This is a genomic window from Kitasatospora sp. NPDC096128 (assembly GCF_040303105.1).
In the GTDB taxonomy this organism is placed as follows: Bacteria; Actinomycetota; Actinomycetes; order Streptomycetales; family Streptomycetaceae; genus Kitasatospora.
This window is the reverse complement of record NZ_JBEOSP010000012.1, coordinates 112,704-167,852: the sequence shown is the minus strand read 5'-3', so window position 1 is coordinate 167,852 and position 55,149 is coordinate 112,704. Positions and strand designations below refer to the sequence as shown.

Genomic DNA, 55,149 nt, shown 5'->3' with positions numbered 1-55,149 from the left:
GTGAGGTCGTGGTGGATCGGCAGCAGTACGTCCAGGTAGCCGACGGCGGCGACGGCGAGCGCGGCGTTGCTGACCACGGCGGTGATCCAGTACGACCAGGCCGACAGGAAGCCGGCGAAGTCGCCGAAGGCCTCGCGGGCGTAGAGGTACGGACCGCCGGTGCGCGGGTTGCGGCGGGCCAGCTGCCCGAAGACCAGCGCCAGTGCGATCGAGCCCACGGTGATGACGACGAAGGCGAGCAGGCTGACCGTCCCGAAGGGTGCCACGGCGGCCGGGATCATGAAGATGCCGCCGCCGATGATGTTGCCCATCACCAGGGCGGTGGCGACGGGCAGCCCGAAGCGGCCGTTCTTCGCGGGCTCGGGGGTGACCTGGGCCGGGTCGACCGGGTCGGGGCCGGTCGGGCCGCTCGGTCGGGTCGCCTGCCGGGGTACGGCCGGGCTGCTCTGCATGAGGGTGGTGCGCCTTTCGTGGTCCTGCTCGCGCTCGGTGGAGCGACCGTTCATGCTCGGACCGGGCGGCGCCTCGCACCAAATCGGTGGGATTTGTTCATCCAGCCCGGCCGATCACCGCAAGACTTGCGGTCGCTGGCCGTCCGGACGGGCGCTCGTCCGGCGTGTCCCGAGCGGCCGTTCGACCGGCTATGCACGCGTACGACCGTGTTCGTCCGGTCGGGGGAGATGCGTCACCCGGATGCCGCAGCGTGGTTGCGGCGCGCATGGCGGCCGCGGATTCGTGTGCAAACGTTGCCCCGGCGCCTCCCGGAGGGGCGTCGCCCGGCCTGCCCGGCGGCCGTACCGGCCGTTCCCGGAGGCGGGTCGAGGGACCAGAATCGGACCAGAGGACATCTGATGTCGCTTCGTGGAAACATCCGCAAGCTCGCCGTGATCGCCGCCGTGGCCGGTGCCGCCGCGCTCGCCGCGCCGGCCCCGGCGATGGCCTTCAGCGCGTCGCACTCGTCGACCGCGCAGAGCCTGGAGTCGGGTTCGGCCGGTGTCGGCCTGTTCGGCCCGCACGCCAGCTGGCTCAACGTCCACTCGGACACCGAGGACGACTCCATCAGCGGCTGAAACGCCTGACCAGTCGGTCGTCGTTTGAGGGGTGAGCCCGGGGACCGCCACAGCGGTTCCCGGGCTCACGTCCGTCCCGGACACGTCCCCCGGGCGCTCACGTTCCTCCGGCCCCGGGCCCCTCCGGCCCCTTCCGCTCCGCCGTCACCGCGTCGGACGAACGGCGCGACAACCGCCCCGGCCACCACATGTGCCGGTCCAGGTCCATGGTCAGCGCGGTGACCAGCACCGAGCGCACCACCAGGGTGTCCAGCAGCACCCCGAGCGCCACCGCGAAGCCGATCTCGGCCAGTCCCACCACCGGCAGCGTCCCCAGGACGGCGAAGGTGCTGGCCAGGATCAGCCCGGCCGAGGTGATCACCCCGCCGGTCGCGGACAGCCCGATCAGCGCACCCTGCCGGGTGCCGTGCCGGGCGGACTCCTCCCGCACCCGGGTCATCAGGAAGATGTTGTAGTCGATCCCCAACGCGACCAGGAAGACGAAGACGAACAGCGGGAAGGCGTTGTCCTCGCCCTGGAAGTGGAAGACGTGCGTGAAGAACAGCGAGCTGATCCCGAGCGCCGCCGCGTACGACAGCACCACGGTCGAGATCAGTACGAGCGGCGCCGTGACGGCCCGCAGCAGTACGGCCAGGATCAGCAGCACCACGCCGAGGACCAGCGGGATGATCGCCCGGTTGTCGTTCCCGGCGGCCCGCCCGGCGTCCAGGATGACGGCGGTGTTCCCGCCGACCCGGGCGTCGGCACCCGGTACGGCGTGCACGGCGGCGCGCACCCGGTCGACGGTGGCCTTGGCGGCCTGGCTGTCCGGCGGGTCGGTGAGGGTGGCCTGGAACAGCGCCCGCCCGTCGCGCACCACCGGCGGCGAGGTGGCCGCCACCCCGGCGGTGGACTGCGCGGCGGCTCGTACGGCCGGGGCGCCGGCCGCGGCGGAGAGCACGGTGAGCGGCGCGCCCGTCCCGCCGGGGAAGTGCTGCTCCAGCACCTGCTGGCCGACCACCGAGTCCGGCTTGCCGGTGAAGGAGGCGGCCGTGCTCAGCCCGTTGGCGTTCAGTGAGACCAGCCCGACGCAGCAGGCCGCGAGCGCCAGCGCCGTCCCGACCCACACCTTGCGCGGCCGCCGCCCGATCCAGGCGCCGACGTGCGCCCAGCGGCCGGTCCGGGTCGGCTCCGGCGTGCCGTAGGCCGGCCGGACCGGCCAGAACACCCAGCGGCCGACGATCACCAGCAGCGCGGGCAGCAGGGTCAGCATCGCCGCCAGGGCGACCACGACGCCGATCGCCAGGACCGGGCCGAGGCCGCGGGTGGAGTTCATCTCGGCGATCAGCAGGCAGAGCATCGAGGCGACCACGGTGGCCGAGGAGGCCAGTACGGCGGGCCCGGCCCGGTGCAGGGCGTACGCCATCGCCTCGTGCCGGTCCTCGTGCCGGCGCAGCTCCTCCCGGTAGCGGGCGGTGAGCAGCAGGGCGTAGTCGGTGCCCGCGCCCAGCACCAGGACGATCAGGATGCCCGCGCTCTGCGCGTTGACGGTCAGCCCGGCGTGTTCGGCGAGCAGGTAGATGAAGGCCTGGGAGACGGTCAGCGCGCCGCCGGCGGAGAGCAGCGGCAGCAGCCACAGCACCGGGCTGCGGTAGGTGAGCAGCAGCAGGACGATCACCACGCTGATGGTGGCGGCGAGCAGCGAGCTGTCGATGCCCGCGAAGGCCTTGGCCTGGTCGGCGGCGATCCCGCCGGGGCCGGTGACGTGGGTGGTCATGCCGTGGCCGTTGGCGGCCGCGGTCTGCCGCAGGCTGTCCACGGCCGGTTTGAGGTCGTTCCAGCCGTTGCTGCCGACGTCGATCGGCACGATGGTCTGCATGGCCCGGCCGTCGGCGGACAGCACCGGGCCGATCACCGGCCCGACCACGTGCGGCACGGTGGCGAACCGGACGGCCTCGCGGGCGGCCTCGGCCCGGTCGTCGGGGGTGATGCCGTCGGTCCGCTGGTAGACGACGACGGCCTGGGCGGTGTCCACCGGCTGGAAGGCCCGCTGCTCGGTCAGCACCCGGGTGGATTCGGCGCTGCCCGGCAGCCAGCTGGACGCCTGGTTGTCCTCGGCGCCCATCAGTTTCCCGGCCAGCGGGCCCAGCGCGATCAGCAGCACCAGCCACAGGGCCAGCACCACCCACTTGCTGCGGTGCCCGCACGGCAGCGCGGCCAGTTTCCGAGTCGTGGACATGCATCCACCCCCAGGTGGCAGTGACTCGTTCCAGCCTGCCACCGCCCCGCCCGACCGGCAGCTCCGGAGGACGACCGCCGAACGGGGACCGTCAGACGGGCACGGCCGCCCGCTCGCGCAGCTCCCGCAGCACCGCGATGTCCATCGCGTGCCCGGTGCCGTCCCCGCCGTGCTTGCGGTCCGGGGTCTCCACCAGCAGCGGCACCCCGGCCGTCTCCGGATGCTCGAACAGCTCGCGGAAGGGCTCCGCGCCGATCATCCCGTCCCCGATGTTGGCGTGCCGGTCCTTGCGGGCGCCGACCACGTCCTCCGAGTCGTTGGCGTGGATCAGCCGCAGCCGGCCCGGTCCGGCTGCCGAGGCCAGGGCGTCCAGCGCGGCCGTCACCCCGCCGGGGGCGGCCAGGTCGTGCCCGGCGGCGAAGGCGTGGCAGGTGTCCAGACAGACGCCGACCTTGGGGTGCCCGTCCAGCGCCTCCACGTACTCGGCCAGCTGCTCCAGCCGCGAGCAGAGCGAGCTGCCCTGGCCGGCGGTCGGTTCCAGCAGCAGCCACGGCGCGTCGTCGCCGAGCGCGTCCAGCTCGTCCAGCAGCGGCCGGACGTCGGCGCGCACCTGCGCCATCGCCTCGGCCCGGCGCGAACCGCCGCCGGGCGCGGTGCCGACCGCCGAGCCGGTGTGCAGCACCACGCCGAGCGCGCCGATCGCGTGGCCGCGGTGCAGCGAGTGCCGCAGCGAGTCGGCCGAGCGCTCCCGGGTGGCCGGGTTGTCCGAGCCGAAGTTGATCAGGTACGGCGCGTGCACCCAGGCCGGGATGCCCTGCTCGGCGCAGGCCGTACGGAACTCCTCGTCCTGCGCCGGGTTGCCGGCGGGCGTGGCCCAGCCGCGCGGATTGGCCACGAACACCTGCACCGTCTCGGCGCCCACCCGGCTCGCGTACGCCAGGCCCGTACCGGCCAGGCCGCGGCCGGCCACCGGGACGTGGGCGCCGATCGGGTTGCGGCGGGCGGCGGGGGACGGTCCGGGCGTGGTGCTCATGACTCCGAGCATGTCACGGGCCCGGACGGCGACGGCGCGCGGGCCCGTCCGCACGCCGGTGACAGCCGCCGGGTACGCACGCCACGCCGGAGCGTCCCACCAGTGGCCGACGCCCCGTCAGTCCGGCAGCCCAGCCCTGGTGGCGGCGCTCGGGGGGCGACCGTACCGTCGACTCGGCCGCACTCACCGAACGTCACCACCCGCACACACCGGGTCGGACCGTCCCACCGCCCCTCCCACAGCCGAGCACCGCGCCCACCGCCACACCGCGCGCGCCGAAAGACAGGTCACCACTCATGCCCACGCGTCGGGTCCACCACCTCGCCGCGGCCACCGCCGCCGCCACCGCCCTGACCACCACCCTGACCACCGTCCTCACCACCCTGGCCGCCGCGCCCGCGGCCCACGCCGCCGACGGCACCCTCCACCTCGTCCACCCCGGCGAATCGATCCAGCGGGCCGTCGACGCCGCCGCCCCCGGCGACACGGTCCAGGTCCTCGCCGGCACCTACCGCGGCAGCGTCCGCATCACCACCCCCCGCCTCACCCTGCGCGGCGCCGGGCCGTCCACCGTGATCACCCCCGGCGACGGCACCGAGAACGCCTGCGCCACCGCCGGGCACGGCGTCTGCGTGGTCGGCACCGAGCAGGCCCCGCTGCCCGGGGTCACCGTCGACGCGCTCGCCGTCACCGGCTTCCGCAAGAACGGCATCGACGCCAGCGGCACCACCGGTCTGACCGTCCGCGCCACCTACGTCCACGACAACGCCCAGCAGGGCATCAGCCAGGAGATGTCCACCAAGGCCGCCATCGTGGCGAACCGCTCCGTCGACAACGGCCAGTCCGGCGTCTTCCTCGCCAACTACGCCTACCGCGAGGGCGGCGCGCCCGACACCGGGGGCACCGTCGTCGCGGGCAACGTGCTCACCGGGAACCGGGTCGGCGTCACCGTGCGCCGGCTGCGGGTGCTCACCGTGCAGGGCAACGAGATCAGCGGCAACTGCAGCGGCGTCTTCGTGGTCGGCGACGAGGGCGTGCCCCGCGCCGGGGACCTCGACGTCCGCAGGAACAAGGTGGTCGCCAACAACAAGTTCTGCCCGGCCAACCCGCGCCTCGGCGCCATCCAGGGCGCCGGCATCGTGCTCACCGGCACCGAGGACACCCGGGTGACCGACAACGAGGTCCGCGACAACGTCGGCGCCTCGGACTTCTCGGGCGGCATCGTCCTCTTCAAGAGCGTCGTCGGCATCCCCAACACCCGGGCGACCATCGCCGACAACCGGCTGAGCGGCAACGGCCCGGCCGACCTCGCCGACCGCGACACCGGCACCGACAACTCCTACGCCCGCAACACCTGCGCGGTCTCCCAGCCGTCCGGCCGTTGCTGACGCCCCCGTTGACGTCCCCGACCGACAAGGACCAGACCATGACCACCGCACCCGCCAACCCCACCCCCCAGGCCGCGATGCGCCTGCGCGAACTCGTCTTCGGCGCCGCCTGCGCCGCCGCCGTCCGCGCCGCCGCCCGGCTCGGGGTCGCCGACGTGCTCGGCGACACCCCGGCCACCGTCACCGACCTCGCCGCGCGGCTCGACACCGAACCCCGCCAGCTGCGCCGCCTGCTGCGCGCCCTCACCTGCTACGGGATCTTCGCCGAGACCGGCGACGACCGCTTCGAACACACCGAGATGTCCCGCCTGCTGCGCGAGGACGCCCCCAACTCCCTGCGCTACATCTCCCTCTGGTGCACCGAGCCGTGGACCTGGGAGGCCTGGCCGAAGCTGGACGAGGCGGTGCGCTCCGGGCGCAACGTCTTCCCCGAGCTGTTCGGCAAGGAGTTCTTCGACTACCTGCACAGCGAGGGCGGCGACTCGGCGAAGGTGTTCGACAAGGCGATGACCACCTCCAGCCGGCAGTCCGCCCAGGACTTCGCCGACTACCTGGACCTCACCGGCATCGACTCGGTGGCCGACATCGGCGGCGGCCAGGGCCACGTCCTCGCCAGCCTGCTGGACAAGCACCCGGCCCTCCACGGCACCCTGCTCGACCTGCCCAAGGTCGTCGCCGGCGCCGACCCCCGCCTGCGCGACGGCGGCGCCTTCTCGGCCCGCGCCCGCCTCGTCCCCGGCGACTGCCGGGTGGAGATCCCGGTGCGCGCCGACCTCTACATCATCAAGAACATCCTGGAGTGGGACGACGAGAGCACCCGCCGCACCCTCGCCAACGTGGTCGCGGTGGCCCGCCCCGGCGCCCGGGTCGTGGTGGTCGAGAACCTGGTCGACAACAGCCCCTCGATGCGCTTCACCACCGCGATGGACCTGATGCTGATGCTCAACGTGGGCGGCGCCAAGCACTCCGAGGAGAGCATGGTCCACCTCATGGAGGAGGCCGGCCTCGACGTCGCCGCCGTCCGCCCCGTCAACCCCTACCTCCACGCCTTCGAGGCCACCGTCCGGGCCTGACCCGCCCGCACACCGACGGCCGCTGCTCCCCGACTCCTCGGGGAGCAGCGGCCGTCGTGGTGCTCAGGCCTTGTGGGAGGACTCGAGGTGGGCGAAGACGACCACGTTGTCGAGGTAGTCCCGGCGCTTCTTGTCGTAGGTGCCGCCGCAGGTGATCAGCCGGAGCTGGGCGTCCGGGGTCTTGCCGTAGACCTTCTTGTCGGGGAAGGCGTTCTTGGCGAAGGTCTCCACCGCGTCGACGGTGAAGACGGCGACGGTGCCGTCGGCGCGGCTCACCTCGACCTTGTTGCCCGGCAGCAGCAGGCTCAGGAGGAGGAAGACCGCGGGGCCCTTGGTGGTGTCCACGTGCCCGGCGACCACCGAACTGCCGCGTTCGCCCGGGGTGACGCCGTCGCGGTACCAGCCGACCAGGTTCTTGTCGTCCGGCGGGGGCGCGTTGAGCTGTCCGGTCGGGTTGAGGGTGAGCTCGGTGAAGGGGGCGTCGACGGCGATCTGCGGGATCCGCAGCCGGGTGGGCTTGGACCGCTTGAGCGCCGGCGAGCCCGGTGCGGCGGGCGAGGCCGGGGCGTTGCCGGTGGCCGCCGCGGGGCCCGGGACGGCGGGGGCGGCGGCCGCCGGGGGAGCGGCCTGGCCGGCCGCCTGGTCCTCGGCGGGCCCGGTGTCCACCGAGTTGTAGATCAGCAGCAGGCCGACCGCTGCCGCGCCCATCCCGCCGCGCAGCAGCCTGGGCATTCCGGAGCCGGGACCGCCCGTCATTCCTGTCCTCCGCTCGAAGTCCTTCGTCAGGAGCCTGCGTCAGGAGCCTGTTCCGCAGCAGCCTGTGCAGCAGCAGCCCGCCGCCCCCGTGCGCCCCACCCCGGCCGGGGGAGGCGCCCAGAGGCGGCGGCGCGCGTCAGACGGCGGCGGCGCCGGTCGTGCGGCGGCCGCGGCGCAGCGCGTACGCGCCGGCCCCGAGGCCGCCGAGCAGCAGCACCGCGCCGGAGGCGAGGCCGCCGCCGGACAGCGCCAGGCCGCCGCCGCCGGTGTGCACGCCGCCGTGCGGGGTGTGCTCCTCCTCCTTGCCCCCGTAGCCCTTGTCGTCCGAGCCCTTGCTCTCGGAGCCCTTGTGCTCGCCGGAGCCCTTGCTCTCGGAGCCCTTGTGCTCGCCGGAGCCCTTGCTCTCGGAGCCCTTGTGCTCCTCGGAGGCGGAGCCGCCGGACTTCTTGTCGTCGTAGCCCTTCGAGCTGTCGGAGCCGCCCTTGTCGGGCTGCTTCTCCTGCCAGGTGAGGTTCTTGCCCTGGTCCGAGGAGGAGCCGTCGGCGAAGGCCATGGGGGTGCCGACGGTGAGGACGGCGGCGACGGCCGCTCCGGCGAGCAGCGTGCGTGCAGAACGCATGAGGATGATCCTTCCGGCGCGAGGGCCGCGACCGCCGGCACGGTGCCGGTCAGGGGACTCGCGAACAGTGGCGCCTGATCCACCGTCAACCACGGTGGGGCCGCCTGCCACCTGAGCGTGGCAGCGCCGGTGCGGAGAGTGCGCCCTTCGGGTGGTGTCCGGGGCGTGTTCACCCGGGTGCCCCGGCGATCCGGGTGATTCGGATCCGGTGCGGGGTGCTAGGGGTGCGGGTACGAAGGTGCGCATGGGCCCGCCCCCGGCGCAGGTGCCGGGGGCGGGCCCAGTTCGAACGGGGTCGGGCGGGACGGCGCTCAGCGGTCCCAGCGGTAGAACTCGCGGGCCATGGCGTCCTTCGGCTCGCGCCACGTGGCCGGGTCGTAGGCCTGGACGAAGGCGGTCAGGCGGTCGCTGACGGTCCGGAACTCCGGGTGGCCGAGGACCTTGGCGACGGCCGGGCCCGGCGGGCGGTCGGCCTCGATCAGGTGCAGGTAGACGTCGCCGAACTGGAAGAGGCTGCGTCCGGTGACGCCGATCAGGTGCGGCAGCTCGCCCCGGTCGGAGTCGGCGAAGACCTCGGCGATGTCCGGGGCCGCCTCCGGTTTCATCCGGGCGACGATCAGTGCGCGGTGGGTCCCGGTCACCGTTCGGCCGCCCGCTTCTCGACCTTCTCGCGGATCAGCTGCATCTGGATCCGGGAGTTCTTGTTGATGTGGTTGACCATGCCGTCGTCGTCCACCGGCGCGGTCGGCTTCATCGCGAAGTCCTGGATCCAGCGCATCCGGGTGCCGGCCGGGACCTCGGCGTACTCCCAGCGGATCTCCATGAACTCGAACGGCCCGGGTTCGACCCGGCGGGCCTCGACCGCGAGCGAGGAGCGGTCGGTGGTGCGCTCGGAGACCCAGCTCCACACCGTGCCGTTCTCGTCCGGGTGCATGGTGAGCCGGAACTGCACCCGGTCGCCGTCGCGTTCCAGCACCTCGACCGAGGCGTACTCGCTGAACAGCTCCGGCCAGTTCTCCAGGTCGTTGGTGATCTCCCAGACCAGGTCGACCGGGGCGTTGATGACGATCTCGTTGTCGGTGTGGCCGGGCATCTCAGGCACCCGCCTTCGCGGACAGGGAGGTGTTGACCAGCTCCAGGAACTCGGCCGGGGTCTTGGCGGACTCGGCTCCGGAGGTGACCTTGAGGCTGTGCCGGTTCTCCAACTCGCCGACGACGCCGAGCAGTCCGAGCGAGTCGACGCCGAAGTCGTCGAACTGCGCGCCCGGCTGCTCCAGGTCGCCCGGGGCGACGGTGACGCCGGCCCGGGCCTGGAGCAGGGCGGCGAGTTCGGGATAGCTGAGGGTGTTGCTCACGGGGGTTCCCTTCGAGGGCGGTCGATCAGGGGGCGATGGGTCAGGGGGGCGATGGGTCAGGGGGACAGGGGATCAGGGCCGCTCCCCGCGCCGGAGCACCAGCGCGGAGTTGGAGCCCATCAGCCCGCGGCTGAGCACCAGTGCGGTGCGCAGCTCGGCCGGGCGGGCACGGTCGGTCACCAGGGCGAGGTCGTGGCAGATCTCGGTGACGTTGGGGGTGGGCGGCAGCACGCCGTCCTCCATGGCCAGCACGGCGGCCGTCACGTCCAGCATCGGGGCGCCGCAGTAGGCCCGCCCGGTGCCGGACTTGGGCGCGGTGACCGGTACCCGCTCGGCGGCCGGGCCGAGCGCGTCGGCCAGCGCCAGGGCCTCGGCCCGGTCGGCGGCGGGGATGCCGAGCGCGTCGGCGAAGACCACGTCGACTTCCTCGGGGGCGATCCGGGCCTCGTCCAGCGCGATCCGGATCGCCGCGGCCAGCCCCTCCCGGGACTCCGCCCAGCGGGAGGCGCCGGTGAAGGTGGCGCCGTGCCCGGCCAGGTGGGCCCGGACGGCGGCGCCGCGCCGGCGGGCCGCCTGCTCGTCCTCCAGCAGCAGCATCGCGCCGCCCTCGGCGGGGGAGAAGCCGCAGGCCTGTGCGGTGAACGGCAGGTAGGCGGCGTCCGGCCGGTCGGCCAGGCTCAGTTCGGGGTAGCCGAGTTGGCAGACCATGGAGTACGGCGCCAGCGGGGCCTCGGCGGCGCCGACCACCACGGCGTCGGTGCCGCGCTCGACCGAGCGGGCCGCGTGTGCGACCGCGTCCAGGCCGCCGGCCTCGTCGCTGGCGACCACCCCGCACGGGCCCTTGTAGCCGCCGCGGATCGAGATCTGGCCGGTGCTGGCCGCGTAGAACCAGGCGATGGACTGGTACGGGCCGACGAACCGCGGCCCCTGGCCCCAGAGTTGCTGGAGTTCGCGCTGGCCGAACTCGCCGCCGCCGGAGCCGGCCGCGGTCACCACGCCGACCGCGAAGGGCCGTTCGGGGTCGGGCCGGAACCCCGCGTCGGCCACCGCCAGGTCGGCGGCGGCCATCGCGTAGTGGGTGAAGCGGTCGGTCTGTACGAGGTAGCGGCTGTCGATCACCGATTGCGGATCGAACTCCCGCACCTCGCCCGCGATTTTGAGCGGCAGCTCGGTGCAGCCCTCGCGGGATATCCGGTCGAGGACGCTCACGCCCTGCCTGGTGGCCTTCCAGAAGGCGTCGGCCCCGACACCGTTCGGCGCCACCACGCCGAGGCCGGTGACGACCGCCCGGCGGCCCTGCTGACGTGACGTCATGGAACTCACCCCGTTCTTTTGAGCACGACGGCGGACTGGAATCCGCCGAATCCGCTGCCGACCGAGAGGATGTGGCTCAGTGGCAGCTCGCGCGCGGTGCGCGGCACGTAGTCGAGGTCGCACTCCGGGTCCGGAGTCTCGTAGTTGGCGGTCGGCGGCACCACGCCGTGGGCCAGCGCCAGGGTGCAGGCGACCACCTCGATCGCGCCGATCGCGCCGAGCGAGTGCCCGACCATCGACTTGATCGAGCTCATCGGCGTCCCGTAGGCGTGGCCGCCCAGCGAGCGCTTGACCGCGGCGGTCTCGTGCCGGTCGTTCTGCTTGGTGCCCGAGCCGTGCGCGTTGACGTAGTCGACGTCGGTGCGGTCGACCTTGGCGTGGTCGAGCGCGTGGTCGATCGCCCGGGACATCTCCAGCCCCTCCTTGGTGAGGCCGGTCATGTGGTAGGCGTTGCCGAAGGTGGCGAAGCCTCCTACCTCGCCGTAGATCCGGGCGCCGCGGCGGCGGGCGTGCTCCAGCTCCTCCAGCACCAGGACGGCGCCGCCCTCGCCGAGGACGAAGCCGTCCCGGTGGGCGTCGAAGGGGCGGGAGGCGTGCTCCGGGTCGTCGTTGCGCTCGCTGGTGGCCTTGATGGCGTCGAAGCAGGCGACGGTGATCGGTGAGATCGGGGAGTCGGAGGCGCCGGCGACGCAGATGTCGGCGCGTCCCTCCTCGACCGCCTGGAAGCCGTAGCCGATCGCGTCCAGGCCGGAGGTGCAACCGGTGGAGACGGTCTGCACCGGGCCGTGCGCGCCGACCCGCTCGGCGACCGCGGAGGCCAGCGTGCTGGGCGCGAAGGCCCGGTGCAGCTGGGGCTCGGCGTGTCGGTGGTCCACGTCCCAGCGCGCGCCGGAGGCGCTGACCAGGGCGTAGTCGTGCTCCAGCCGGGTGGTGCCGCCGACGGCGGTGCCGAGCGAGACGGCGATCCGCCACGGGTCCTCGGCGGCCAGGTCCAGCCCGGCGTCGGCGACCGCCTCGGCGGCCGCGACCATCGCGAACTGCACGTAGCGGTCGGCCCGTTGGACCTCCTCGGGGCTGAGCCCGTGGGCCGCCGGGTCGAAGTCGCACTCGGCCGCGATCCGGGAGCGGAACCCGGTCGGGTCGAAGAGCGTGATGCCCCGGGTGGCGGTGCGGCCGGCCGTCAGGAGGTCCCAGAACGCCGGGATCCCGATCCCTCCGGGGGCGACCACACCGATCCCCGTGACGGCGACGCGCCGCGTCACGAGCCCACCTTGGCGTGTTCCGGCGGGCCGGAGGTGACGCCCTCCCCGGTGCCGGCGGTCTCCTCGGTGCTCACGTGGCCCAGGTCGGGGCGCGGGGCGAGCGGGCCGCAGTGGAAGACCATCCGGGCCTCGGTGTCGCCGACGTTGCGGAAGCGGTGGCGCATGTTGATCGGGATCATCAGGCCCTGGTCGGGCTTGAGCGGCCGGGTCTCCCCGTCCAGGTCCACCTCCAGGTCGCCGGAGACGACGAACACGAACTCCTCGGAGTACGGGTGGTAGTGCTCGTTGATCCGCTCGCCGGGCTTGAGGATGGCCAGCCCCATGAAGCCGCTGGTCGCCCCGCAGCTGGGAGGGGTGAGCATGGTGCGCAGTTCGGCGCCGTGGCGGCGGTTCTCCGGGGCCTCGTCGACGCTGATGATCCGGGGGTACTGCGTGGTCATGATGGCTTTCCTTCGGAAGGGTTGGCCGGACGTCAGTCGTTCCGGGAGCTGCGGTCGGTGACCGGGCTCATGGCGCGGGCGGCGAGGAACGCGTTCAGGCCCGCGACGGTCCGCAGGTCCCCGGCCGGGCCGAGGTCCAGCAGGCCGGCCAGCTCGGCGGCCTCCTGGTCGCCGGCCACGCCGAGCGCGGCGGCCGGCTCGGCCTCGGCCGGCACCCGCAGGTCGACCAGGCGCACCACGGTGTCCTCGCGCTGGAAGACGGTGGCCGCCGCGACCGGGCCGGTCGGGTCGGCGGTGGCGAGGTTGTCGTGGTCGAAGAGCAGCTCGGCGACGGCCGGCCCCCGGCCCGGACGGACCGGGTAGAGCACGGCGTGCCGGTGCAGCCGCCCGGAGGCGGCGGAGCTGGCGATCGCCTGGTGCCGGGCGGGCAGCGCGGCCTTGGCGAAGAACGCCCGGGCCGACTGCGGGTCGCCCAGCTGACGGGCCTCCTCCAGGTACGGGTTGAGCTCCTCCTCGACCGCCCGCACCTCGGGCTGCATCGCCACGTGGCGCAGCGCGTCGCCGAGGTTGCCGACCACCTCGACCGCCCGCACCACCCGGTTGCCGTGCATGAACAGCGAGGTGCGGCGCAGCCGGGTGTGCTCGTCCACCTCCGCCCGGGGGGAGGCGTAGCCGGACAGGATGCGGGCCACCTCCGCCTCGCTGCCGGGCTTGACCGTGAAGGTCAGCGCGTGGCGCACCACGCCGTCCGGGCCCGGGTCGGCCCGGGGCGGGCCGACGTGCCCGGCGGGCTCGCTGCGCGGCAGGCCGGGTGGGACCTCCATCGGGGCCCGGGTGCCGGTGGAGCCGGCCGCCGAGGTCTCGCGCAGCACGGCGTAGCGCAGCGAGCGGAAGTTGTCGCTGACGCAGCCGTGCATCGGCTTGACCATCTCGCGGTGGGCGGGGCTGTCCACCCACTGCAGGAAGGTCTCCTGGTCCTCCCACTCGCTGGTGATCAGCCACTGGCGGGGGTCGTTGATGGACTGGCACAGCTGGTCGCTGACATGGCCGGGCACCGAGGCGACCTGGTGGCGCAGCTGCTCGTAGACGTCGAGGAAACGCTGCTGGGCGCCGTCCTGGATCTCCAGCATCAGCACCACCCTCAGCCGGGTGTCGGACTCTTCGTGCTGCTTCGGCTGCGGTTCGGACAGAGTTGTCATGATCCACTTTCTGCTCTTGGCCGCACGCGGCGGGCCGTGACGGCCGCGTCCGGCGGGTGCTCCCGGCCGGGGGGAGGGCGGTGCGGTGGCGGTCGGCCCGGGGCAGCGGCGCCAGGCCTGAGGTCGATCGTGAGCGGCCGACCGGGCGCGGCGCGAGATTTGCGGGCCATCCGGGCGAAGGGGCGGCACAGCCCCCCTCGGGCGGGGGATGGAAGAGCGGGGCCCCCGGCTGAGCGGGCCCGTCGCGGGCGGCGCCGGGCCCGGTCGCCGGGCCGCGGAATCCCCTTACAGGGCGGAGCAATTGATGAATCCGAAGGTGGACGAGCGGGTGCCGGTCCTGATCGTGGGCGGCTCCCTGGTCGGGCTGTCGGCCTCGCTGTTCCTCGGGCGGCTGGGTGTCCGGCACCTGCTGGTCGAGAAGCACGCCGACACCTCGCATCACCCGCGCGGACGAGGCAACAACGTCCGCACGATGGAGCTGTACCGGGTGGCCGGGATCGAGCCGGCGATCCGCGAGGCGGCCTCGGTGCTGGCCCCGAGCCACGGCATCCTCCAGGCGCCCTCGCTGACCGGCGAGGAGCAGGAGTGGCTGTTCCGGGAGATCGACCCGGGCGGGCGGCTGGCCCGGTTCAGCCCCAGCTCCTGGTGCCTGTGCAGCCAGAACGACCTGGAGCCGGTGCTGCTGCGCGCGTCCCGCGACCTCGGCGGCGACCTGCGGTTCAGCACCGAGCTGCTCTCCTTCGAGCAGGACGCCGACGGCGTCACCTCGGTGCTGCGCAGCCGGGAGACCGGCGAGGAGCGGGTGGTGCGCTCCGAGTTCCTGATCGCCGCGGACGGCCCGCGCAGCCCGGTCCGCACCCGCCTCGGCATCGGCCAGACCGGCAAGGGCGAGCTGTTCCACAACGTCAGCATCACCTTCCGCGCCAAGCGGCTGGCCGACGTGGTCGGCGACCGGCACTTCATCGCCTGCTACCTGACCAACCCGGAGGCGGACGGCGCGCTGCTGCCGGTGGACAACCAGTCCGAGTGGGTCTTCCACGCGCCCTGGCACCCCGAGCACGGCGAGCCGCTGGAGGCCTTCACCGACGAGCGCTGCGAGCGGCACATCCGCACCGCCGTCGGCCTGCCCGAGCTGGACGTCGAGGTGACCGGCAAGGCGCCCTGGCACGCCGCCGAGCGGGTCGCCGAGCGGTACGGCGCCGGGCGGGTCTTCCTCGCCGGGGACTCCGCCCACGAGATGTCGCCGACCGGCGCGTTCGGCTCCAACACCGGCATCCAGGACGCCCACAACCTGGCCTGGAAACTGGCCGCAGTGCTCTGCGGCTGGGCCGGGCCCGGCCTGCTGGAGACGTACGGGCAGGAGCGCCGGCCGGTCGCCGAGGTGACCGGCGAGCGGGCCTCGGCCCGCTCCGCGGAGCACAGCCACCCGGGCTACGCGGTGGTCCCGGGCGTCGGGCGGCAGGCCGGGGTGCTGGCGGTGGCGCTGGGCTACCGCTACCCGCGGGGCGCGGTGGTCGGCACCGACCCGAGTGGCGCGGTCGTTCCGGAGAAGTTCGAGTCGGCGGGCGAGCCGGGCACCCGCGCCCCGCACCAGTGGCTGCTGTGCGCGGGCGTGCGGCTGTCCACGCTGGACCTGTACGAGCAGGCGATGGTGCTGCTCACCGACGAGGAGGGCGCGGCCTGGCAGCAGGGCGCCCGGCGGGCGGCCGACCGGCTGGCCGTCCCGCTGGACGCCTACCGGATCGGCGACGGCGCCGAGGCCGACCTGGCCCCGGAGCCGGACGGCGACTTCGGCGCCCTGCACGGCGTGGGCCCGGGCGGTGCGCTGCTGGTGCGGCCGGACGGGTTCGTCGCCTGGCGCTCGCCGGGGCCGGCGGCCGACCCGGAGGCCGAGGTCGAGGCCGCGCTGCGGGCGGTGCTGGGCCTCTGACGCGCGCGGACGGGCCCGCCGGTCGTCACCGGCGGGCCCGTCCTGGTCAGGTTTCAGATGTCAGATGTCAGGTGTCGGGGGTCTGCGGGGGTGCTCAGGGGGTCAGTGACCGCCTGCGTCGACCACCTCGACGTCGGCCACCTCCCGCTCGATCTCCTCGGCGGGCAGCGCGACCCGGATCGCCCAGTAGTAGATGACCAGCGCGAACACCGAGACCAGCGCCATGTCGTACCACATCGGGATCCGGCCGGTGCCGTCGCCGAAGCCGCCCTGCCAGGAGATCAGGCCGAGGCCGACCAGGTAGACCGGCAGCCACTGGGCCGCCTTCCAGTTGAGCCGCGGCGCGTTCGGCAGGCGCTTCTTGATCGCGTACCACGCGTAGCTGCCGAGCAGGCCGTAGCCGATCACGATGGCGATGCCCAGGCGGGACAGCGTCTGCCAGCCGGCCCAGTAGATGATCAGGCTGGCGACCACGAAGGCGGCCGGGGAGATCACGCCGCCCAGCGGCAGGCGGTAGGAGCGCTCACGGTCGGGCAGCCGGCGGCGCAGGGCGCCGAAGGCCAGCGGGGCGCCGGCGTACATCAGCACGCTGGCGGAGGTGATGAAGCCGACCAGCTCCTGCCAGCTGGGGAAGGGCAGGAAGCAGATCACACCGGTCACGAAGGAGATGATCAGGCCGAACCACGGCACGCCGTTCTTGTCCAGCTGCTCGAACTTCTGCGGGGCGTAGCCGTTGCGGCTCAGGCCGTAGGAGATCCGGGAGGTGGAGGTGGTGTAGATCAGGCCGGTGCCGCCGGGGGAGATCACCGCGTCGACCTTCAGCACGTACGACAGCCAGCCGAGGCCGACCAGGGTGGCCAGACCGGCGAAGGGGCCGTCGATGCCGGGGAAGTCGAGCTTCGCCCAGCCGCCGGCGAAGGCGCTGACCGGCAGCGCGCCGATGAAGACGACCTGCAGCAGGGTGTAGATCAGGGTGCCGATGGCGACCGAGCCGAGCACCGCGCGGGGGATGTCGCGCTTGGGGTTGCGGCTCTCGCCGGCGATCTGGATGGCCTGCTCGAAGCCCAGCAGCGCGAAGATGATGCCGCTGGTGCTGATCGCGGCGAGCACGCCCTTGGCGCCGAACGGGGCGAAGCCGTGCGAGGTGAAGTTGGAGCCGTGGAAGCTGGTGATCGCCAGCAGGAAGATCGTGAGCAGAGGAACGAAGATCTTCAGCCAGGTGGCGACGCTGTTGGTCCGGGCGAGGATCTTCACGCCGAGGAAATTGACCGCGACGAAAACGGCCATCAGCACGGTCGCGACGACGAACCCGCTGGTGGTCAGGGTTTTGTCGGTGTTCAGCAGGCCGCCGGCCCAGGGCGAGTCCTTGGCGTAATTGATCATGGCCTCGACCTCGATCGGTGCCACGGTGGCCGCTTGGAGCCAGGAGAACCAGCCGAAGGACATGCCGGCCAGGCCGCCGAAGGCGTAGTGCGGGTAGCGCGCGGTGCCGCCCGAGACCGGGAAGAGTCCGCCGAGCTCGGCGTGCACGAGCGCGAGCAGCACGATCGCGACGGCGCCGATGCCCCAGGAGATGACGGCCGCCGGCCCGGCGGCGGTGACGGCGCTCTTCGCACCGAAGAGCCAGCCGGAGCCGATGATCGAGCCGACCGAGGCCCACATGAGGCCGACGAGTCCGACGTGGCGCTTGAGCGACCGGTGGGCGGTCCCGGCGGTGCCGGAGCTCTGGCCGGGCGGCGAGATCTGGTTGAGGGAAGCCATTGATGATCTCTCTGTGTGTGGGGGCTCCGGGATGGGCGGAGCGCGGAGAGTTGCCACACAGTAGGGCTATTCAGAGACCTCTGCACAGATTCCATTGCTGAATGTTTACTTTCTTTGCCAGATATCCGTGCAGGTAGGGGGCCGTCTGTTCATGAGCGTGTTACGTGACTCGCGAGTAGGTTCACTATTTGAGCGTCAATTGAGCTTTGCCGTCCGGTCCGGCAATATGGATCGCCCGCTCGTTTATGGGGATGATGTGAACCGCATGGCCATGCTGCCGGGCCGCGGCGTAGTCTGGCTGGATGCGTTTCGTGATCCTTCCGCCGCCGGTCCGCTAGCGGGCGGCGTGCCGATCCGACCCGGCCGAGCGGGAGAGCCCGTCGGCGCCGGGGCGATGACTGCCGCCCGCGTACCCCGCGGACCTGAACCGGCGAGCCATCGTGGAGTACCGACGCATGACCTCCTACGCCGCCGTGCCGTTCCGGCACGGCCTGTTGTCCATTTCCGCCGCCGCCGTCGCCTGGGGGGTGGGCGGAGCCGCGGCCGCGCTGCTGATGCGCACCAGCGGGCTCGGCCCGGTGGCCGTCTCCTGCTGGCGCTTCGGCGTCGCGGCGCTCTGCCTGGCGCTGCTGCCCGCGCGGGCCTCCGGCCGCTCCGGCGCGTCCGGGGCCTCCGGGGCTTCCGGTACGTCCGGGGCCTTCGGCGGCCGGCGCGGTGCCGCCGTGCTGACCGGCCTCGGACTGGCCGTCAGCCAGTGCGCCTACTTCGCCTCCGTGCACTACGCGGGCCTGGGGTTGGGCACCCTGATCACCATCGGCGCCGGGCCGGTGCTCACCAGCCTCGGCGGGCACCTGCTGCTCGACGAACGCCTCACCGGGCGGGCGGCCGCCGCCGTCGCGCTCGCCCTCGGCGGGCTGGTCCTCCTGGTGGCGGTCCCGGCCGCCGGGCCGCGCCCGGCGCTCGGGGTGGGCCTCGCGGTGCTCGCGGGCGTCGGCCACAGCGGGCTGACCCTGTGGGCCCGGGGCGGCGGTTCGGCCCGGGCCGGCACCGGGGCCTTCGCCACCGGGCTGCTCTGCCTGCTGCCGTTCGCGGCGCTCCAGGGCGTGCTGCCGAGCGCCGGGCAGCCGGCGCTGACCGGGGGAGCGCTGCTGTTCCTCGGGACGGTGCCGACGCTGCTCGCCTACCGGTGGTACTTCACCGGGCTGACGGCCGTACCGGGCACCACCGCCTCCGTGCTGGTGCTGCTGGAGCCGGCCACGGCGGCGGTGATCGGCGTGCTGTTCCTCGGTGAGCCGTTCACGGCGGGCCTGGTGGCCGGTTCGGCGCTGCTGCTGGCCGCGATCGCGGCCCTGGCCCGCGCGTAGCGGGGCGGTACGGCGCGGCGGGGTGCACCCGGGCGGGCCAGCTGTGGTCGCCGGGGGCACGCCGCCGTGCTGTCGTGGGCCGCATGAAGACCTCACGCGCGGCCCGGGTGGCCGTCACGACCGCGATCGCCGTGCTCCTCGCCGCCGCCGTCGCGGCCCCCACCGCCTCGGCGGCGGGGGCCGCGCGGCGCGACGTCACCGCCGCCACCTGCCGGGCCGCGGGCGGCCACGTCGAGGGCAGCGGCTACTGCGTGGACGCGAGCGGCGAGGACGCCTGGGGCGCGGAGATCGACGGCCAGGCGGTCAATCCGAACCCGCGCCCCGGGTTCGAGTGAGGCGGGCCCGCCGTACTCGGCTCAGGGCTCGGCGCAGGACCCGCCCCGGGATCCGGCTCAGGGCACCGGCCGGAGCGTCACCGGGGCCGGGGTGAGCGCGCGCAGCACCAGGTCGATCCGCACCCTGGCGGCGCCCGCCCGGTGGAGGGCGGCGGCGACCGCCCGCAGCTCCTCCGGGCCGGTGCAGACGAGGCGGAGCTCCAGGTCGGCGTCCCCGGCGAGGGCGAGGCCGCTCCGGACGGCCGGGAACTCCGCCGCCAGCCGGTCGAAGTCCAGCGGGACGGGCCCGTGGCTGATCCGGGCGATGGCGTGCAGCGCCCGGGTGCGCTCGGGGCGTCCCGGAGCGGGTTCGCACCCGTCCGGGACGAGGCGGAGCGGGGCCGTCACCGGTGCTGGAGGCGGGCGGTCGGGGCCGGGGCGGGGGTCGGGGCCGCGCCGGGGGTGACGCCGACGGCGGCCGGGGCGGTGACGGGCGGGGCGACCAGTCCCGGGTCGAGCACCAGGGTGTCGACGCCGAGCGGCCTGGTCAGGTTGCGCAGGGCGGCTTCGCCGAGCTCGGTGTAGGCCTGGTCCGGCCCGAGCAGGGCGGCGAGGGCCTCGGGGCTGGAGAAGCCGACCGCGCAGCGGACCCCGTTGCGCATGCGGAAGAGGCGGAGGGCGGCGGTGCTTCCGGTGCCGGTGGTGGTGACCGGAACGTGCCAGACGACGCAGGCCATGCGGATGCTCCCGAGTGGGGTGGTGGTGGCTGCCGGAACTGCTTGGCTCGACGCTAGGCCGGGTCCTGCCGGACATCGCCGGTCCTGACGCAGCGTTGACCGAATGGGGTGGTGCGTTGACGCACTCCTGACACCCGGCTCACCCGATTGGACTACACCAGTTCCGCATCGGCCCGAACTCGGCTCGAACGGTGTCGTACAACCGTCCCAACCCCGCCCGTCCGGTACGGCCCGGGAGTGCTCCGCTTGCCGTGCGCCGCGCCCAGGACCACGGTGGAGCCGGCCCCCGGTGCGCCCCGCGGCGCGCTCCTCGCGGGCCTCCGGATCCGACCGGCGCGCACTCCGGGGCGGGGGGAGGTGGAGAGTGGGGCCCGGGACGAGATATCTTGACGTCAAGACGTTGGAGACGTGAAGCGGAGTACCGATGACTGACTCGACCATCATCTATACGCACACCGACGAGGCTCCGGCCCTGGCGACCTACTCGTTCCTGCCGGTGGTCCAGGCGTACGCCTCGACGGCGGGCGTCCGGGTGGAGACCCGTGACATCTCCCTGGCCGGGCGGATCATCGCCAGCTTCCCGGAGCGTCTGACCGAGGCCCAGCGGATCGGCGACGCCCTGGCCGAGCTCGGTGAGCTCGCCAAGACCCCGAGCGCCAACATCATCAAGCTGCCGAACGTCTCGGCCTCCGTGCCGCAGCTGAAGGCCGCCGTCGCCGAGCTGCAGGCCCAGGGCTACGCCCTGCCGGACTACCCGGACAACCCGCAGACCGACGAGGACAAGGACGTCCGCGCCCGCTACGACAAGATCAAGGGCAGCGCCGTCAACCCGGTCCTGCGCGAGGGCAACTCGGACCGCCGCGCCCCGCAGTCGGTCAAGAACTACGCCAAGACCCACCCGCACCGCATGGGCGCCTGGACCGCCGAGTCCAAGACCAACGTCGCCACCATGAGCGAGAACGACTTCGCGAGCACCGAGAAGTCCACCGTGATCGCGGCCGACGGCGCCCTGCGCATTGAGCTGGTCGGCCAGGACGGCACCACCACCGTGCTGCGCGAGAAGGTCCCGGTGCTGGCCGGCGAGGTCGTCGACGCCTCGGTGATGCGCGCCGCCGCCCTGAACGAGTTCCTGGCCGCGCAGGTCGCCCGCGCCAAGGCCGAGGGCGTGCTGTTCTCGGTGCACCTCAAGGCCACCATGATGAAGGTCTCCGACCCGATCATCTTCGGCCACGTGGTCCGCGCCTTCTTCCCGAAGACCTTCGCCGCCTACGGCGAGGTGCTGGCCGGCGCCGGCCTGAACCCGAACAACGGCCTCGGCGGCATCCTGGCCGGCCTGGACGCGCTGGAGAACGGCGCCGAGATCAAGGCCTCCTTCGAGGCCGAGCTGGCCGAGGGCCCGGCGCTGGCCATGGTCGACTCCGACAAGGGCATCACCAACCTGCACGTGCCGTCCGACGTCATCGTCGACGCCTCGATGCCGGCCATGATCCGCACCTCCGGCCACATGTGGGGCCCGGACGGCCAGGAGGCCGACACCCTCGCCGTCCTGCCGGACCACAGCTACGCGGGCGTGTACCAGGCCGTCATCGACGACTGCCGCGCCAACGGCGCCCTGGACCCGGCCACCATCGGCTCGGTGCCGAACGTCGGCCTGATGGCCCAGGCGGCCGAGGAGTACGGCTCCCACGACAAGACCTTCGAGATCGCGGCCGCCGGCACCGTCCGCCTGGTCGACGCCGAGGGCAACGTGGTGCTGGAGCAGGCCGTCCAGCCCGGCGACATCTTCCGCGCCTGCCAGACCAAGGACCTGCCGATCCAGGACTGGGTCAAGCTGGCCGTCACCCGCGCCCGCGCCACCGGCGACCCGGCCGTGTTCTGGCTGGACGCCGAGCGCGCCCACGACGCCGTGCTGATCGAGAAGGTCAAGGCGTACCTGCCGCAGCACGACACCACCGGCCTGCAGATCGAGATCAAGTCTCCGGTCGAGGCCACCAAGTTCTCGCTCGAGCGCATCCGCCGCGGCGAGAACACCATCTCGGTCACCGGCAACGTGCTGCGCGACTACCTGACCGACCTCTTCCCGATCCTGGAGCTGGGCACCAGCGCCAAGATGCTGTCGGTCGTCCCGCTGATGGCGGGCGGCGGCCTGTTCGAGACCGGCGCCGGCGGCTCCGCCCCGAAGCACGTCCAGCAGCTGGTCAAGGAGAACTACCTGCGCTGGGACAGCCTGGGCGAGTTCTTCGCGCTGGCCGCCAGCTTCGAGCACCTGGCCACCACCACGGACAACGCCCGCGCCCAGGTGCTGGCCGACACCCTGGACCGCGCCACCGGCACCTTCCTCAACGAGGACAAGTCGCCGAGCCGCCGCCTCGGTGGCATCGACAACCGCGGCAGCCACTTCTACCTGGCCATGTACTGGGCCCAGGAGCTGGCCAAGCAGACCGCCGACGCCGAGCTGGCCCAGGCCTTCGACGCGCTGGCCAAGGCGCTGACCGAGCAGGAGAAGGCCATCGTGGACGAGCTGATCGCCGTCCAGGGCTCGGCCGTCGACCTCGGTGGCTACTACCAGCCCGACCCGGCCAAGGCCGCGGCCGTGATGCGCCCGTCGAAGACCTTCAACGAGGCGATCGCCAACCTCGGCTGACGCCGGGCGGGTTGAGCCGGGCGGGTTGAGCCGGCCGAAGCACCGGGAGGCCCCCGGGTCCGCTGTCGCGGGCCCGGGGGCCTCCTCGCGTGTCAGGCCGCCGCGGGGGCCGTCCGGGCCTCCGGGCCGGGTGGCCGGATCCCACGGTCCGGTCAGGCCAGGCCGAGCACCACTCCCGTCCCGGTCAGCAGCAGGAGGGCGGCGCCGTTGGCCCGCGGCAGCGCGAGCGCCGTGCCGACCGCCTCGCGCAGCAGCTGGTACGGGCCGTGGGCGAGCGGCCCCTCCGCGCCGAGCGTCCGGGCGGGGGCGCCGGCCCGGTGGGCGGCCAGGGCGGAGCGGACGGTGTGGAAGCCGCTGGTGACGACGACGCAGCGGTAGCCGGGGCGCTCGGCGGCCATCAGCTCGGCGCTGAACCGCAGGTTCTCGGCGGTGTTCACGGCCCGCTCCTCGCGCCGGATCCGCTCGGCCGGGACGCCCCGGGCGAGCAGGTAGCGGGCCATCGCACCGGCTTCGGTGCACTCCTCGTGCGGGCCCTTGCCGCCGGTCACCAGCAGCAGCGGCGCGTGCCCGGCGGCCTCCTCGGCGGCGAAACGTTCCAGCGCGGCGTCCAACCGGGCCGCCAGGGTCGGCGCGGGCTCGCAGCCGTCCAGCGCGGCTCCCAGGACCACCAGGTAGTCGGCCCCGGCGGGCACCGGCCGACGGCGCTGGAACAGCGCGCAGCCGAGGAAGCCGAGCAGCCAGAGCAGGACGTACCCGCCGAGCAGGACGGCGAGGAGGAACAGGGCGTGCATACCCGTCGAACGCCTCCGGTGGAACGACCGTTCCGCGACATGACGGAGCCCACGTCCTCCGGGGAGGGCGTGGGCTCCGGGGTGTTCCGGGCGGCGGCGGGGCGGCGGCGGGGCTCCGGCCTCAGCCGGCGTCGGTGGCCGGGAGGACGGGGGCGGCGGCCGGGGCGGCGGGGCCGGCGGCCGGGTGCCGGCCCTTCTTGTGCAGCGAGGCCAGGTAGGCGTTGTACGCCTCCAGCTCGGCGTCGCCGCTGCGTTCCTCGGCGCGGTCCCGGCGGCGGGCCTGCCGCTGCTCGGAGCCCATCCACTGGTAGACCAGCGCGATCAGCACGATCGCGGTCGGGATCTCGCCGAACGCCCAGGTGATGCCGCCGGCCAGCTTCTGGTCCTCCAGGAGGTCCGTCCCGGGTGGTGAGCCCTGGACGGTGAAGGTGGTCACCAGCGGGTGGCCGGCCATCATCACCGCCACGCCGAAGAAGGCGTGGAACGGCATCCCCATGAACAGCTCGATGATCCGCATCACATGGCCGGGGCGGTGCGGGCCCGGGTCCACGCCCATGATCGGCCAGAAGAAGGTCAGACCGGTCATGAGGAAGTGCACCATCATGAAGATGTGCCCGAGGCGGTACTGCATCAGGAAGTCGAACGCCGGGGTGAAGTACACCCCGTACAGGCTCGCGATGAACATCGGGATGGTGAACGCCGGGTGCGAGATCACCCGGACGTAGCGGCTGTGCAGCAGCGCCACCAGCAGCTCGCGCGGACCGCGCGGCCGGCCCTTGCCCGCCGGGCGCAGGGCGCGCAGCGACAGCGTGATCGGGGCGCCGAGCAGCAGCAGGATCGGGGTCAGCATGGACAGCACCATGTGCTGGATCATGTGGGCGCTGAACAGCACCATGCCGTAGTCGTTCAGCCCGCTGCAGGTGACCAGCAGCATGCTGGCGACGCCCGCGACCCAGCCGACGACCCGGCCGATCGGCCAGCGGTCCCCGCGCCGGTAGAGCCGGACCACGCCGGTCAGGTACAGCGCCAGCGCGACCAGGCCGCCGAGCAGGAACACCCAGTCCGGGGACCAGGTCCAGACGTTGGAGAGGCTGAACGGGCCTAGTGGGGTCATCCCTCCGTGGTGGTGCATTCCTGACATTCCGTCGCCCATCGGCGGGTCCCGCTTTCCGTCCTGGTGGCCCCCGGTGGGGTCCGGTTCGCCCGTTTTGCTTGGCATACAGCCTAGGCGGGCCTTACCCCGGGCGTACCGCCGCCCCCACCGTACGGGTGGCCGGCCGGTCGTCGGGGCGCCGACCGGGCCGCGCTGGACCGGCTCTGCGCGGGCGCCGGGGTGCTGCTCCACCTCGCCTCCCGGGTGGCCGGCGGCGTCGAGGAGTGCGCGGCCGTGAACGACCGCGGCACGGCGGCCGTGCCGGCGGCGGGGGCCCGGGCCGGGATCCGGCGGATCGTCCACCTGTCGAGCACCGCGGTGCACGGCCAGGGCCCGCACGCGGGCATCGGCCCCGACGAGGTGCCCGCCGCGCCGGTGTCCGAGGCCGGCCGCGCCCGGCGGCACGGCGAGGGCCACCCCCTGGCGGCCGGCGCCGCAGTGCTGGGGCCCGCGCTGGTCATCGGCACCGGTGACCGCCGGGTGGTGCCCGCCCTGGCCGAGCCGGTCCGTAGGGTCCCCGGCCGCTGGGCGGGCGGCGAGGTCCGGCTCGCCCCGACCGGGCCGGCCTGGCCTGTCCTCGGCTCGGTTCCGGCGGAGCGGGCCGCGTCCGTGGCGGACGGGGTGCCCGGCTGGGAAACCAGTTGAATCTGACGTCCGTGTCAGGTCCTATCTTCGGGATGCGGCGACCGCCGCGTCGACCGACAGGGGGAAGAACGATGAGCAGTGACCTGACCGGCAAGGTGGCCCTGGTGACCGGCGGCAGCCGCGGCATCGGCGCGGCGGTGGCCAAGCGGCTGGCGGCCGAGGGGGCGGCGGTGGCGGTGACGTACGTCCGGGCGGAGGGCCAGGCCCAGGCGGTCGTCAAGGAGATCGAGGCGGCGGGGGGCCGGGCGGTGGCGATCCGCGCCGACCTGGTCGAAGCGGACGCCGCTGCCCGGGCGGTGGCGGAGACGGTCCGGCAGCTGGGCGGGATCGACGTCCTGGTGAACAACGCGGGCTTCCTCACCTACGGCCCGCTCGCCGAGGTGACGGCCGAGGAGATCGACCGGGTGCTCGCCGTCGACGTCCGGTCGGTGCTCCTGGCCGCCCAGGCGGCGGCCCGGCACATGGGCGACGGCGGACGGATCATCAGCATCGGCTCCTGCTTCAACAGGCGGGTCCCGGGCGCGAACTTCGTCCTCCAGGCGACGGCCAAGACCGCGCTCACCGGCCTGACCAAGGGCCTGGCCCGGGAGCTCGGTCCGCGCGGGATCACCGTCACCGTCGTCGACCCGGGCCCGATCGACACGGACATGAACCCGGCCGACGGCGACTCCGCGGGCTTCCAGCGCTCGCTCACCGCGCTGGACCGCTTCGGCGAGGCCGAGGACATCGCCGCCGCCGTCGCGTTCCTGGCCGGCCCGGGCGGCCGCTACGTCACCGGCACCGCCCTCGCGGTGGACGGCGGCTACACGGCCTGAGTGAACAGCCGGTGCGGGGGAGGGCGCTGGTGGTCCGCCGTCCCCCGCGGCCGGGGACGATCATGGAGTGATCCTTGGTAGCGTCGGTCACGGTGCCGCTCAACTGCGGCGCAGCACCATCGACATGAGAGAGCATCACATGGCCCCCAGGACCATCCGCCGAGCCGTCATCCCCGCCGCCGGGCTCGGCTCCCGCCTGCTGCCGTTGACCAAGGCCACCCCGAAGGAGATGCTGCCGGTCGGTGACAAGCCGGTGATCGAGCACACCGTGCGCGAGCTGATCGAGAGCGGCATCACCGACATCACCATCGTCGTCAACGGCGACAAGGGCCTGATCCAGGAGCACTTCCGCCCCAACCCGGTGCTGGTCGATCAGCTGCGCCGGGACGGCAAGGCGGCGTTCGCGGACGCCGTCGAGGAGGTCGGGGAGCTGTCCCGCAAGGGGCACATCAGCTACCTGTACCAGCACGGCCCGTACGGCAACGGCACCCCGGTGCTCAACGCCGCCCGGCACTTCGGGGACGAGCCGTGCCTGGTGCTGTGGCCGGACGACGTGTTCGTCGCCGAGGTGCCCCGCGCGCAGCAGTTGATCCGGGCGTTCGAGCAGACCAACGCGCCGGTGCTCGCGCTGATGCCGATGGCGCCCGAGGACTCCTACCGCTACGGCGTGCCGGTGGTGAAGGAGGACCTCGGCGGCGGGTCGCTGCGGATCACCGGCCTGGTCGAGAAGCCCAAGCCGGTCGACGCCCCCTCCGGGTACGCCGCCATCGGCGGGTACGTCATCACCCCCGGCATCGTCGACGAGCTGCGCGAACTCACCCGCCGGTGGCACGAGAAGCCCGAGGACGAGGTCTACCTGACCGACGCCATCAACGCCTACGCCGCACGCCGTGCCGTCTACGGGCAGGTCATCGCCGGCACCTGGTACGACACCGGCAACCCTGCCGCCTACCTGCGTGCCCAGTTCGCGGCCGCGCTCGCCAACCCGGAGTTCGGCGGCGAGCTGTGCCGGCTGGCCGCCGAGCTCGCACCGGCGGAGTAGCGGTCGGTCCGTCCGACCCGTCCGACCCGCCCGACCCGTCCGACCGGTGTGGCCCCGGGGCCGGCCGCGGGGTCAGCTGCGGTCGTGGTCGCCGGTGGCGCCGTCGGTGAGTTCGCGCAGGATGTCCAGGTGCCCGGCGTGCCGGGCGGTCTCGGTGGTCATGTGGATGAGCACCCAGCGCAGTGAGACCGTCCGGCCCGTCCAGGAGGTGCCGGTGGACTCCAGGTCGAGCTCCTCGATCACCTCGTCGGCGGCGGCCCGGGCGCGGGCGTAGAAGGCCAGCACGTCCGCCGTCGACTCGTGCGGCTCGATCCGCAGATCGGAGCTGTCGTCGGCGTCGATGTCGAAGGGCAGCGGCCCGGTCTCCCGGCCGAAGGTCTGCCGGAACCAGCCGAGTTCGGCACCGCCGAGGTGCTTGACCAGGCCCAGCAGATTCGTCCCCGAGGGCGTCAGCGGCCGGCGCAGCTGCTCGTCGTCCAGGCCCTGGACCTTCCACACCACCGCGTCGCGGTGCCGGTCCAGGGCCGCGTGCAGGCTTTCCTTCTCACTGCCGGTGAACGGCACGATCTTGACCATGCGCGAGACGGTAGCAGAGCCACCGGTCCGGTGCGGGAGCCGAGTTCACGACCGCCGACCGCCGTCGGTGCGCCACTGCGCCCCCGGCGAAGTGCCGGACGGCGTTGACGCCCGGCGCCGGTGGGGCGGAGCGTGAAGCCTGGCACCTGCCACCCCTGTCCGGCACCACGGAAGAGGAATCCGCCATGCGTCGAAGAACCTCCGCCCCGGCTGTCTGCACCGCCGCCCTCGCCGTCCTCCTCGGGTGCGCCGGCACCGCCGGCGCCGCCCCGGTCGCGCACCCCGCTCCGGCGGCCGCCGCCCCGCACGCCAAGCCTGCCGCCAACCCGCCCTTCGGGGCGCAGACGCGGATCCCGCTGTACACCCCCGTCCCGGCCGGTTGGGCAGTGATCAGCCGGAACTACGCGAACCAGGACAAGCTCATCGAGTACCTCGGCGGAGCCCCCTTCGGGGCCAGGGTCGCCGTGCTCGCCAACCAGGGACTGCCGGCCGGCTGGGTGCTCGTCGGCGGCCTGCTCGACGGCCAGACCGCGGTGGTGAGCTACCTCGGCGGCGCCCCGCACGGCACGAGGGTCATCGCCTACGTGGAGATCCTGATGCCGGGCGGCCGCATCATCGGCTACCCCGTCCCGGCCGGCTGGAGGATCCAGTCCACCGTCACCCGGAGCGACGGCACCTACCGGGCCCTCCTCTTCCCCTGAGCCGAGGCGCCGAGCCGACCTGTCGTCAACTCCGGCTGCGATGGGGCCCGGTCGCCCCCGGTGCGGGCGACCGGGCCTTCGTCAGCCCTTCGGCACCAGGGTGTTCTCGTTGCTGCGGCCGGCCGCGAAGTCGTCGATGTTGCGGGCGGTGGCGTCGATGATCTGGCCGACGGCGGTGCGGGTGAAGTAGGCCTGGTGGCTGGTGATGAGGACCTGGGGGAAGGTGAGGAGGCGGGCGAGGGTGTCGTCGGTGATGCCCTGGATGGAGCGGTCGGTGAAGAAGACGCCGGTCTCCTCCTCGTAGACGTCCAGGCCGACACCGGAGAGGCGGCCGGTGCGCAGGGTCTCGACCAGGGCGGCGCTGTCGATGAGGCCGCCGCGGCTGGAGTTGACCAGGATGGCGTCGTCCTTCATCCGGGCCAGCGCGGCCGCGTCGATCAGGTGGTGGGTGGCCGGCAGCAGGGGGACGTGGAGGCTCACCAGGTCGGCGCGGGTGAGGAGTTCGGGCAGTTCGGTGTAGTGCATGCCGAGGTCGAGGCAGGCGGGGTTGGGGGCGATGTCCCAGCCGAGGAGCTCGGTGCCGAAGCCGGCCGCGATCCGGGCGAAGCATTCGCCGATCTTGCCGGTGCCGATGACGCCGACGGTCATGCCGTGGACGTCCCGGCCGAGCAGTCCGTCGAGGCGGAAGTCCAACTCGCGGGAGCGGTTGGCGGCGCGGGTGAGGCGGCGGTTGACGGCCAGGGCGAGGGCCCAGGCGTGTTCGGCTACTGAGTACGGGCTGTAGTAGGAGACCCGGGCGACGGTGAGGCCGAGGTCGGCGGCGGCGTCGAGGTCGATGTTGTTGAAGCCGGTGGAGCGTTGGGCGATCAGCCGGGTGCCGCCGGCGGAGAGGGCGGTGAGGGTCTGGGCGTCGAGGACGGCGTTGACGCTGCTGCTGACCACCGGGTAGCCCGCGGCGAGCGGGGCGGTGTCGCGGTTGAGGAACACGTCCAGGCAGCGCAGTCCGTGCCGGCCCGCGAAGGCCCGTTCCAGCAGCGGCCGTTCGTCGGCCTGCACCCCGTACGCCAGGATCTCCATGCGGTCCCTCCGGTCCCTCCGGCCGCGCTCCCGCGGCCCACGGGGCCACGCTAACGGGGCGGCCGCGGATGCGCCCGCCGGCCGCACGACGGCCCCCGGACCGCGTGGTGCGGTCCAGGGGCCGGGTGTGGCGGGCGGGCCGGGGAGGGGCGGCGGTCAGAGGACCGTCTCGGCCTCCTGGTAGCGCTCCTGCGGGACGGTCTTCAGCTCGGCGACGGCCTCGGCCAGCGGCACCAGGTTGATGGCGGTGCCCTGCAGCGCGGTGATGTGCCCGAAGGCGCCCTTGTGGACGGCCTCGACGGCGTGCCAGCCGAAGCGGGTGGCGAGCACCCGGTCGTAGGCGGTGGGGGTGCCGCCGCGCTGGGTGTGGCCCAGGATCACCGGGCGGGCCTCCTTGCCGAGCCGGTGCTCCAGCTCGCGGGAGAGCTGGGTGGCGATGCCGGTGAAGCGCTCGTGGCCGTAGATGTCCTTGGTGCCCTCCTCCCAGTGCATGGTGCCGGGCTCGGGCTTGGCGCCCTCGGCGCAGACCACGATGGCGAACTTCTTCTGCCGGTCGAAGCGCTCGCGGACGACGGCGGTGAGCTTCTCGATGTGGAAGGGGCGCTCCGGCACGACGATGGCGTGCGCGCCGGCCGCCATGCCGGCGTTCAGCGCGATCCAGCCGGTGTGCCGGCCCATGACCTCGACGACCATGACCCGCTGGTGGGACTCGGCGGTGGTCTTCAGCCGGTCCAGGGCCTCGGTGGCGACCGAGACGGCGGTGTCGAAGCCGAAGGTCACGTCGGTGGCGGCGATGTCGTTGTCGATGGTCTTGGGCACGCCGACGATCGGCAGGCCCGCGTCGCTCATCAGCTTGGCGGCCTTGAGGGTGCCCTCGCCGCCGATCGGGATGACGGCGTCCAGGCCGAGGTCGGCGCAGTACTTCTTGGCCCGCTCGACACCGTCCCGCAGGTGGCTCGGCTGCACCCGGGAGGACCCGAGGATGGTGCCGCCCTGGGCCAGGATGCCGCTCACCGAGTCCAGGGTCAGGGGGCGGTGGTGCCCCTCGAGGAAACCGCGCCAACCGTCCTCGAACCCGATGATCTCGTCGCCGTGGTCGACCACCCCCCGGTGGACCACGGAACGGATCACCGCGTTCAGTCCGGGGCAGTCACCGCCGCTGGTCAGCACTCCGATACGCATTAGCTTTGCAACTCCCGAGCAGAACCGAGGAACGGCCGGACTACAGGCTGGGACGACGAGCCGTCACCCGTGGCGCGGCGTTCCTCCCGCCGGGGTGGCGGGGAGGTGGCCGCGGGGTGAAGGACCGGCCGATCCGGACAGAACGTCCGAAAACGGCCGCGAAGTCGAGCATACGGCCCCTGGTCCGGCCGGGCAGGAGCCGACGCGGGAGCGGCGCCGTCGGCGCCCCCGCGCGGAATTGCAGCCTGCTGCCGAGGAGGGTGTGCAGCCGGCAGCCCCATTGTCGTACGTCCGGGGCCGCCCGCGGGCCGGGTGACCGCATCGCGGGCACCCGGGCGGGCCGTACCGGGGAGTAGGACTACGCGGGGCGCGTCGTGGCGGCGATGCGCTCGGCGCGCAGCGCGTCGTACCAGGTGGTGTCGGCCGGCGGCAGGGCGTTGACGTCCAGTGCCAGCTTGATCAGCATGTCGGCCACGGCGGGGTTGCGGGCCAGCACCGGGCCGTGCAGGTAGGTGCCGAAGACGGTGTCCCGCCAGGCGCCCTCGGTGCCGTCGCCGGTGCCGTTGCCGCGGCCGACCGTGACGGTCGCGAACGGCTGGACGCCCTGGCCGAGGTGGGTGACGCCCTGGTGGTTCTCGAAGCCGGTCAGCTGCGGCAGGCCGAGCCGCGGGTCCACGTCGGCGAGCACGTCGCCGACGCAGCGGGCGCCCTCGCCGCGGGTGGTCCAGACGTCGAGCAGGCCCAGGCCGGGCTCGCGCTCGCCGAGGTCGTTGATGAACTCGTGGCCCATGATCTGGAAGCCGGCGCAGACGCCGAAGATGATCGCGCCGTTCTCGGAGGCCCGCACCAGGCCGCTGTCGGCGCGCAGCCGCTCGGCGGCCAGGCGCTGGGGGCGGTCCTCGCCGCCGCCGATCAGGTAGATGTCCCCGCTGGTGGGGATCGCCTGGTCGGAGCGGACGTCGATCCGGGTCACGTTGAGATGGCGCTGGCGGGCCCGGCGCTCCACGACCAGGGCGTTGCCGCGGTCGCCGTAGGTGCTGAGCAGGTCCGGGTAGACCCAGACCACGCGCAGGCTGCTCTCACTCATCCTCGAAGGCCTTCCGTCACGAAAAGACTGGTGTGCGGGCGCGGCATCAGCCGGCCACGACCTTCCGCAGCTGCTGGAAGGCGGTGTAGTTGGCGATGGCCTCGATCCGGCCGGGCGGGGCCATCCGGACGGCCTGCTCCAGGGTGTCCACCACGTGGAACTGCAGCCCGGCGACCTCCAGGCGGACGGCCAGGTCCAGCTTGCGCTGGCCCATCACGAAGATCGGGTGCCCGGCGAGGCGCTCGTAGTCGACGTCCCACAGCCAGGAGGTGTCGGTGCCGTCGGCGTCGAGGGCGTTGACCGAGAGGATCACCGGGGCCGGCGGGCCGTCGATCAGCGAGAAGGTCTCCAGCCAGCCGGCCGGGTTCTTGGCGAGCAGCAGCCGGATGTCCCGGCCCTGGTACTGCACCACGTCGTAGCGGCCGGCCACGGCGGACACCGAGCGCATCCGCTCCAGGGCGACCTGCGGGGAGACGCCGAACACGGCGGCGACGGCGGCCGAGCTGGTGGCGTTGGCCAGGTTGGCGCGGCCGGGCAGCTGGAGCTGGATCGGCCAGGCGCCGCGCTGGGGGTCGATCACGTGGGTGCCCTGGAGCGCCCAGTGCGGGTTGGGGCGCCGGAAGCCGCAGTCCTGGCAGAACCAGTCGTCGCCGGGGCGCTGCATCACACCGCCGCACGCGGGGCAGGACCAGGCGTCCTCCTTCCAGGCCTGTCCGGCGGCCACCCAGACCACCTTCTTGCAGGAGGAGGCGGCCCAGGTCACCAGCGGGTCGTCGGCGTTGGCGATGACCACGGCCTCGGTGTCCTGGAGGCCCTCGCGCCACTTCTCCGCCATCATGCGGGTCTCGGCGGCGCGGTCGAGCTGGTCGCGGGAGAGGTTGAGCAGGGCGATCGCCTTGGGGCGGGTGTCGCGGGCGACCGTCGCCAGGTACTTCTCGTCGACCTCGATCACGCCGAAGCGGGCGTCCGTGCCGCCGGCCAGGGCGGAGGTGATGCCGGCCGGCATGTTGGCGCCCAGGGCGTTGGAGACCACCGGGCCGGCGGCGCGCAGCGCCTCGGCGATCAGGCGGGTGGTGGTGGTCTTGCCGTTGGTGGCGCTGACCAGGACGACGTCGAGGTGGTCGGCGAGGGTGGCGAGCAGGTCGGGGTCGAGCCTGAGGGCGACCTTGCCGCCGATCACCGAGCCGCTTCCGCGACCGGCCTTACGGGACACGGCGGCGGCGACCTTGCCGGCCGTGACCGCGATCTTGGCGCGGGCCGGCAGCGAGGCGTCGCGTGCGCCTGTGGGCTCCGATTCGGTGCCTGCCATGCTCAGTGGTTCCTCCTTGCTGCGGCACCACCCGCTGGCCGGATAACGGGCCGTCGGGCGGCGGGGACGGGGCCAGCCTACCGACTCCGTAGCCCGGCCGGACGATCCGGACCCCATGCCGCCTGCTGCGACGACGTGGCGGGGGCTGCTGACGGCCCGTCAAGGAGGGCGGTGTACGGAGGGACCGCTGGTCCCCGGCGGGATGCTCCGCCGCGGCCCCGGGTTCCTGGGGCATCCAGTAAGGATGTGGTGAAGAGATGTGATGAAGAAACGATCAGCGGCCCGGAGCGGGCGCGGAAGCGGCGGCGGGCGCGGCTCCGGCGGCCAGGGTGGCGGTGATCACCAGGGTGCCGTCCTCGCAGCGGAAGTCCAGCGGCGCCGCCAGCCGGCGCATCGCGGCGATCAGCCCGGTGTTGGCGGCCTGGGTCACCGCGTACACCGTGCCGACACCGGCCGCCCGGGCCGCCGCGGTCAGCCGGCGGAGCAGGGCCAGGCCCAGCCCGTGCCGCTGCCAGGCGTCCTCGACCAGCACGGCCAGCTCCGCCTCGTCCCCGTCCCACATCAGGTGCCCGAGGGCGAGGACCCGCCCGTCCGGGGCGACCGCCACCAGGCTGCGGCCGTGCCGGGGGTCCAGCAGGTGGTCCAGATAGCGGTCGGCGTCGCGGACCGGGCCGTGGTAGCGCAGCCGCAGCGAGGCGGGGGAGCAGCGGCCGTGCAGCGCCAGGACCGCCGCCTTGTCGGCCGGGTCGGCCGGGCGCAGCAGCAGCTCGGTCCCGTCCGGCAGGGACAGCCGGGACGCCTCTGCGGTCCGGGCGGCCGGCAGCGGGTGCGGGCGGGGCTGGCGGTTCGGGCCGCCGATGGGCGCGGGCAGCCGGGCGGCCTGTCCGTCGGGCGGCGCGCACCTGTGCTTCGACCTGCGGAAGGGCCGGTGCCAGAGCCGTTCGAGGCGAGTGCGGGAAGCCGTCATGGGACCGACGCTACCGACGGCTCGCTTCCGGCCGGTTACGTGATCGTGAACGCACGAATGCCCGGGCGCGCGCGGGCGTCCCACCGGGACGGACCCGGCACAGGTCCAGACCGGTGCCTCATGCGGCCGGGACGGCGGGCGGCCGACGGTGGAGTCCATGCCCGGCGCTCCTGGTGAGCAGGCCCGCCGGGGCCCGTACGTCCACGCACCGAAGGCTCTCCCATGCGCAACACCGACCTCGCATCCGCCGCCGCCACCGCCCCCGGCGGCACCCCCGTCACCCGCCTCCCGCACGCCCGCCGGGCGCCGGTCGGCAGCGCCCTCACCGGTCTGCTGGACCAGCAGGTCCGCACCCGGCCGCAGTCCCCGGCCGTGGTCGGGGAGGGCGGCCGCCTCACCTTCCTGGAGCTGTCCGAGCGGGCCCGCGGCCTGGCCGCGGAGCTGCGCGCGCTGGGTGCCGGGGCGGACGACTGCGTGGGCCTGTACGTCGAGCCCTCGGTGGAGCTGGTCGCCGGGGCCTGGGGCGTCCTGTACGCCGGGGCGGGCTACCTGCCGCTGTCGCCCGAGTACCCCGAGGACCGGCTCCGCTACATGATCGAGGACAGCGGCACCCGGATCGTCCTCACCCAGCGGCACCTGCGCGGACGGCTGGCCAAGCTGGTCCCGGCCGGCACCGCGATCCGCACCGTCGAGGAGGTGCCGGCGGCCCACGGGCGGCCGGAGGAGGGGGCCCAGCCGGAGTCGCTCGCCTACGTGATCTACACCTCCGGCAGCACCGGCCGCCCCAAGGGCGTACAGATCGAGCACCGCGCGGTGGTCTCCCAACTGCGCTGGCTGCACACTGCCGGGCACCTCGACCCCGAGGTCACCGTGCTGCAGAAGACCCCGATGAGCTTCGACGCCGCCCAGTGGGAGATCCTCGCCCCGGCCGTCGGCGCCCGGGTGGTGGCCGGCACGCCCGGCCTCCACCGGGACCCGGAGGCGCTGGTCGCCGCCGTGCGCCGGTACGGCGTGACCGCCCTGCAGTGCGTGCCGACCCTGCTGCAGGCCCTGCTGGAGACCGAGGGCTTCACCGACTGCACCGGCCTGACCGGCCTGTTCTCCGGCGGCGAGGCGCTCTCGCTGCGACTGGCCCGTGAGCTGGCCGCGGCCCTGCCCGAGGCCGTGCTGGTCAACCTGTACGGCCCGACCGAGTGCACCATCAACGCCACCGCGCACCCGGTCGACCCGGCCGCGCTCGGTGACGGCGCCGGCTCGGTGCCGATCGGCCGACCGGTCGACAACACCCAGTGCTACGTGCTGGACGAGCGGCTGGCCCCGGTCGCCCTCGGGGCGGTGGGCGAGCTGTACATCGGCGGCGTGCAGCTGGCCCGCGGCTACCTGCACCGGCCGGAGCTGACCGCCGAGCGGTTCGTGCCCTCCCCGTTCGCCCCGGCCGAGAAGCTGTACCGCACCGGCGACCTGGTGCACTGGAACCCCGACGGCACTCTCCAGTTCGCCGGCCGGGTCGACAACCAGGTCAAACTGCGCGGCTACCGGATCGAGCTGGACGAGATCGCCCGGGCGATCGAGCAGCACACCTGGGTCCGCCGCTCGGCCGCCGTGGTCACCGGCGACGAGCGCACCGGCCACCCGAACCTGGTCGCCTGCGTCGAGCTGAACCCGCGCGAGGCCGCCCTGATGGACCAGGGCAACCACGGCGGCCACCACCAGTCCAAGGCCAGCCGGCTCCAGGTCAGGGCCCAGTTGTCCGACCCCGGGGTGCGGGACCCGGCCCGGTCGGCCGGGCGGGAGAAGGTCGAACTGCCCGGCCGGCGCGAGAGCGAGACCCAGCGGCGGGCCGTCTTCGCCCGCAAGACCTACCGCTTCTACGACGGCGGCCCGGTCACCCGGGACGACCTCACCGCGCTGCTCGCCCCCCGCCAGGCCGGCCCCTTCGGCCGCGAGCTCGGCCTGCTGAGCTTCCCCGAACTCGGCCGCGTGCTGCGGTGGTTCGGCCAGTTCCACAGCGAGGAGCGGCTACTGCCCAAGTACGCCTACGCCTCGCCCGGCGCGCTGTACGCGACCCAGCTGTACCTGGAGACCGGCGGCCTGGACGGGCTGGCCGCCGGGATGTACTACTACCACCCGGTCGAGCACGCCCTGATCCGGATCGGCGACGCCGACGCCCGCCCGGAGCCGTACCTGACGCTGCACTTCTCCGGGAAGACCGGGGCGATCGAGCCGGTGTACAAGAACAACATCCGCGAGGTGCTGGAGTTCGAGACCGGCCACATGCTGGGCGTGCTGGAGGAGGTGCTGCCCGAGTACGGGCTGGAGGTGCGCCCGCACGGCTTCGACCCGGCCGTCCGGCCGCGGCTGGACGTCGCCGAGGAGGACCACTACCTGGGCAGCTTCACCGTCGACCGCAACCGCGGCGCCGCCCCCGAGGAGCACACCGAGCTGTACGTCCAGGCCCACGCCGACCGGGTGGACGGCCTGCCGGCCGGCCTCTACCGCTACGCCGACGGCGGGCTGACCAGGGTCGCGGACGAGGTGGTGGAGTCCCGGCAGGTGATCGCGATCAACCAGGCCGTGTACGCCCGGGCCGCGTTCGGCATCACCGCGGTCAGCCGGGCCGCCGAGGACTGGCTGGAGTACATCGCGCTCGGCACCAAGCTGCACCACCTCCAGCGCAACGGCCTGGGCCTGGGCTTCATGTCCTCCGGCTACAGCTCCAAGTCAGGCCACCCGCTGCCCGCCGCGCGCCGGATCGACGAGATCCTCGCCTCGGCCGGCATCCCCTCCGGGCCCTCGTACTTCTTCCTCGGCGGGAAGGTGAGCGAGGAGCAGATCGGCAGCGAGGGCATGCACGAGGACACCGTGCACATGAAGGGCCCGGCCGAGATCATCAAGGACGAGCTCGCCACCCTGCTGCCCGACTACATGCTGCCCAACCGGGTGCTGATCGTCGACGCCCTGCCGCTCACCGCGAACGGCAAGGTCGACCTCAAGGCGCTGGCCGGCTCCGAGGCCGTGCGCGCGGACGCGGTGCGCGGCGAGTTCGTCGCCCCGGACACCGCGCACGAGCGGTGGCTGGCCGAGGCCTGGGGGCAGGCGCTGAAGTACGAGGAGGTCTCGGTGGCCGACGACTTCTTCGCGGTCGGCGGCAACTCGCTGACCGCCGTCGCGCTGGTCAACCGGATCAACCGGGAGTTCGGCACCTCGCTGCCGCTGCAGGTGCTCTTCGAGTGCCCGAAGCTGGGGGACCTGGCGGCCCGGATGTCGGCCTCGGCCTCCGGTGCGGCCGCGGCCTCGGGCTCGGCCTCGGGCGAGGACGGCGCGGCGGCCGCACGGCTGGTGCCGCTGCAGCCGGGGGAGCGGGGCCGGCCGGTGTTCTGCTGGCCCGGGCTGGGCGGCTACCCGATGAACCTGCGGCCGCTCGGCCGGGAGGCGAGCGACGGCCGCGCCTTCTACGGCGTCCAGGCGTACGGCATCAACGAGGGCGAGACGCCGTACGCCACCATCCGGGAGACGGCCGCCGCGGACGTCGCCGAACTGCGGCGGGTGCAGCCCGAGGGCCCGTACACGCTGTGGGGCTACTCCTTCGGCGCCCGGGTCGCCTTCGAGGCGGCCTGGCAGCTGGAGCAGGCAGGCCTGCGGGTGGAGCAGCTGCTGCTGATCTGCCCGGGCAACCCGAAGGTCCGTCAGGCCGACGGGCGGGAGTACGGCCGGGAGTCCTCGTACGCCAATCCCGCGTACCTGACCATCCTGTTCTCGGTGTTCGCCGGTGCGATCGGCGGGCCCGAGCTGGAACGCTGCCTGGCGGAGACGGTCGACGAGGATTCGTTCGTCGCCGGAGTGCACCGGATGCTGCCCGAGCTGGGCGAGGAGGTGATCCGCCGGATCGCCCGGATCGTCGGCGGGACCTACGAGTTCGAGTACAGCTTCCGCGAGCTGGCCGAACGGCAGCTGGCGGCGCCGGTGACCATCTTCAAGGCCGCGGGCGACGACTACTCCTTCATCGAGGGCAGCAGCGGCTACTCGGCCGCCCCGCCCACCGTGGTGGAACTGGCTGGGGACCACTACGGGGTGCTGAAGGAGCACGGGGTGCTCGAACTGGTCGCCGCCATCCGGGCGGTGGAGCGGATCACCGCGTGACGGCCGGCCGCTGACGCGGACACACTCACGGATGGCCCAGGATCCGTGACCGCGGGAGCCCCTTCGGATAGGGATGGCTCGGCTTTCCGCCGAACCGTCTCGATCCGAAGGAGCTCCCCCATGCTCGCGAAGAACTCCGCACTGGCCACGGCCTGTTGCGCCCTGCTGCTGGCCGTGCCGCTCGCCCTCGCCCAGTCGGCGGCCGCCGCGGGCACCGCCAACAGCACCAGTGCGGGCAACACCGGCGGCAACAACACCAGCATCAACACCAGCAGCAACAACGGCCCCAAGACCCCCCAGGAGGCGGCCGCCTGCAAGAGCGTCACCGGTGCGCTGCTCGGCGGCTTCGGCGGCATGCTGGGCAACGCGGTGTGCGTGGTGCAGCCGGCCGACAAGGGCTGAGCGGCCCTCCGGCCCAGCGGTGGACCTGCGGCGGGCGTCCGATCGGGCGCCCGCCGCCGTCGCGGCGATGGGATGTCGGTCGGATCCGGAACTCGGGTGCGGTCCCTTCGCGTGCTGACGTATCATCCGGCGATCGGTTGAGCAGGTGTTCACGCAAATGGGATGAGATGGCGGGCCTGGAGAACGAAGAGTCGACCGAGAAGCCCAGCGGTCTGCGGGCGATCTGGGCCAACACCCTGGAACCCGTGGCCCCGCTGCCCTGGTACCGGACCGTGTCCCGCACGGTCTGGATCGGGGGCGCCGTAGCCGTCGCCCTGTTCGCCGGACTCACGGTGGCCGCCGTGACCGGAGCGGGCGCCCCGCCCACCCACCGCATCGCCCTGGCGGACCGGATCGGCGACCAGGAGCGGGTGCCGGACGACGATGTGGTCACGGCCGAACGCGGCCGCCTCCAGAAGAACCTGACCGCGCTGAGCCGCTACCGGGACGTGGCGGTGGCCGGCTACGGCCCGGCCGGCTCGGGCCGCAGCACCATGCTGGTGGTCGGGATGACCGGAAGCTTCCCGGACGCTCGGGGGGAGTTGGACCGGCAGTTCGGTGCCGGCTGGGGGGCCGATGCGACCAGCGACACCCACGAGCCGGTGCGGAGCCGCCAGGACTACCCGGCCGGCTCGCTCGGCGGAGCGATGGACTGCGCGGTCCTGGGCGATTCCACCGACTCCCGGACCCTCTGCATCTGGGCGGACGGAACGACGGTCGGCGGCGTCATCGACGAGACGGGCACGGTTCGCCCGGACGACCTGGCCAAGCGGGCCCTGGAGGTCCGCACGGCGGTCGAGGTCGAGGTCGGGGACTGACCGGACGACGGCCCGGGGGAGCCTCGTGGTGGGCGACCGCCCGGCCCCGTTCCGTGGCGCCGGTCCGGGCGGCGCAGGACGATGGGGGTACGCCCCCGGAGCCGGGGGCTTCCCCCACGCCGGAGCGTTCCCGCGCTCCGGGGATTCGGAGTCGGGCCGTGCAGGAGTTCCTGGTCGAGATCACCACCCGGGTGCCCGACGGCACCCCCGCCGAGGAGGTGGACCGCCGCCGCGCCGCCGAGGCGGTGCGCGCCCGCGAGCTGGCGGCCGCCGGCCGGCTGGCCCGGTTGTGGCGTCCTGTGGGCGAGGCGCGCAGCATCGGGATCTGGCGGGCGGCCGACGAACGGGAGCTGCGGGCGGAGGTGCTCGGCAGCCTGCCGCTGTGGCCGTGGATGACGGCCGTGGTCACCGCGCTGGAGCCGCACCCCAACGACCCGGGAGCCGGGGCGTGACACCCGCTCCGGCCGCGTCCGCGGAGCGCTGAACCGCTCAGGCGATCCGGGTGGGGGTGTCCTCGACGGTGTGGCCGGTGGTGATGAGCAGGGCGGTGAGGGCCGCCGGGTCCAGCGAGCGGGGGGTGCGGAGGAAGAGCTCGTCGGCGGTGGGGTGGGGGTGCAGCGAGAGCAGGGTGATCCGGTGGTCGGCGAGCGTGGTGTGGGTGTGGGCGAGGGCGGTGGTGCGGACCCGCCAGAGCGTCGTCGGGGGCGGGGCGTGGGGGGACCACCAGGCGTGCAGCAGGGCGACGGCGAGCAGCGCGAGGGCGGAGGTGGCGAGGACGACAGCGCCGTCGGAGCCGTGCAGGATGACCTTTGCGATCAGGTCGGCTGCGGTGATGGAGAGGAAGGCCGCAGCGAGCTCGACGGTGTCGCGGCGCCAGCGGCGGGCACGGTGGACGGAAGGCTTCGAGTGCTCCATGCCCTCCACCGTGCCCGACCGGTGTTTCCTGATCGCGACCCGGCCGTGACTCGGTGGTTAAGGTCGGCCCCGGTGTGTTACGGCAGCAGCGTGCGGGCCGCGGCCCGGACCTCGGCGAGCAGCAGGCGCAGGTCCTCCTCGGTGGTCGCCGCGTTGAGCAGGCAGGCGCGGAGCATCTCGTGCGGGCCGAGGCGGGCGCCGGTGACGAAGACCCGGCCGCGCCGCTGGACGGCGACCGGCAGCTCGCGGTTGAGGGCGTCGCGGGCCGCCTCGTCCCGTCCGGGCGCCCGGTGCCGGAACGCCACGATGGAGGTCTGCACCTCCGCGAGCAGCTCCAACTCCTCGTCCGCCTGGATGAGTTCGCCGAGTCGGCGGGCGAGCGCGGTGCACTGGGCGATGTCCCGGGCCAGGCCGGCGCGGCCGCGGTGGGCGATGGTGGCCCAGACCTTGAGGGCGCGGAACGGGCGGGTCTGCTCGGTGCCGTACTCGGAGAACCAGCCGAGCGCGCCGGCCGCCTCGTCGCGCAGGTAGGACGGGACGAGGCTGAAGGTGCCGCGCAGCTCGTCGGTGTCGCGGACCAGCGCGCAGCCGCAGTCCACCGGAACGCCGAGCCACTTGTGCGGGTCGAGGGCGAGTGAGTCGGCGCGCTCCAGGCCCGCGTAGCGGTGGGCGATGGCGGGGTCGAGGCGGCCGAAGGCGCCGTACGCGCCGTCCACGTGCAGCCACAGGCCCTGCTCCTGGCAGAGGTCGGCGATCGGGTCGAAGGCGTCCACCGCGCCGGTGCCGACGGTGCCGGCCGAGGCGACCACCAGGAAGGGCAGCAGCCCGGCGGCGCGGTCGCGTTCGACGGCGGCGTGCAGTTCGTCCGGGTCGAGGAGCCCGTCCGGGCCGGTGGCGACGGTGCGCAGGTGTCGGCTGCCGAGGCCGAGGAGTTCGGCGGCCTTGCGGACGCAGGAGTGGGTCTCGCCGGTGACGTAGCCGACCAGCGGCGGCAGGCCCGCCAGGCCGTCCGCGCGGACGTCGTGGCCGACCCGGCGGGCGGCGCGGTTGCGGGCGGCGGCCAGGCAGACGATCGTCGCCATCGAGGTGCCGGAGGTGAGCAGCCCGCCGCCGGCCGGGTGGGGGAAGCCGACCAGTTCGGCGATCCAGCGGACCACGGCGCGTTCCAGGTGGACGTCGGAGTGGTCGCCGCCGGCCGAGCTGGGGTTCATCGCGGCGGCGGCGAGGGTGGCGAGCACCCCGGCGGGGGCGGGGGCGGAGTTGACCCAGCCGAAGAAGCGCGGGTTGCCGTTGCCCATGGGGTGGGGGAGGACGTCCTGCCCGATGGCGGTGAGCAGTTCGGTGAGCGGGCGGCCCTCGGCGGGCAGCGGGGCGTCGAGCAGGGTCTGCCGGGCGGTGTCGTCCATCGGCTGCCAGACCGGGCGGGCGGGCAGTTCGGCGAGGTAGTCGGCGACCAGGTCGGCGGCGGTGTGGGCGGCGCCGCGGAAGTCGTCGCCGCTGCTGAAGCCGGTGCTGCTGAAGTCGGTGCTGCGGAAGTCCTCGGAGGTCATGCGGGTGTGCTCCAGGGGCCGGGGGACCGGGGGACCGGGGGACCGGGGGAGGCGCGGCGTCCTCGGCGCACCGTGATCAGCAGATGCTACGGAACGGGCCCGCGCCGTGCGGCGCGGGCCCGGAGGCTGGGACGGGGATGGGGACGATCAGTCGAGTGAGGCGGAGAGTCCGCTCGCCGAGCGGCAGTAGCCCTGCATCTCCTTGTTGGTGATCTTCGCGCAGAGCCGCCCGGCCGCGCCGCCGTCGGTGTAGTTGACCGTGTAGTAGCTGACCAGCCCCTCCGCGCAGGCCTTGCGCTGCCAGCCGTCGGCCGCGGTGGCGCATTGCTGGGCGGCCCAGTCCTCGCGGTCCAGGTTGTACTTCATGGTCCGGGAGCCGACCCCGCGGCTGCAGTCCACCGCTCCGCCGCTCGCCTTGCCGTTGAGGCACCACTTGAGCGCGTCGGCGTAGACCTCGGGGTGGTTCGGGTAGTCGTGCGAGGACAGGTAGAAGGTCGGGGCGTAGAAGTAGCAGGCGGACTGGAACAGCGAGGGCTGGTCCTTGCACGGGTAGAGCGGGTCCTGGGCGAGCTTGTCGGCGGGCAGGTTGGCCTTGGCCTGCTCGTCCTCCTCGTCCGGGCCGAAGAGCTGCATGAACAGGCCCTCGGAGCAGCGGATCCGGTTCTGGTCGCTGGTGAACTTGTTGCACAGGTCGCGCGCCTTGGCGACGTCCTGCTTGGCGACGAACATGGTGCCGTGGCCGACGCCGTGGATACAGGGGCCGCTGTTCTTGGGGGCGCACAGCTTGAGCAGGTCCACCTCGGGCTGGGTGGAGGCGTTGAGCATCTCCTCGACGGCGCCGTGCAGGTAGCCGGCCGCGCAGGTCTCGTGCGGGAAGGAGATGACCTTCTGGAAGTCGGCGTTGAAGCGCTTGACCGCCGCGTGGCCGAGCTCGTGGGCGATCGGGTGGCAGAAGCGCACGGTGTACGGCTTCTCCTTGGTGATCTTGTCGAGGTCGGCGAGGGCGACACCGGGGTCGGTGGCGTCCATCTCGGCCATCATCTTGTTGCGCAGCGTCGAGCGGGTCCACACCGCCGGGTCGCCGGTCGGGCCGGCGCTCGCGGCGCCGGCCGTGACCGGCTGGCCGCCGGCGCCCGGACCCGCGGCTGGACCGCCGGCGGCCGGGGCGACGGAGGCCGCGGCGGGCGTCCAGTCGGTGACGGCCACCGAGCCCAGGCCCAGGACGCCCAGGAGCACGGCGGTGAGAATCGCGAAGATTCGCGGCTGCATGACGGGATCCCCCGGCGGATCGACGTGAACGGTTCGCTCCCATCCTGACGGCAGGGGAGCGGGAATCCGCGTTTTCGCCCGCCATTCGGGAGGTGTCGGCGACGCTACCGCATCGCCGCGCCGCCCCGGCGGGGCGGGCCGGTTCCCGATGATCAAGGGCTGACGGCCGACCCCCCCGTTCGGGGTGGTCAACCGTCAGCAGCGGTTTCCGGTTGCCGGAGTTCACCCGAACGGCCCAGTGGCGGGCCGGCCACCACGGGGAGGAGCGGGGCGGACCGGGGCGTCAGAGCTCCAGCGTCACCCGGTGGTCCGTCAGCCAGACGTCGAGGTCCAGCGCCAGGTCGACGCCCAGCCGCACCGACTGCGGGTCGGTGTCCGGTGCGAGCGCGTCGGCCAGCCGCCGCCGGTCCAGCAGCTCCAGGGCCGGGGACTTCCGCCCGTCGACGAGCCGGGCGAGGTCGGCGCGCAGCAGCTGCGGGTAGCGCGGGTCGGCGGTGATCGGGTACGGGCTCTTCACCCGGTCGGCGACCGCGTCCGGCAGCAGATCCCGGACGGCGGCGCGCAGCAGGCTCTTCTGCCGCCCGTCGACGTTCTTCATCGCCCACGGGGTGTTGAAGACGTACTGGACCAGCCGGTGGTCGCAGAACGGCACCCGCACCTCCAGCCCGGCGGCCCGGCTCATCCGCTCGTTGCGGTCGAGCAGCACACCCGCGAAGCGGGTGAGGTCGAGGTAGGAGATCTCGCGCATCCGCCGTTCCGTCGGGTCGGCGGACGCCAGGTGCGGGACTTCGGCGAGCGCCTCCCGGTACTGGGCCCGGCGGTGGCCGGCCAGGTCGAGCTTGCGCACCAGGTCGGCGTCGAGCAGCTGCTCGCGCGGGGCCGAGCCCGGGCCGGCCAGGCCGCCGTCGAGCCGGGCCGCCCACGGGAAGTCGTCGGCGGCGATCGCCGCCGGGTCGTGGTGCCAGGGGTAGCCGCCGAACAGCTCGTCCGCAGCCTCGCCGGACAGGGCGACGGCGGCCCGCTCCCGGACGCGGCGGAAGAGCAGCAGCAGCGCGACGTCCAGGTCGGCCAGCCCGCCGGGGAGGTCCCGGGCGCGCAGCACGGCGCGGCTGCGGCGCAGTTCGGTGAGCTCGGCGGCGTCCAGTTCGATCACGCTGTGGTCGGCGCCGACGTGCCGGGCGAGCATCCGGGCGTACGGGCCGTCCGGCGTCGAGCGGGCCGGGTCGGGGTGGAGCTCCTCGTCCCGGCCGGTGAAGTCCACCGCGAAGCTGCGCACCGGGCCGGCCCCCGCCTGGCGCAGGGTCTTCGCGGCGAGCGCGGTGAGGGCGCTGGAGTCCAGGCCGCCGGAGAGCAGCGAGCAGAGCGGCAGGTCCGAATCCAGCTGGCGGTGGACGATGTCGTCCAGCAGGGCCCGGACGGTGGCGACGGTGGACTCCAGCGAGTCGACGTGCTCGCGCGCCTCCAGCGCCCAGTAGCGGCGCACCGTGACGCCCCCGTGGCGCACCCGCACCAGGTGCCCGGGCCGCACCTCGTGGACGCCCCGGTACGGGGTGGCGCCGGGGGTGCGGGTGAAGGAGAGCAGCTCGCGCAGCCCGTCCAGGTCGACCACCGCGCGGACCGCGGGGTGGGCCAGCACCGCCCCGAGCCCGGTGCCGAACACCACGCCGTCCGGGGTGGGGTGGTAGTGCAGCGGCTTGACGCCCAGCCGGTCGCGGACCAGCAGCAGCTCCTCGTGCCGGGCGTCCCAGACCGCGAAGGCGTACGCGCCGTTGAGCCGCTCGGCCAGGCCCTCGCCCCACTCCAGGTAGGCGTGCAGCACGACCTCGGCGCTGCTGCGGGTGCGGAAGCGGTGCCCGGCCGACGCCAGCTCCGCGCGCAGTTCGCGGTGGTTGTGGAGCTCGCCGGTGAAGCTGAGCACGGCCAGCGGGCGGCCGTCGTGCTCGACGGATATCGGCTGCTCCCCGCCGTCGGGGTCGGTGTCGGGGTTGGCGTCCCTCCCGGTCCCGGTGCCGGTCCCGGTGCCGGTGCCGGTCCTGGTGAGGTGCAGCCGGCCGAGCGCGGCGTGCGGTTCCAGGTGGACGCCGCCCACGTCCGGGCCGCGGCAGGCCTGGGTGGCCGTCATGGCTTCGAGGACGGCCCGTTCGGCGGTGAGGTCGCGGTCGAAGGCGACCCATCCGGTGATCCCGCACATCAGCAAGCCCTCCGGTCTTCGGGTGAGTGTGGCGGGGGTCACGCTACGGGCGCACTCGTCACGGCATCAAGAGCCTGTCCGGAAGGTGACGGCAGGGGGTCCGGCGGGTTGCCCGGGCTGAAAGTCGTAAAGCCTGCCCGAATTCGGGCAAGATCTTTGGCTTCGGCGAGCGGACCGACCTAGAGTTCTCATTCGTGTCGAGCTCACCCCACCCTCACGAAGACCTCCTCGCCCACCTCTCCCGGACCAGCCCGCTCGGGCCCCGGGAAGCGGCGCGGGTCGTGGCGGAGGTGCTGGCCTACTTCTCCGAGACCACCGAGGAGTACGTCCGCCGCCGCCACGGCGAGCTCCAGGCACGCGGCCTCACCAACGAACGGATCTTCGCCCGGCTCGCCGAGGAGCTGCCCGCCCGCCGCGTCGCGGCGCCGGAGCTCTCGGCCCGTCAGCTGCGCCGGATCGTCTACGGCTGAGCGGCGGTGCCGGCCCCCCACGGCCGCGCCGCGCCGGCAGGGCCGGCCCGCCCCGGGGCCGGCTGCGCCCGTCACCGGGCCCGTCAACGCCCGTCAACGCCCGTCAGTGCTCGTCAACGCTCGTCAACTGCTCTGGAGGAGTCCACGCATGTGCGGAATCGTGGCCTACATCGGCCCCAAGGACGCGACCCCCTTCCTGCTGGAGGGCCTGGCCCGGCTGGAGTACCGCGGCTACGACTCGGCCGGCGTCGCCGTCGCCGGGCGCACCGGCGGGCTCAAGCTGCGCAAGGTCAAGGGCAGGGTCGCCGACCTCGCCGCCGCCGTACCGGCCCGCTTCAAGGGCGGCACCGGCATCGGCCACACCCGCTGGGCCACCCACGGCGTGCCCAGCGACGCCAACGCGCACCCGCACCTGGACAACGCCGAGCGGATCGCCGTCGTCCACAACGGCATCATCGAGAACGCCGACGAACTGCGCGCCAAGCTCACCGCCGACGGCGCCGTCTTCCGCTCCGAGACCGACACCGAGGTGCTCTCCCACCTGATCGCCGCGCACGCCGCCGAGGGCGTCGAGCTGGAGGACGCCGTGCGCGCCGCGCTCGGCCGGGTCGTCGGCACCTACGGCATCGCCGTGCTCGACGCCGAGCAGCCCGACCGTATCGTGGTCGCCCGCAACGGCAGCCCGATCGTGCTCGGCATCGGCGAGAAGGAGATGTTCGCCGCCTCCGACGTCTCCGCCCTGGTCCGCTACACCCGCCAGGTCGTGCACCTGGAGGACGGCGAACTCGCCACCGTCCGCGCCGACGGCTTCCGCACCTTCACCGCGGACGCCCGCACCACCCACCGCCAGCCGTCCACCGTCGACTGGGAGATCGACTCCTTCGACACCGGCGGCTACGAGCACTACCTGCTCAAGGAGATCCACGAGCAGCCCGGGTCGGTCGAGCGCACCCTCAGCGGCCGGCTCGACGAGCGCTTCGCCACCGCCCACCTCGGCGGCCTCAACCTGGACGCCCGCGAACTGCGCGAGATCCGCCGGGTGAAGATCCTCGGCTGCGGATCCGCCTACTACGCGGGCGAGATGGGCGCCCAGCTGATCGAGGAGCTGTCCCGGATCCCCGCCCACAGCGAGCCCGCCTCGGAGTTCCGCTACCGCAACCCGGTCATCGAGGCCGACACCCTGTACGTCGCGGTCAGCCAGTCCGGCGAGACCTACGACACGCTGGCCGCCGTCCAGGAGATCAAGCGCAAGGGCGGCCGCGTCCTCGGCGTCGTCAACACCGTGGGCAGCGCCATCGCCCGGGAGTGCGACGGCGGCATCTACCTGCACGCCGGGCCCGAGGTCTCCGTCGCCTCCACCAAGGCGTTCACCTCCACCGTGGTCGCCTTCGCGCTGCTCGCCCTGCACTTCGGCCGCATCCACGACCTCTCGCCCGCCGACGGCCGCCGGATCGTCTCCGCCCTCCAGGCGCTGCCCGACCAGATCCGCGAGGTGCTCGACCAGAGCGACGGGATCGCGAAGCTCGCGGCCGAGTACGCCGACTCCACCGGCATGATGTTCATCGGCCGGGTCCGCGGCTACCCCGTGGCCCGGGAGGGCGCGCAGAAGCTCAAGGAGATCTCCTACGTCCACGCCGAGGCCTACCCGGCGAGCGAGCTCAAGCACGGCCCGCTGGCCCTGATCAGCCCTGAACTGCCCACCGTGGCGCTGGTTCCGGACGACGAGCTGCTGGACAAGAACCTCACCACGCTCGGCGAGATCAAGGCCCGCTCCGGCCGGGTCATCGCCGTCGCCCACCGCCGGCCCGAGGACAAGCTCGTCGACCACTGCATCCTGGTCCCCAAGAGCGAGCCCGAGTTGGACCCGCTGCTCCTCAACATCCCGCTCCAGCTGCTCGCCTACCACGCGGCGGTCGCCCTCGGGCGGGACGTGGACAAGCCGCGCAACCTGGCGAAGAGCGTGACGGTGGAGTAGCCGTCAGCCGCTGGATCCCCGGGCCCCGGTCGCTGTGCGGACGACCGGGGCCCGGTTCGCGCGTGCCGTCCGGACGTGCTGCCCGATCAGGGCGACCAGGGTCAGCACCGCGGCGGCGTGCAGCAGCCACCAGCCCGCCCCGAAGGACAGCTTGAGGCTCGCCAGCACCGCGGGCGGCAGGCTGCGGAAGATGTCCAGGTCCCGGGGGCGCGTGGTGAAGTCCACGATGGCGAGGATGAACGGGAGCGGCAGGGCGCAGAGGTAGCCGAAGCTCCGGAGGGCCGGGGACGGGCGGTGCGGCAGGACGACCGCGCAGACGAGGGCGAGCAGGGCGGGCACGAGCCACGGCCAGGGCATGAACAGGGTGCCCTGCCCGATGCCGGGGAACCCGTCGAGCCCGAGCGCGGCGTGGAGCGGGTAGGACCGCTGCAGCACCCTGCCCGTGCTGTCGCCGAGCCGGGCGTCGGCGGTGCCGCCGGTCAGCAGCATCGAGACGCCGTACAGCGGGAGCAGCCCGGCCGGCACCATGACGGACGCCGCCAGGCGCTTCCGCCGACCGGTCGGTGTCGGTGCCGACCGTCCTGGCTTGACGGGGAGGGTCGGCGGGGCGACCGGCTGGGTGGCGAGCGCGGTCGGCGGGTGCGAGGGCTGGGCCGGCAGGTGCGGCTGCCGTGGTTGCCGGGGCCGCTGCCCGGCGAGCAGGGCGGCCGCCTGGTCGCCGGTGAGGCGGGCGTTCGGGTCCTTCTCCAGCAGGCCGTTGATCAGCGGGGCCAGCGGGCCGGCCTGGGCCATCGGCGGCGGCTGTTCGAACAGCACCGCGGTGAGCGTCGCCACCGGGGTGTCGCGGCGGAACGGCAGCCGGCCCTCGACGGCCTGGTAGAGCGTGGCGCCGAGCGAGAACAGGTCGCCCGCCGGGGCCGCCGGGCTCCCGTGGGCGCGCTCGGGGGCGAGGTAGTCGACCGAGCCGATGAAGGCGCCCGAGGCGGTGAGCGCGGTCTGGTCCTGCTGCACGGCGATCCCGAAGTCGGCGAGCAGCACTCCGCCGTCGTCGGCCAGCATGATGTTCGCCGGTTTCACGTCGCGGTGCACGATGCCCGCCCGGTGCGCGGCGCCGAGCGCGGCGAGGACGGCCTCGGCGACCGTCACCGTGTCGGCGGTCGGGAGCGGGCCGTCCCGGGAGATCCGGTCCTCCAGGGAGCGGCCGACGATCAGCTGCATCACCGTCCACGGCACGCCGCCGTCGACCACGACGTCATGGACGCCGACGACGTTCGGATGGTCGCGCAGCCGGGCCGCGTGCCGGGCCTCCCGCTGGGCGCGCACCAGCCGCTCGGCGTGCTCCTCGGGCGAAGCGGCGGGCGGGAGCCGGACCTCCTTGACGGCCACGTCCACGCCGAGCACCTCGTCGTGGGCCTGCCAGACGCTGCCGAAGCCGCCGGCCCCGAGCCGCCGTGCCAGCCGGTACCGGCCGCCGACCAGCCGCCCCGCCGAGGTCACGGACGTGCCCCCGCCGACGCCGTCCCCGCTGTCCGTCACCCTCCGGCCCCCCGTTCCGCCGCGTGCAGGTCCGCCACAGTCTGGCAGAGCCGGACGGTCGGCCGCAGCGGGGGAGGGAGGAGGCCCGGCGGAGCGTCGGCCGAGGAGGGCGAGCAGGCCGAGCAGGCCGGGGAGGTCCAGCGCTGGGGCGGGGCGCCGCGGTTTCGCGATGCCGGACGGGTTGTCATGACTGAAACAGCGTCCGGTTGGGCATAACGACGGAGACCCACCGAAGGGCCCGGCTGACGCTCCCCCACGAAGCACAGCCGGGCCCCGGGCCGGCGATCGGGCCTGGGCGTGACTCCCCCCACGGAGTGGCGACCAGGCCCGCAGCGTGTTCAACCAGCGATACGCAGCGTACATGCCATGTCCACGTAACGCTACCGAGTCCCGCGCTTCGGTTCCCGTTCCCCGGAACGCCCCGGTGTCAGTCGGTCCTGCCCGCCCGGGCGTACGCCGCCAGGACCGCGAGGTAGCGCCGCCGGACGTCCTCCCGGTCGGCGGCCTCCGGGACGGTCTCCCGGTTCACGCGCTCGATCATCTCCGCCTGTTCGAGCAGGACCCGGCGCTGCTGTTCGGTGCGGGTCTCCGCCATGATCTCGGCCAGCGCGTCGAGCTGGCGGATCAGGACGGCGGGCATGCCGTGGGCCGCTTGGCGGATCTTCTCGAACGAGCGCTGGACCAGGCGCTCGTAGCTGACGGGGACGGTCATCACCCGGATGAAGCCGAGCTCGTCGCGGTGGACGGGGTTCGGGTTCCACCGGGCGGCGATCCGGCACAGGCCCTCGCCCAGCCAGTCGATGCAGGTCAGGGCGGTGAAGGTGTCGTTGACCGCAGTGGACAGGGCCCGGATGGCGATCTCCACCAGCTGGTCGACGGCGAAGGCGATGTCCTGGGCGAGGGTGCGGGTCGAGCCGACCACATGGGCGCGGGCGAAACTGCGGGCCACCTCCGGTGCGGCCTCGGGCGGCCAGACGGTGGCCAACTGGTGCCCCTGGACGAGGAAGTGGCCCGGGCGGTGGTCCAGCCGGATCACCGCGTCCAGCTCCGTCGCCATCCGGACCAGCGTGCGGTGCCGGACGAACTGGAGGTAGCCGCTGGCGGGCGCCGACACCGTCGCCCCCGAGGTGTCCAGCCGGGCGTTCAGCTCGGCGGCCGTCGGCCCCGCCCCGCCCCCGGCCGGCCGGTCCGGCCCGCCCCCGCCCGCCTCGATCGCCTCCGACAGCTCGGCCGCGATGCTCGCGATCACCCGGGGCAGTTGGATGGACGTGGCGATGTGGTGGATGAAGAAGATCAGCACCGCGAGGTCGAGCATCACCAGGACCATGCAGACGGTGATCGACAGGTGGGGCACGAAGTCGCCCCTCGGACCCGGGCCGATGGCGACCAGCGCGAGGATCGCGTAGACGAACGTCCCGACGAAGGTGCCCAGGGTCATCTGGGTGGTCCGGTCCCGGATGAACGTGCGCAGCATCCGCGGGCCGAACTGGGTGGAGGCCAGGGTGAGCGTCACGATCATGATCGAGAAGACCACGCCCACCACGGTGATCAGCGCCGCCGCGATCGCCGCCAGGATCTGCCGCGCCGCGTCCGCCGTCCCGCTGATCACCCAGGACGGCAGGGCCAGGGTGCCGTCGTAGGCCCCCCGGTCCAGCGACACCGTGACCGCGAACAGCGCCCCGGCGAAGGCCACCTCCAGGACCGGCACCACCCACAGGTTGGTCCGCAGCGCCTCGCGCCGCCACTGCGCCTCCAGGTGGACGCCGCGGATCACCTCGCCCACCTCCGAACGCCGCCGACCTGGTGGAAACCCCTCGGGTATTCACCCTAGGCTCCAGGCCGCGCACCGGCGCGGGGGAGCGGCGGGCTCTCCCGCGGACGGGAACGAACCTGGGTCCGGCGGCGAAGTCACGACGTCTGCCGGGTCGAGGACGACGTCGACAGCACCGAGCCCGGCCCGCCCGGGTTGTGGTGACGAGCCGGGGATGTGGCGACGAGCCGGGGGCGTGGTGACGGGCCGGGGGGCTATCCGGGGCTGCTGATCCGCAGGATGCCGGTGGTGGTGCCCTGGTAGACCACGCCGCCGGGGGCGATCGAGCCGACCATCTGGAGGGTGTCGAAGAGGAAGCCCACGCCGAGGCGGTGGGTGCGGGTGACGGCTCCGGTGCGTGGGTCGATCTCGGCGTAGTCGTAGGGGTCGAGGATCGAGGTGGCGTCGGTGCCCGGGATGACGGGCCGGCGCAGCACGGTGTGGATCAGGCCGTCGCCGGTGGAGAGCCTCGGCACGGCGGCGGAGCGCACGGTGGTGTCCCAGACGAGGTCGCAGCCGGAGCCGTCGGACCGGACGTCGACCCGGCTGAGGCCGCCGGAGAAGCGGCCGGAGGCGGGCACGCTCGGGCCGGCGTCGGCGGGCAGCTTGGGGTACGGGTAGCCGTAGGTGCCGGCGACGAAGACGGCGTCGCCCGCGCCGATCGGGGAGTTCTCGCTGCCGCTGCCGCCCGCCTTGAGGACGGGGACGGAGCAGACCGGGGAGCCGTCGGCGGTCCGGTAGACCAGCAGGTGCACGGTCGGCGCGGCGTTGTCGACGACGGTGACGTAGTCGGTGCCGGTGTGCGGGCCGAAGAACGTCGGGGTGGAGCCGGTGCCCCAGCTGAGCTGGCCGGGCTTGCGGCCGGGCCCGCGGTCGTACGGCCGCCGCCAGGCGACGCGCGGGGTGCCGTCGGCGTCGGCGGTCAGCAGGTAGGTGGCGTGGGTGGTGGCGACCAGGGTGCCGGCCGGTGCGGTGGAGATGGAGTTGGCGACCTTCTCCCCGGCCGGGAGGGCGAGGGCGCGGACGGTGCCCGTGCGGTCGTCGGCGGTGCCGACCACCCCGCCGCCGGTGGCGAACCAGACCCGGCCCTGCCAGTCCGGGGACAGGCCGGTCACGGCGTCGCCGTCGGGCACGGCGCCGGCCAGCGAGAGCCGGCTGTCCACGGTCAGGGCCCAGGCTCCGGTGGCGGTGCGGTGGTGGCCGATCCGCAGCAGGTCGCGGTTGCCGTCCACCACGACGAGGCGGTCGTCCTGGTCCAGGTAGGCGTACACGCCGCCGAGCAACGAGCCCTTGGCGATGGGGAGTTCGGCGACGGATTCGCCGTCGGCCGGGTCGAGCAGGTGGACCGTCGGGACGAGGCCGAAGATCGTGGTGCAGAGTGCGACCGGGCGTCCGTCGGAGCCGACCAGCACGGTCGGGCAGGCGGACTGCAGGGCCACCCGCTCGGACTCGAGCGGGCCGGGCTTCGGGCCGGGCAGCGGGGTGGCGTCGGAGGAGCCGGTGTCGCCGTGCATGGTGGCGGTGCCGTCGGGCCCCGCGTACGGGTTGTGCGGCGGCAGCGGCCCGAACGGGCCGGTGTCGGCGTGGGCTGGGACCGCGAGGGCCAGCAGGGCGGCGGTCAGGAGTGCGGGCAGCGCGATGCGCAAGGGAGCCCCCATCGGGAGGAGTCGGGAGGAGCAGTGGACGGCGTGGCGGTGCACGTGATCGCCCGGGTGGGGGTTCCCGACGGCGCCGGGGGCGCCGGGCTGATCACCGCGTCAGAGCGCGCGGTGACAGATCGCCGAGCACGCGTGCCCGAGGTCGACGTCGAGTCGACGGCTCAGGTGCGCGTGGCGATGCATGCGGCCAGCATGGACTACTGACACTTTGTTGCACAACCGTCCGTCCGGCCCGTGGGACCGGGCCGGGCCGGCCTCGACCAGGCCGGCGGCCCGGTCAGAACACCGAGCAGCCCGAGAGGGTGGTGAGGGTGTCCAGGGCCGTGACGGCGGCGACCGAGTTGCCGGCCTGGTCGAGGCGGGGGCCCCAGGCGCAGACCGCGGCGCGGCCGGGGAGTATCGCCAGGATGCCGCCGCCGACGCCGCTCTTGCCGGGCAGGCCGACCCGGAAGGCGAACTCGCCGGCGGCGTCGTAGGTGCCGCAGGTGAGCAGCACGGCGTTGATCCGCTTGGCCTCGCTGCGGGTCATCAGGCGGGTGCCGTCGGTGCGGACGCCGTAGCGGGCCAGGAAGGCGCCGGCCAGGACGAGGTCGCGGCAGCTGGCGGCGACCGCGCAGTGGGCGTAGTAGTGCTCCAGCACGGTGTCGACCGGGTTCCGCAGGTTGCCGTGGCTGGCGATGAAGTGGGCGAGCGCGGCGTTGCGGTGGCCGTGCTCGGCCTCGGAGGCGGCCACCACCGGGTCGGTGTCGAGCAGCGGGTTGCCGGACTCGCGGCGCAGGAACTCCCGTACGGCGCCGGAGGCGTCACCGGTCAGCGAGTGCAGGCGGTCGGTGACCACCAGGGCGCCCGCGTTGATGAACGGGTTGCGCGGGATGCCGTGCTCGGTCTCCAGCTGGACCAGCGAGTTGAAGGGGTTCCCGGAGGGTTCGCGGCCGACGCCCCGCCAGAGGCCGTCGCCGCCGTCGCTGCTGTAGGCGAGGGCGAGGGCGAGCGAGAACAGCTTGGAGACGCTCTGGATCGAGAACGGCCGCTCCCAGTCGCCGACCCCGTGCAGCCCGCCGTCGACGGTGGCCACGGCCATGCCGAAGGCCTCCGGGTCGGCCTCGGCCAGGGCCGGGATGTAGTCGGCGACGCGGCCCCGGCCCGTGGTCGCCCGGGCGGCCGCCTCGGCGGCCGCCAGCAGGACCGGGTAGTCCAGGTTCTCCACATCGAACAAGGTTCTTCACTCCACGCACGGACGGTACGGACACGGTCCCGGCCGGGCGCCGCGGTGCGGCGGCGCCCGGTCCGACCAGTGATTATCCGTGTTCGGTGGAGTGCCGCGGTGCAGCCGGTACGAACGGCGGCCGGTGCTGATCACCGCCGGCGACGAATCGTGCGACCTGCTGCGCATGGTCGACGACGGGACCGGCGCCTTCGCGGGGCCCGACCTGCGGTAGCGGCTGTCAGCCGTCCGACGGCGGGCTAAGGTGCGTCGGTCGGGGCCTGGAGGGGCGGGCCGGTGAGCAGGGCGCCGGTGTCCGAGTAGGGCCAGCCGTTCGGGACGCAGCCGTGCAGGCCCTTGATCTGCTGCATCATCACCGGCGCCGGGGCGCCCGGGCCCGGGCAGTCGACGTGGCCGTTGCCGAGGATGTGGCCGACCTCGTGGTTGACCGCGAGCGCGTGGTACAGCTCCGGTCGGCCCCGGTAGAACTCGGACAGCTCCTGCCACCGCGTGAGGTTGATCACCACCTGGTGCTGGACGCCGCAGTTGACCCAACCGCCGGTGTCCAGCCCGTACTGGCCGCAGATCCGGTCGGTGGACTTCGGGGTCGCCAGGTAGACCGTGAAGTCCACCGGGTCGGCGGGCATCCGCTGGAAGGACGCGGTGTTCCCGGCCGCCCAGCCGCGCCGGGTGTCGCCGAGGATCGCGTCCACCTCGGCGGCGAACTGCTCCGGGCTCTCGGCGATGCCGTTCTCCACCCGCACCTTGTAGCGGTACAGGTGCTCCCCGGTGCCGAAGCGGGCGGAGCCGCCGGGGGCCGTGGTGAAGGCCAGCGGTGCCGGGTCGCTGTGCCACGGCTGCCACCGGACCAGGCCGGCGGTCACGGCCGCGACCAGCGCCAGGGCGAGCGCGGCGGGCCAGGGCCGCCGGGGCTTCCAGGGCCTCCAACGGCGGAGGCGGGCAGCGGCCGCCGTCATCGGCCGCTGCCCGCGTTCGCCGTGCGGCCGTGCGGCCGGCGTATTCGGAGGGTCGGGCACGTGGTGGTGTCGGTCATGGCGGTGGTGCGGCTCCTGGGCGGGCTCACAGCGGGGTACATCAGGAGGAACGCTAGGGGTGCGGCCAGGGGTTCAGGCGGGCGTCGAGACGTTCGTCACGACGCCCGGGTAGGGGGGCTCCTGTCGGGCGGGCGGCGGCGCCGGTTCCCGGAACCACTCGAAGGTGCCACCCGTGCGGCGTGTTCCTGGGGATCGCCGTCGGAATCGGCTGTTGTGGTGCTGGTCGACCACGTCGATCCCCCGTACGACCCGATACCGGAGGCACCGTCATGTCCATCACCACCGTCCTCACCGT

At 73.7% G+C, this 55,149-nt stretch carries 51 protein-coding genes (2 of these 51 running past the window's edge); 19 read left to right on the top strand and 32 right to left on the bottom strand.

The window, feature by feature from the left end; genetic code table 11:
• Positions 1–452: the beginning of an amino acid permease gene (locus ABTY61_RS16355; RefSeq protein ID WP_502895331.1), read on the bottom strand. Its footprint begins 979 nt before the window's first position; 452 of the gene's 1,431 nt are visible here — the first part of the coding sequence; it begins with the start codon at positions 450–452; its stop codon lies beyond the left edge, outside the window.
• A gap of 399 nt (positions 453–851) precedes the next feature.
• On the opposite strand from ABTY61_RS16355, the gene ABTY61_RS16350 reads away from it, so the two are divergent.
• Positions 852–1,070, top strand: a complete 219-nt coding sequence (locus ABTY61_RS16350) for a hypothetical protein (protein WP_350505648.1) — start codon at positions 852–854, stop codon at positions 1,068–1,070.
• Positions 1,071–1,167: 97 nt separating this feature from the next.
• Here ABTY61_RS16350 and ABTY61_RS16345 read toward each other — a convergent pair whose 3' ends face one another.
• Both ABTY61_RS16345 and ABTY61_RS16340 read right to left on the bottom strand, forming a co-directional pair.
• Positions 1,168–3,288, bottom strand: coding sequence for an MMPL family transporter (locus tag ABTY61_RS16345; protein WP_350505647.1), 2,121 nt, complete (start codon positions 3,286–3,288; stop codon positions 1,168–1,170).
• A 91-nt stretch (positions 3,289–3,379) separates the two neighbouring features.
• Positions 3,380–4,321: a deoxyribonuclease IV gene (locus tag ABTY61_RS16340; RefSeq protein ID WP_350505646.1), complete on the bottom strand. Its 942-nt coding sequence runs from the start codon at positions 4,319–4,321 to the stop codon at positions 3,380–3,382.
• A 296-nt stretch (positions 4,322–4,617) separates the two neighbouring features.
• Here ABTY61_RS16340 and ABTY61_RS16335 point away from each other — a divergent pair, with 296 nt between their 5' ends.
• Entirely contained in the window at positions 4,618–5,709 is a 1,092-nt protein-coding gene (locus ABTY61_RS16335) for a right-handed parallel beta-helix repeat-containing protein (protein ID WP_350505645.1), read from the top strand.
• A 38-nt stretch (positions 5,710–5,747) separates the two neighbouring features.
• On the top strand, positions 5,748–6,782 hold the full coding sequence (locus ABTY61_RS16330) for a methyltransferase (protein ID WP_350505644.1): 1,035 nt from the start codon (positions 5,748–5,750) through the stop codon (positions 6,780–6,782).
• 63 nt (positions 6,783–6,845) lie between these two features.
• Here the strand turns inward: ABTY61_RS16330 and ABTY61_RS16325 are convergent, their stop codons facing one another.
• From ABTY61_RS16325 to ABTY61_RS16285, 9 genes are all read right to left on the bottom strand, one after another.
• Positions 6,846–7,538: a class F sortase gene (locus tag ABTY61_RS16325; RefSeq protein ID WP_350505643.1), complete on the bottom strand. Its 693-nt coding sequence runs from the start codon at positions 7,536–7,538 to the stop codon at positions 6,846–6,848.
• A gap of 136 nt (positions 7,539–7,674) precedes the next feature.
• The gene (locus ABTY61_RS16320; RefSeq protein ID WP_350505642.1) at positions 7,675–8,157 is read right to left on the bottom strand and encodes a hypothetical protein; all 483 of its coding nucleotides are present in this window, start codon (positions 8,155–8,157) and stop codon (positions 7,675–7,677) included.
• A 311-nt stretch (positions 8,158–8,468) separates the two neighbouring features.
• Positions 8,469–8,762 (bottom strand): TcmI family type II polyketide cyclase, encoded by a 294-nt coding sequence (locus ABTY61_RS16315; protein ID WP_030287701.1) that lies wholly within the window; start codon positions 8,760–8,762, stop codon positions 8,469–8,471.
• Between the two features lie 32 nt (positions 8,763–8,794).
• Positions 8,795–9,250, bottom strand: a complete 456-nt coding sequence (locus ABTY61_RS16310; protein ID WP_350505641.1) for an SRPBCC family protein — start codon at positions 9,248–9,250, stop codon at positions 8,795–8,797.
• 1 nt (position 9,251) lies between these two features.
• The gene (locus ABTY61_RS16305; RefSeq protein ID WP_350505640.1) at positions 9,252–9,512 is read right to left on the bottom strand and encodes an acyl carrier protein; all 261 of its coding nucleotides are present in this window, start codon (positions 9,510–9,512) and stop codon (positions 9,252–9,254) included.
• Between the two features lie 72 nt (positions 9,513–9,584).
• A complete protein-coding gene (locus tag ABTY61_RS16300; RefSeq protein WP_350505639.1) occupies positions 9,585–10,826 on the bottom strand; it encodes a beta-ketoacyl synthase N-terminal-like domain-containing protein in 1,242 nt (413 codons plus the stop codon).
• Between the two features lie 5 nt (positions 10,827–10,831).
• On the bottom strand, positions 10,832–12,088 hold the full coding sequence (locus tag ABTY61_RS16295; RefSeq protein ID WP_350505638.1) for a beta-ketoacyl-[acyl-carrier-protein] synthase family protein: 1,257 nt from the start codon (positions 12,086–12,088) through the stop codon (positions 10,832–10,834).
• Entirely contained in the window at positions 12,085–12,528 is a 444-nt protein-coding gene (locus ABTY61_RS16290) for a cupin domain-containing protein (RefSeq protein WP_350505637.1), read from the bottom strand. The genes ABTY61_RS16295 and ABTY61_RS16290 overlap by 4 nt, the downstream gene beginning before the upstream one ends.
• Before the next feature lie 32 nt (positions 12,529–12,560).
• Positions 12,561–13,727, bottom strand: a complete 1,167-nt coding sequence (locus tag ABTY61_RS16285) for a SchA/CurD-like domain-containing protein (RefSeq protein WP_350505636.1) — start codon at positions 13,725–13,727, stop codon at positions 12,561–12,563.
• A gap of 208 nt (positions 13,728–13,935) precedes the next feature.
• Between ABTY61_RS16285 and ABTY61_RS16280 the strand changes: the two genes are divergently transcribed.
• Positions 13,936–15,657, top strand: coding sequence for an FAD-dependent oxidoreductase (locus tag ABTY61_RS16280; RefSeq protein WP_502895329.1), 1,722 nt, complete (start codon positions 13,936–13,938; stop codon positions 15,655–15,657).
• Positions 15,658–15,759: 102 nt separating this feature from the next.
• Here the strand turns inward: ABTY61_RS16280 and ABTY61_RS16275 are convergent, their stop codons facing one another.
• Positions 15,760–17,418, bottom strand: a complete 1,659-nt coding sequence (locus ABTY61_RS16275) for an APC family permease (RefSeq protein WP_350505634.1) — start codon at positions 17,416–17,418, stop codon at positions 15,760–15,762.
• A 455-nt stretch (positions 17,419–17,873) separates the two neighbouring features.
• Between ABTY61_RS16275 and ABTY61_RS16270 the strand changes: the two genes are divergently transcribed.
• Both ABTY61_RS16270 and ABTY61_RS16265 read left to right on the top strand, forming a co-directional pair.
• Positions 17,874–18,782 (top strand): EamA family transporter, encoded by a 909-nt coding sequence (locus tag ABTY61_RS16270; protein WP_350505633.1) that lies wholly within the window; start codon positions 17,874–17,876, stop codon positions 18,780–18,782.
• 83 nt (positions 18,783–18,865) lie between these two features.
• The gene (locus tag ABTY61_RS16265) at positions 18,866–19,117 is read left to right on the top strand and encodes a hypothetical protein (protein ID WP_350505632.1); all 252 of its coding nucleotides are present in this window, start codon (positions 18,866–18,868) and stop codon (positions 19,115–19,117) included.
• A gap of 57 nt (positions 19,118–19,174) precedes the next feature.
• Here the strand turns inward: ABTY61_RS16265 and ABTY61_RS16260 are convergent, their stop codons facing one another.
• A complete protein-coding gene (locus ABTY61_RS16260; protein WP_350505631.1) occupies positions 19,175–19,504 on the bottom strand; it encodes a hypothetical protein in 330 nt (109 codons plus the stop codon).
• Positions 19,501–19,833 (bottom strand): SAV_915 family protein, encoded by a 333-nt coding sequence (locus tag ABTY61_RS16255; RefSeq protein ID WP_350505630.1) that lies wholly within the window; start codon positions 19,831–19,833, stop codon positions 19,501–19,503. Before ABTY61_RS16255 ends, ABTY61_RS16260 begins: the two co-directional genes overlap by 4 nt.
• A 424-nt stretch (positions 19,834–20,257) precedes the next feature.
• Here ABTY61_RS16255 and ABTY61_RS16250 point away from each other — a divergent pair, with 424 nt between their 5' ends.
• On the top strand, positions 20,258–22,477 hold the full coding sequence (locus ABTY61_RS16250; protein ID WP_350505629.1) for an NADP-dependent isocitrate dehydrogenase: 2,220 nt from the start codon (positions 20,258–20,260) through the stop codon (positions 22,475–22,477).
• 152 nt (positions 22,478–22,629) lie between these two features.
• On the opposite strand, the gene ABTY61_RS16245 is transcribed toward ABTY61_RS16250, so the two are convergent.
• Together ABTY61_RS16245 and ABTY61_RS16240 are read right to left on the bottom strand one after the other, a co-directional pair.
• Positions 22,630–23,268, bottom strand: coding sequence for a YdcF family protein (locus ABTY61_RS16245; protein ID WP_350505628.1), 639 nt, complete (start codon positions 23,266–23,268; stop codon positions 22,630–22,632).
• A gap of 121 nt (positions 23,269–23,389) precedes the next feature.
• Complete coding sequence (locus ABTY61_RS16240) at positions 23,390–24,400, bottom strand: cytochrome c oxidase assembly protein (RefSeq protein WP_350505627.1); 1,011 nt, start codon at positions 24,398–24,400, stop codon at positions 23,390–23,392.
• 201 nt (positions 24,401–24,601) lie between these two features.
• Here ABTY61_RS16240 and ABTY61_RS16235 point away from each other — a divergent pair, with 201 nt between their 5' ends.
• From ABTY61_RS16235 to ABTY61_RS16225, 3 genes are all read left to right on the top strand, one after another.
• Positions 24,602–25,066, top strand: a complete 465-nt coding sequence (locus ABTY61_RS16235; protein WP_350505626.1) for an NAD-dependent epimerase/dehydratase family protein — start codon at positions 24,602–24,604, stop codon at positions 25,064–25,066.
• A gap of 71 nt (positions 25,067–25,137) precedes the next feature.
• On the top strand, positions 25,138–25,881 hold the full coding sequence (locus ABTY61_RS16230; RefSeq protein ID WP_350505625.1) for an SDR family NAD(P)-dependent oxidoreductase: 744 nt from the start codon (positions 25,138–25,140) through the stop codon (positions 25,879–25,881).
• 139 nt (positions 25,882–26,020) lie between these two features.
• Positions 26,021–26,923: a UTP--glucose-1-phosphate uridylyltransferase gene (locus ABTY61_RS16225; RefSeq protein WP_350505701.1), complete on the top strand. Its 903-nt coding sequence runs from the start codon at positions 26,021–26,023 to the stop codon at positions 26,921–26,923.
• A gap of 72 nt (positions 26,924–26,995) precedes the next feature.
• On the opposite strand, the gene ABTY61_RS16220 is transcribed toward ABTY61_RS16225, so the two are convergent.
• A complete protein-coding gene (locus tag ABTY61_RS16220) occupies positions 26,996–27,499 on the bottom strand; it encodes a DinB family protein (protein WP_350505624.1) in 504 nt (167 codons plus the stop codon).
• 185 nt (positions 27,500–27,684) lie between these two features.
• On the opposite strand from ABTY61_RS16220, the gene ABTY61_RS16215 reads away from it, so the two are divergent.
• Positions 27,685–28,200 (top strand): hypothetical protein, encoded by a 516-nt coding sequence (locus ABTY61_RS16215; RefSeq protein ID WP_350505623.1) that lies wholly within the window; start codon positions 27,685–27,687, stop codon positions 28,198–28,200.
• 81 nt (positions 28,201–28,281) lie between these two features.
• Here the strand turns inward: ABTY61_RS16215 and ABTY61_RS16210 are convergent, their stop codons facing one another.
• The 5 genes from ABTY61_RS16210 to ABTY61_RS16190 all read right to left on the bottom strand — a co-directional run bounded on the left by ABTY61_RS16210 (position 28,282) and on the right by ABTY61_RS16190 (position 33,822).
• Positions 28,282–29,277, bottom strand: coding sequence for a 2-hydroxyacid dehydrogenase (locus ABTY61_RS16210; protein ID WP_350505622.1), 996 nt, complete (start codon positions 29,275–29,277; stop codon positions 28,282–28,284).
• Positions 29,278–29,433: 156 nt separating this feature from the next.
• The gene (locus ABTY61_RS16205) at positions 29,434–30,459 is read right to left on the bottom strand and encodes a 6-phosphofructokinase (RefSeq protein ID WP_350505621.1); all 1,026 of its coding nucleotides are present in this window, start codon (positions 30,457–30,459) and stop codon (positions 29,434–29,436) included.
• A 358-nt stretch (positions 30,460–30,817) separates the two neighbouring features.
• Positions 30,818–31,546, bottom strand: a complete 729-nt coding sequence (locus ABTY61_RS16200) for a type 1 glutamine amidotransferase (RefSeq protein WP_350505620.1) — start codon at positions 31,544–31,546, stop codon at positions 30,818–30,820.
• 46 nt (positions 31,547–31,592) lie between these two features.
• Positions 31,593–32,855, bottom strand: a complete 1,263-nt coding sequence (locus ABTY61_RS16195) for a MurT ligase domain-containing protein (protein ID WP_350505619.1) — start codon at positions 32,853–32,855, stop codon at positions 31,593–31,595.
• Between the two features lie 274 nt (positions 32,856–33,129).
• Positions 33,130–33,822, bottom strand: coding sequence for a GNAT family N-acetyltransferase (locus tag ABTY61_RS16190; RefSeq protein ID WP_502895328.1), 693 nt, complete (start codon positions 33,820–33,822; stop codon positions 33,130–33,132).
• A 222-nt stretch (positions 33,823–34,044) separates the two neighbouring features.
• Between ABTY61_RS16190 and ABTY61_RS16185 the strand changes: the two genes are divergently transcribed.
• The 4 genes from ABTY61_RS16185 (at position 34,045) to ABTY61_RS16170 (ending at position 39,673) form a co-directional block, all read left to right on the top strand.
• Positions 34,045–37,962, top strand: a complete 3,918-nt coding sequence (locus ABTY61_RS16185) for a non-ribosomal peptide synthetase family protein (protein WP_350505618.1) — start codon at positions 34,045–34,047, stop codon at positions 37,960–37,962.
• A 120-nt stretch (positions 37,963–38,082) separates the two neighbouring features.
• Entirely contained in the window at positions 38,083–38,364 is a 282-nt protein-coding gene (locus ABTY61_RS16180; RefSeq protein WP_350505617.1) for a hypothetical protein, read from the top strand.
• Positions 38,365–38,531: 167 nt separating this feature from the next.
• Positions 38,532–39,221: a hypothetical protein gene (locus ABTY61_RS16175; protein ID WP_350505616.1), complete on the top strand. Its 690-nt coding sequence runs from the start codon at positions 38,532–38,534 to the stop codon at positions 39,219–39,221.
• Positions 39,222–39,379: 158 nt separating this feature from the next.
• The gene (locus ABTY61_RS16170; protein ID WP_350505615.1) at positions 39,380–39,673 is read left to right on the top strand and encodes a muconolactone Delta-isomerase family protein; all 294 of its coding nucleotides are present in this window, start codon (positions 39,380–39,382) and stop codon (positions 39,671–39,673) included.
• Positions 39,674–39,710: 37 nt separating this feature from the next.
• Here ABTY61_RS16170 and ABTY61_RS16165 read toward each other — a convergent pair whose 3' ends face one another.
• From ABTY61_RS16165 to asnB, 4 genes are all read right to left on the bottom strand, one after another.
• A complete protein-coding gene (locus tag ABTY61_RS16165) occupies positions 39,711–40,136 on the bottom strand; it encodes a hypothetical protein (protein WP_350505614.1) in 426 nt (141 codons plus the stop codon).
• A 77-nt stretch (positions 40,137–40,213) separates the two neighbouring features.
• Positions 40,214–41,686 (bottom strand): pyridoxal phosphate-dependent decarboxylase family protein, encoded by a 1,473-nt coding sequence (locus tag ABTY61_RS16160; RefSeq protein ID WP_350505613.1) that lies wholly within the window; start codon positions 41,684–41,686, stop codon positions 40,214–40,216.
• A gap of 147 nt (positions 41,687–41,833) precedes the next feature.
• Positions 41,834–42,955 (bottom strand): hypothetical protein, encoded by a 1,122-nt coding sequence (locus tag ABTY61_RS16155; RefSeq protein WP_350505612.1) that lies wholly within the window; start codon positions 42,953–42,955, stop codon positions 41,834–41,836.
• A 283-nt stretch (positions 42,956–43,238) separates the two neighbouring features.
• Positions 43,239–45,146 carry an asparagine synthase (glutamine-hydrolyzing) gene (asnB, locus tag ABTY61_RS16150; protein WP_350505611.1) on the bottom strand — a complete coding sequence of 636 codons (1,908 nt, stop codon included), beginning with the start codon at positions 45,144–45,146 and terminating at the stop codon, positions 43,239–43,241.
• A gap of 194 nt (positions 45,147–45,340) precedes the next feature.
• On the opposite strand from asnB, the gene ABTY61_RS16145 reads away from it, so the two are divergent.
• A complete protein-coding gene (locus ABTY61_RS16145; protein WP_350505610.1) occupies positions 45,341–45,616 on the top strand; it encodes a hypothetical protein in 276 nt (91 codons plus the stop codon).
• Between the two features lie 148 nt (positions 45,617–45,764).
• Positions 45,765–47,591, top strand: a complete 1,827-nt coding sequence (gene glmS, locus ABTY61_RS16140) for a glutamine--fructose-6-phosphate transaminase (isomerizing) (protein ID WP_350505609.1) — start codon at positions 45,765–45,767, stop codon at positions 47,589–47,591.
• A 3-nt stretch (positions 47,592–47,594) separates the two neighbouring features.
• Here glmS and ABTY61_RS16135 read toward each other — a convergent pair whose 3' ends face one another.
• From ABTY61_RS16135 to ABTY61_RS16125, 3 genes are all read right to left on the bottom strand, one after another.
• Positions 47,595–49,127, bottom strand: coding sequence for a serine/threonine-protein kinase (locus tag ABTY61_RS16135; RefSeq protein ID WP_350505608.1), 1,533 nt, complete (start codon positions 49,125–49,127; stop codon positions 47,595–47,597).
• Between the two features lie 427 nt (positions 49,128–49,554).
• The gene (locus ABTY61_RS16130; protein ID WP_350505607.1) at positions 49,555–50,901 is read right to left on the bottom strand and encodes a DUF2254 domain-containing protein; all 1,347 of its coding nucleotides are present in this window, start codon (positions 50,899–50,901) and stop codon (positions 49,555–49,557) included.
• Positions 50,902–51,152: 251 nt separating this feature from the next.
• Complete coding sequence (locus ABTY61_RS16125; protein ID WP_350505606.1) at positions 51,153–52,595, bottom strand: NHL repeat-containing protein; 1,443 nt, start codon at positions 52,593–52,595, stop codon at positions 51,153–51,155.
• 30 nt (positions 52,596–52,625) lie between these two features.
• Between ABTY61_RS16125 and ABTY61_RS16120 the strand changes: the two genes are divergently transcribed.
• Positions 52,626–52,799, top strand: coding sequence for a hypothetical protein (locus ABTY61_RS16120; protein WP_350505605.1), 174 nt, complete (start codon positions 52,626–52,628; stop codon positions 52,797–52,799).
• A gap of 73 nt (positions 52,800–52,872) precedes the next feature.
• On the opposite strand, the gene ABTY61_RS16115 is transcribed toward ABTY61_RS16120, so the two are convergent.
• Positions 52,873–53,793: a glutaminase gene (locus ABTY61_RS16115; protein ID WP_350505700.1), complete on the bottom strand. Its 921-nt coding sequence runs from the start codon at positions 53,791–53,793 to the stop codon at positions 52,873–52,875.
• A 266-nt stretch (positions 53,794–54,059) separates the two neighbouring features.
• On the bottom strand, positions 54,060–54,776 hold the full coding sequence (locus ABTY61_RS16110) for a DUF3152 domain-containing protein (protein WP_350505604.1): 717 nt from the start codon (positions 54,774–54,776) through the stop codon (positions 54,060–54,062).
• A 347-nt stretch (positions 54,777–55,123) separates the two neighbouring features.
• Here ABTY61_RS16110 and ABTY61_RS16105 point away from each other — a divergent pair, with 347 nt between their 5' ends.
• Positions 55,124–55,149, top strand: partial view of a heavy-metal-associated domain-containing protein gene (locus ABTY61_RS16105; protein WP_350505603.1) — the 5' portion only. It continues 190 nt past the right edge of the window; 26 of the gene's 216 nt are visible here — the first part of the coding sequence; its start codon is at positions 55,124–55,126; the stop codon falls past the right edge of the window.

Bases quoted from the DNA above. Each gene is read 5' to 3' on its own strand.
- ABTY61_RS16350 (WP_350505648.1), top strand. From the start codon at position 852: ATGTCGCTTCGTGGAAACATCCGCAAGCTCGCCGTGATCGCCGCCGTG.
- ABTY61_RS16345 (WP_350505647.1), bottom strand. From the start codon at position 3,288: ATGTCCACGACTCGGAAACTGGCCGCGCTGCCGTGCGGGCACCGCAGC.
- ABTY61_RS16340 (WP_350505646.1), bottom strand. From the start codon at position 4,321: ATGAGCACCACGCCCGGACCGTCCCCCGCCGCCCGCCGCAACCCGATC.
- ABTY61_RS16335 (WP_350505645.1), top strand. From the start codon at position 4,618: ATGCCCACGCGTCGGGTCCACCACCTCGCCGCGGCCACCGCCGCCGCC.
- ABTY61_RS16330 (WP_350505644.1), top strand. From the start codon at position 5,748: ATGACCACCGCACCCGCCAACCCCACCCCCCAGGCCGCGATGCGCCTG.
- ABTY61_RS16325 (WP_350505643.1), bottom strand. From the start codon at position 7,538: ATGACGGGCGGTCCCGGCTCCGGAATGCCCAGGCTGCTGCGCGGCGGG.
- ABTY61_RS16320 (WP_350505642.1), bottom strand. From the start codon at position 8,157: ATGCGTTCTGCACGCACGCTGCTCGCCGGAGCGGCCGTCGCCGCCGTC.
- ABTY61_RS16315 (WP_030287701.1), bottom strand. From the start codon at position 8,762: ATGAAACCGGAGGCGGCCCCGGACATCGCCGAGGTCTTCGCCGACTCC.
- ABTY61_RS16310 (WP_350505641.1), bottom strand. From the start codon at position 9,250: ATGCCCGGCCACACCGACAACGAGATCGTCATCAACGCCCCGGTCGAC.
- ABTY61_RS16300 (WP_350505639.1), bottom strand. From the start codon at position 10,826: ATGACGTCACGTCAGCAGGGCCGCCGGGCGGTCGTCACCGGCCTCGGC.
- ABTY61_RS16290 (WP_350505637.1), bottom strand. From the start codon at position 12,528: ATGACCACGCAGTACCCCCGGATCATCAGCGTCGACGAGGCCCCGGAG.
- ABTY61_RS16285 (WP_350505636.1), bottom strand. From the start codon at position 13,727: ATGACAACTCTGTCCGAACCGCAGCCGAAGCAGCACGAAGAGTCCGAC.
- ABTY61_RS16280 (WP_502895329.1), top strand. From the start codon at position 13,936: ATGGAAGAGCGGGGCCCCCGGCTGAGCGGGCCCGTCGCGGGCGGCGCC.
- ABTY61_RS16275 (WP_350505634.1), bottom strand. From the start codon at position 17,418: ATGGCTTCCCTCAACCAGATCTCGCCGCCCGGCCAGAGCTCCGGCACC.
- ABTY61_RS16270 (WP_350505633.1), top strand. From the start codon at position 17,874: ATGACCTCCTACGCCGCCGTGCCGTTCCGGCACGGCCTGTTGTCCATT.
- ABTY61_RS16265 (WP_350505632.1), top strand. From the start codon at position 18,866: ATGAAGACCTCACGCGCGGCCCGGGTGGCCGTCACGACCGCGATCGCC.
- ABTY61_RS16255 (WP_350505630.1), bottom strand. From the start codon at position 19,833: ATGGCCTGCGTCGTCTGGCACGTTCCGGTCACCACCACCGGCACCGGA.
- ABTY61_RS16250 (WP_350505629.1), top strand. From the start codon at position 20,258: ATGACTGACTCGACCATCATCTATACGCACACCGACGAGGCTCCGGCC.
- ABTY61_RS16245 (WP_350505628.1), bottom strand. From the start codon at position 23,268: ATGCACGCCCTGTTCCTCCTCGCCGTCCTGCTCGGCGGGTACGTCCTG.
- ABTY61_RS16240 (WP_350505627.1), bottom strand. From the start codon at position 24,400: ATGCACCACCACGGAGGGATGACCCCACTAGGCCCGTTCAGCCTCTCC.
- ABTY61_RS16230 (WP_350505625.1), top strand. From the start codon at position 25,138: ATGAGCAGTGACCTGACCGGCAAGGTGGCCCTGGTGACCGGCGGCAGC.
- ABTY61_RS16225 (WP_350505701.1), top strand. From the start codon at position 26,021: ATGGCCCCCAGGACCATCCGCCGAGCCGTCATCCCCGCCGCCGGGCTC.
- ABTY61_RS16220 (WP_350505624.1), bottom strand. From the start codon at position 27,499: ATGGTCAAGATCGTGCCGTTCACCGGCAGTGAGAAGGAAAGCCTGCAC.
- ABTY61_RS16215 (WP_350505623.1), top strand. From the start codon at position 27,685: ATGCGTCGAAGAACCTCCGCCCCGGCTGTCTGCACCGCCGCCCTCGCC.
- ABTY61_RS16210 (WP_350505622.1), bottom strand. From the start codon at position 29,277: ATGGAGATCCTGGCGTACGGGGTGCAGGCCGACGAACGGCCGCTGCTG.
- ABTY61_RS16205 (WP_350505621.1), bottom strand. From the start codon at position 30,459: ATGCGTATCGGAGTGCTGACCAGCGGCGGTGACTGCCCCGGACTGAAC.
- ABTY61_RS16200 (WP_350505620.1), bottom strand. From the start codon at position 31,546: ATGAGTGAGAGCAGCCTGCGCGTGGTCTGGGTCTACCCGGACCTGCTC.
- ABTY61_RS16195 (WP_350505619.1), bottom strand. From the start codon at position 32,855: ATGGCAGGCACCGAATCGGAGCCCACAGGCGCACGCGACGCCTCGCTG.
- ABTY61_RS16190 (WP_502895328.1), bottom strand. From the start codon at position 33,822: ATGACGGCTTCCCGCACTCGCCTCGAACGGCTCTGGCACCGGCCCTTC.
- ABTY61_RS16185 (WP_350505618.1), top strand. From the start codon at position 34,045: ATGCGCAACACCGACCTCGCATCCGCCGCCGCCACCGCCCCCGGCGGC.
- ABTY61_RS16180 (WP_350505617.1), top strand. From the start codon at position 38,083: ATGCTCGCGAAGAACTCCGCACTGGCCACGGCCTGTTGCGCCCTGCTG.
- ABTY61_RS16175 (WP_350505616.1), top strand. From the start codon at position 38,532: ATGGCGGGCCTGGAGAACGAAGAGTCGACCGAGAAGCCCAGCGGTCTG.
- ABTY61_RS16165 (WP_350505614.1), bottom strand. From the start codon at position 40,136: ATGGAGCACTCGAAGCCTTCCGTCCACCGTGCCCGCCGCTGGCGCCGC.
- ABTY61_RS16160 (WP_350505613.1), bottom strand. From the start codon at position 41,686: ATGACCTCCGAGGACTTCCGCAGCACCGACTTCAGCAGCACCGGCTTC.
- ABTY61_RS16155 (WP_350505612.1), bottom strand. From the start codon at position 42,955: ATGCAGCCGCGAATCTTCGCGATTCTCACCGCCGTGCTCCTGGGCGTC.
- asnB (WP_350505611.1), bottom strand. From the start codon at position 45,146: ATGTGCGGGATCACCGGATGGGTCGCCTTCGACCGCGACCTCACCGCC.
- glmS (WP_350505609.1), top strand. From the start codon at position 45,765: ATGTGCGGAATCGTGGCCTACATCGGCCCCAAGGACGCGACCCCCTTC.
- ABTY61_RS16125 (WP_350505606.1), bottom strand. From the start codon at position 52,595: ATGGGGGCTCCCTTGCGCATCGCGCTGCCCGCACTCCTGACCGCCGCC.
- ABTY61_RS16110 (WP_350505604.1), bottom strand. From the start codon at position 54,776: ATGACGGCGGCCGCTGCCCGCCTCCGCCGTTGGAGGCCCTGGAAGCCC.